Origin of the sequence: Streptomyces sp. NPDC059564, from assembly GCF_042735575.1 — a bacterium.
Taxonomy (GTDB): domain Bacteria; phylum Actinomycetota; class Actinomycetes; order Streptomycetales; family Streptomycetaceae; genus Streptomyces.
This window is the reverse complement of the sequence record NZ_JBHWBP010000025.1, coordinates 1-43,917: the sequence shown is the minus strand read 5'-3', so window position 1 is coordinate 43,917 and position 43,917 is coordinate 1. Positions and strand designations below refer to the sequence as shown.

At 75.2% G+C, this 43,917-nt stretch carries 22 protein-coding genes; 9 read left to right on the top strand and 13 right to left on the bottom strand.

Features of this window, described 5'->3' with window-relative positions:
- Nucleotides 1-114: 114 nt before the first annotated feature.
- The 12 genes from ACFV0Q_RS07845 to ACFV0Q_RS07790 all read right to left on the bottom strand — a co-directional run bounded on the left by ACFV0Q_RS07845 (nucleotide 115) and on the right by ACFV0Q_RS07790 (nucleotide 25,716).
- Nucleotides 115-1,380: a glutamate synthase-related protein gene (locus ACFV0Q_RS07845; protein WP_385002078.1), complete on the bottom strand. Its 1,266-nt coding sequence runs from the start codon at nucleotides 1,378-1,380 to the stop codon at nucleotides 115-117.
- Nucleotides 1,377-2,360: an asparagine synthetase A gene (locus ACFV0Q_RS07840; RefSeq protein WP_385002075.1), complete on the bottom strand. Its 984-nt coding sequence runs from the start codon at nucleotides 2,358-2,360 to the stop codon at nucleotides 1,377-1,379. Before ACFV0Q_RS07840 ends, ACFV0Q_RS07845 begins: the two co-directional genes overlap by 4 nt.
- A 56-nt stretch (nucleotides 2,361-2,416) precedes the next feature.
- Nucleotides 2,417-3,730, bottom strand: coding sequence for a methylaspartate mutase (locus ACFV0Q_RS07835; RefSeq protein WP_385002072.1), 1,314 nt, complete (start codon nucleotides 3,728-3,730; stop codon nucleotides 2,417-2,419).
- On the bottom strand, nucleotides 3,727-4,173 hold the full coding sequence (locus ACFV0Q_RS07830) for a cobalamin B12-binding domain-containing protein (RefSeq protein ID WP_385002069.1): 447 nt from the start codon (nucleotides 4,171-4,173) through the stop codon (nucleotides 3,727-3,729). The genes ACFV0Q_RS07835 and ACFV0Q_RS07830 overlap by 4 nt, the downstream gene beginning before the upstream one ends.
- Nucleotides 4,174-4,317: 144 nt before the next feature.
- Entirely contained in the window at nucleotides 4,318-4,524 is a 207-nt protein-coding gene (locus ACFV0Q_RS07825) for an MbtH family protein (RefSeq protein ID WP_385002066.1), read from the bottom strand.
- On the bottom strand, nucleotides 4,521-11,591 hold the full coding sequence (locus ACFV0Q_RS07820) for an amino acid adenylation domain-containing protein (RefSeq protein ID WP_385002063.1): 7,071 nt from the start codon (nucleotides 11,589-11,591) through the stop codon (nucleotides 4,521-4,523). The genes ACFV0Q_RS07825 and ACFV0Q_RS07820 overlap by 4 nt, the downstream gene beginning before the upstream one ends.
- A gap of 254 nt (nucleotides 11,592-11,845) precedes the next feature.
- Complete coding sequence (locus ACFV0Q_RS07815) at nucleotides 11,846-17,074, bottom strand: condensation domain-containing protein (protein WP_385002081.1); 5,229 nt, start codon at nucleotides 17,072-17,074, stop codon at nucleotides 11,846-11,848.
- Between the two features lie 11 nt (nucleotides 17,075-17,085).
- A complete protein-coding gene (locus tag ACFV0Q_RS07810; protein WP_385002060.1) occupies nucleotides 17,086-18,918 on the bottom strand; it encodes an amino acid adenylation domain-containing protein in 1,833 nt (610 codons plus the stop codon).
- Nucleotides 18,919-18,923: 5 nt separating this feature from the next.
- Entirely contained in the window at nucleotides 18,924-19,967 is a 1,044-nt protein-coding gene (locus tag ACFV0Q_RS07805; protein WP_385002057.1) for a TauD/TfdA family dioxygenase, read from the bottom strand.
- A gap of 55 nt (nucleotides 19,968-20,022) precedes the next feature.
- A complete protein-coding gene (locus tag ACFV0Q_RS07800; protein WP_385002054.1) occupies nucleotides 20,023-20,850 on the bottom strand; it encodes a thioesterase II family protein in 828 nt (275 codons plus the stop codon).
- Entirely contained in the window at nucleotides 20,847-24,113 is a 3,267-nt protein-coding gene (locus ACFV0Q_RS07795) for an amino acid adenylation domain-containing protein (RefSeq protein WP_385002051.1), read from the bottom strand. Before ACFV0Q_RS07795 ends, ACFV0Q_RS07800 begins: the two co-directional genes overlap by 4 nt.
- A 235-nt stretch (nucleotides 24,114-24,348) precedes the next feature.
- Nucleotides 24,349-25,716 carry a helix-turn-helix domain-containing protein gene (locus ACFV0Q_RS07790; protein ID WP_385002048.1) on the bottom strand — a complete coding sequence of 456 codons (1,368 nt, stop codon included), beginning with the start codon at nucleotides 25,714-25,716 and terminating at the stop codon, nucleotides 24,349-24,351.
- Nucleotides 25,717-26,004: 288 nt separating this feature from the next.
- On the opposite strand from ACFV0Q_RS07790, the gene ACFV0Q_RS07785 reads away from it, so the two are divergent.
- Nucleotides 26,005-26,187 carry a hypothetical protein gene (locus ACFV0Q_RS07785; protein ID WP_385002045.1) on the top strand — a complete coding sequence of 61 codons (183 nt, stop codon included), beginning with the start codon at nucleotides 26,005-26,007 and terminating at the stop codon, nucleotides 26,185-26,187.
- Nucleotides 26,188-26,223: 36 nt separating this feature from the next.
- Here ACFV0Q_RS07785 and ACFV0Q_RS07780 read toward each other — a convergent pair whose 3' ends face one another.
- Entirely contained in the window at nucleotides 26,224-29,835 is a 3,612-nt protein-coding gene (locus tag ACFV0Q_RS07780) for a BTAD domain-containing putative transcriptional regulator (RefSeq protein ID WP_385002042.1), read from the bottom strand.
- Between the two features lie 201 nt (nucleotides 29,836-30,036).
- Here ACFV0Q_RS07780 and ACFV0Q_RS07775 point away from each other — a divergent pair, with 201 nt between their 5' ends.
- From ACFV0Q_RS07775 to ACFV0Q_RS07740, 8 genes are all read left to right on the top strand, one after another.
- Nucleotides 30,037-30,411: a nuclear transport factor 2 family protein gene (locus tag ACFV0Q_RS07775; protein ID WP_385002039.1), complete on the top strand. Its 375-nt coding sequence runs from the start codon at nucleotides 30,037-30,039 to the stop codon at nucleotides 30,409-30,411.
- A gap of 64 nt (nucleotides 30,412-30,475) precedes the next feature.
- The gene (locus ACFV0Q_RS07770; protein WP_385002037.1) at nucleotides 30,476-31,732 is read left to right on the top strand and encodes a hypothetical protein; all 1,257 of its coding nucleotides are present in this window, start codon (nucleotides 30,476-30,478) and stop codon (nucleotides 31,730-31,732) included.
- A complete protein-coding gene (locus ACFV0Q_RS07765; RefSeq protein ID WP_385002034.1) occupies nucleotides 31,729-33,891 on the top strand; it encodes a hypothetical protein in 2,163 nt (720 codons plus the stop codon). The genes ACFV0Q_RS07770 and ACFV0Q_RS07765 overlap by 4 nt, the downstream gene beginning before the upstream one ends.
- A gap of 19 nt (nucleotides 33,892-33,910) precedes the next feature.
- On the top strand, nucleotides 33,911-34,984 hold the full coding sequence (locus ACFV0Q_RS07760; RefSeq protein ID WP_385002031.1) for an AAA family ATPase: 1,074 nt from the start codon (nucleotides 33,911-33,913) through the stop codon (nucleotides 34,982-34,984).
- Nucleotides 34,981-38,976, top strand: coding sequence for an SAV_2336 N-terminal domain-related protein (locus tag ACFV0Q_RS07755; RefSeq protein WP_385002028.1), 3,996 nt, complete (start codon nucleotides 34,981-34,983; stop codon nucleotides 38,974-38,976). Before ACFV0Q_RS07760 ends, ACFV0Q_RS07755 begins: the two co-directional genes overlap by 4 nt.
- Nucleotides 38,977-39,031: 55 nt before the next feature.
- On the top strand, nucleotides 39,032-39,775 hold the full coding sequence (locus ACFV0Q_RS07750) for a tyrosine-protein phosphatase (RefSeq protein WP_385002025.1): 744 nt from the start codon (nucleotides 39,032-39,034) through the stop codon (nucleotides 39,773-39,775).
- 413 nt (nucleotides 39,776-40,188) lie between these two features.
- Nucleotides 40,189-42,255, top strand: coding sequence for an elongation factor G (gene fusA, locus ACFV0Q_RS07745; protein WP_385002022.1), 2,067 nt, complete (start codon nucleotides 40,189-40,191; stop codon nucleotides 42,253-42,255).
- A 185-nt stretch (nucleotides 42,256-42,440) separates the two neighbouring features.
- Nucleotides 42,441-43,886, top strand: a complete 1,446-nt coding sequence (locus ACFV0Q_RS07740; RefSeq protein ID WP_385002019.1) for an MFS transporter — start codon at nucleotides 42,441-42,443, stop codon at nucleotides 43,884-43,886.
- The last annotated feature ends 31 nt before the right edge of the window (nucleotides 43,887-43,917 follow it).

The window sequence follows — 43,917 nt, the reverse complement described above, 5'->3', positions numbered from 1 at the left end:
TCCACGCACACCCCGCCATACCCGATCTGTTGGGGTCGGGTGGGCTGGGATATGTGTATACGACCCCCCCCCCCCCCCCCGGCGCGGCGGACCCGGGGTCCGCCGGGCCGGGGTTCACGAGGGCTCCGAAACCGGCAGCGGGGCCGGGGCGGGGGCCGGGGCGCCGGGGGACCAGAGGTCTTCCGGGGTCAGGTCGGCGGGGCTGTACTGGCCGAGTGCGCTGATCAGCAGCCGGGCCTCCAGTGCGAGCGCCTCCACCAGCCGGACCAGGCCCGCCCCGGGGTCCTCGTCGACCGCGAGCAGGGCCGCCCGGCCCAGGCCGACCGCCCTCGCCCCCAGGGCCAGGGCCCGCACGGCGCGGCCGCCCTCCCACATCCGGCCCGAGGCGAGCAGGGTTCCCGCCGGGCGGCCGATGCGGCGCAGGCATTCGGCGAGCGGCAGCCCCGCCTGGTCGAGGAACACCCGCGGCGCCCAGCCGGTACCGCCCTCGGCGCCGTCCACGGTGACGGCGTCGGCGCCCGCCGCCCAGGCGGTGGCGGCCGCGCCGGCGATGTCCCGGCCCGGGTGGAACTTCACCCAGGTGCGGGCCAGCGGGAAGTTGTTCCGCATGAACCGCAGCTGCTGGCGGACGATCTCCTCCGTGAAGGTCCCCGGGGTCGCGCACCGCAGCAGCCGCCCGCCGGGATCGCCCAGCAGGTCCCGTACCGCGAACTGCCCGCCCAGCCGCTCCGCTTCGGCCGCGCCGACCACCGTCATCCCGCCGAGGCCCGGCTTCGCGCCCTGGCCCGCCTTCAGTTCGAAACCGAGGCGGCCGGAGTCCCGCAGCGGGCGGGTGCCCGGGTCGCTGTAGAGCAGGTTCCACACCTCGGAGTCGGCGTCCTCGGTGGACTGCTGCACCACCACCCCGCCCACCCCGTCGGGGAGTTCGGCCGCGTACGCCGCCACCCGCTCCAGCAGTGCCGAGCTGCTGCCGTAGCCGTGCACCGGGACCATGTTCTCCCCGATCACCATCGGGATCCCGAGCCGCGCCGCCTGCCGGCCCGCGGCCACGCCGAGGTCACCGCTGCCGGCCCGGGTGGAGCCGAACGCCGAGAGGTAGAGGGGGAGGGAGGACGCGAAGCCGCCGACCTCCGTGCGCAGGTCCACGTCCTCGTACGAGGGTTCGCGGCCCAGGTCGATGAGCTTCTCCAGCCGCCTGGGCATGAACACCGGAGGCACGAGGCGCAGTTCGTCGAGGGCGTCCTGGGCCGGGCCGTCGTACGAGGCCCCGAACAGCGTGGCCCCGTACTCCCCGGCCGCCGGGAACACCTCGGCCGTCCCGGCCCGCGCCCGGGCCCGTACGGCCTCCTCCGGGAACCCCGTCGCCCGCAGCCCGCTCACGGCGCGATCACCCCCGGCAGCTTCGGGTAGGCGCTGACCTGCCACAGCGCGTCCAGCCCGGTCAGGAACCGGACGAGGCGCTGCAGGCCCATCCCGAAACCGGCACTGGGCTCGATGCCCTCGCGGGCCAGCTCCAGGTACCAGGCGTACTTGGCCGGGTTCTCCCCGCTCTCCCGCATCCGGGTCACGATCGCCGCGTAGCGGCTCTCCCGCTCGCTGCCGCTGACCAGCTCCCCGTACCCGCCGTGCGCGATGAGGTCGAAGTTGCGCAGCACGCCCGGGCGTTCGGGGTCCTCGCGGTCGTAGAAGCCGCGCGAGCCCTTCGGGTAGTCGTTGACGAAGAACGGCCGGTCCGCCTCCAGGGAGAGCACCTTCTCGCCCTCCCAGTCGATCTCCGCGTCGGGACTCTGCGGATGGCCGCGCCCGATCAGCCGCCGGGCGGCCTCCCCGTGGGTCAGCGCGTCGAACTTGCCCTGCCGCAGTTCCGCGAAGTCCAGTTCCTCCCGGCCCAGTTCGCGCAGCAGGTCCGGCACGGCCGTCCACACGTGCTCCACCACGTGCGTCAGCAGCCCGGCAGCCACCTCCTGCGCGTCGGCGCGGGTGCCGCCCGCCATCTCCACGTCGATCTGGTGGAACTCCACCAGGTGCCGGCCCGTGCCCGCCGTCTCCGGCGGCTCCACGCGGACGTTCGGCGCGATGTAGAAGAGTCTCGGAAAGCCCTTCAGCGAGGCCTGCTTGTAGAGGATCGCGCTCGTCATCAGCTTGTACGGCTGCCCGTAGTAATCCACGTCGAGCGCTTTCGCGCCGCGCCCGCCGGGGTCCGTGACCGGCCCGATCAGCGGCGGCAGCAGCTCCACGAAGTCCGCGCCGCGCAGGAACTCCCGCGCCGCGTGGAGGACTTCCTGCTGGACGAGCATCGCCGACCGCAGCTGCGGGGACCGCAGGTGCGCGCCGAGCGGGGGAGGGGTGCGAAGGTCCATGCCGACTCCTGGCTGTCCGAATGCGATGGGGGCGGGGGTGATGTCGTGGGGTCCGTTCATGTGCCGGCCCCGGGGCCGTCGTAACGCCGGGCCACCGAGCCCAGCGCCACCAGCAGCCCGTCCGAGGTCAGGGCCCGGCGCGAGGGCGCCTGCGCGTACGGGGCCACCGGCATGGCGCCGACCTCGGACCAGCGCAGCCGGCCGCCCGCGTCGACGAAGCTGCGCGAGCGGCCCGCGTTGTCCGGGTGCAGGCAGTACGGGACGTCGAGCACGCCCCGCGCGAACGCGGAGCGCAGCGCCCGGCCCGGGTCCTCGGCGAGTTCCAGCACGGCCTCCACGAAGGCCCGGGCCTCCCGGTACACCTCGCCGCCGGCCGGCCCGGGCGGATCGGCCGGGCGCTCGCACAGGGCCGCGGTGGCCGCCGCCGTCTCCAGGGCCCGTACGTTCTCCAGCACGGTCGGGATCCGGTGCGCCTCGGCGGCGGTCTTCACGATCAGCCGCTGCGCCCCGGACCGTACGGCGAGCCGCGCCGAGGCCTCCAGGATGCGGGTCGCGCCCCGCGCCGTCCGGGGGAAGACCCCCATGTACGTGTAGAGGACGACGTGCCGGTCCACCTCGGCGGGCAGGAACTCGGCGGCGAGGCGCCGCAGTGCGCGCACCGCCTCCGCGTCCTGCGCGGGGTCGGTCTGCTGGGCGTAGCTGAGGGAGACGCTGCGGATGCCGTGCCGGACGAAGAACAGGCCCTCCAGCAGGCTCAGCGCCACCAGCAGGCCGGGCGGGCAGAGCTGGCCGAGCATGCAGCCGCCGAAGCTCTCCAGGTGCGGTGACCGGGGTGAGGGCACCAGCGAGGCGAGCAGTTCGCAGCAGCGGGCCCAGTTCTCCACGGACTCGGCGAGCGGGGTGCGCCCGTAGGGCAGGCAGTACGAGACCGGTCCGCCCTCGGTGGCGTCCAGCCCGGCGGCCGCCAGCGCCCGGATGATGCCCTCGGGGCGGGAGGAGCCGTGCCGCACCTGGACGGGGAAGGCCGGGTCCAGCACCCCGTCCAGCAGGGACCGGGTGAGGCCGGTGGAGTGGGTGGCGATGGGGTAGCCGTTGAGCGGGGTGCCCTCGGCGACGGCGGCGCGGGCGGCGTCCTGATCGCCGACCCGGGTGTAGCTGTCGATGGTGAGGGTGCCGACGGTGGTGGCGACGGCGCGCTTGGTGCGCTCCAGGCCGGCCCGCATCCGGCGCGGGTCGCTGAAGCCCATCCGGGGCTGGACGACGAGCTGCCCGGAGGCGGCCGCGCGGGCGACGAAGGCGCCGAAGGAGGTGTCGGGGGAGGCCGGTTCGCAGGTCCCCGCGGGGGCGAGGAGCGTGGCGCCGCCGCTCATGCCACGGCCTGCCGGGCGCCCCGGCCGTCGGCCGTGAGGGCGTCGAGGAACTCCCGCAGGGCGGTGGTGTCCCCGTCGTCGAAGACGGCGTCGCAGCCCGCGTCGAGGAGCCGCCCGCGCTGCTGCGGGTCCGCGACCCCGGCGACGCCCAGCTTGCCGCCGATGACGAAGGGCAGGGTCACGCCGGCCCGGCGCAGGGACCGGACGGCGCTCAGCCCGTCCCGGTAGCCGTGTCCGTTCACGCTGCTGACGACCACGAGGTCGGGCCGGCCCGGTCCGCCGGCCGCGCAGGCCCCGGCCAGCAGGTCGTCCGGCACGCAGGGGCCCAGGTTGTGGACCCGGTGTCCCAGCTCCTCCAGGAAGAGCTGGAGGTAGACGAGGTTCCATGTGTGGGAATCCGATGCCGTACCGCTCAGCAGAATGTGCATATTCCGTCGTCGCATACGAGGAATATAGGAAGCGGCGGGCCGGCCGAGGGGAAGTTGCGGCGGCAGTATCGGGGAATTCCCGACGGGGCCGCGGGGCATGCGGAAAAGCCGTGCCCCGCAATGCGGGACACGGCTTTTCCTTCGGGCTGCGATGCGTTTCTAGGCGTACTGGGCGACCAGGCCGCGCGGGCGGATGTCGGTCCAGTTCCGCTCCACGTAGGCGAGCGCGTCCGCCCGCGTGCCCTCGCCCCACACGACCTCCCAGCCGCCGGGGACCTCGGCGAACACGGGCCACAGAGCGTGCTGGCCCTCGGCGTTGACCACGACGTGGAAGGTGCCCTCGATGTCGTCGAAAGGATTGGTCATGACAGACTCCTCAATTTCTCGGAAAGGATGCGGCCGATCAGTGCGAGAGGTTCCGGCTCGCCCATTCTGGTGTGCGGGACCCCGATGACATGGTTTTCCACGGGGCCGTCGACATAGGGAATCCAGTGCCGGGCGAGGGTGTTTTCCGTTTCCCCGTCCTCGATGGCCGCCAGGAACAGCAGGTCGGTGGCGACCGGGCGCGGGGCGTACAGGTTCATGATTTCGGCGTGGTTGATCGAGGCGCCGATGACCGAGCGGATCTCGGCGTCGGAGAAGGCGCCGAGCACCGGGTCCTTCAGCCGGACCAGGCCGATCAGGGCGTCCACGTCGAAGGGGGCGTCCTCGGGTTCGTCCGTGGCGTCGCCGACGAGCATGTCCCGCTTCTGCGCCGGCGTCATCCGCCGCCGCTCGGGCTCGGTCGGCAGCAGGTGGACGTCCATCATGGCGAGGAGGTCGGTGCGTTCGCCCAGCTCGGCGAGGCGGACGGCGAGCGCGTGGGCGACCGTACCGCCGAAGGACCAGCCCAGGAAGCGGTACGGGCCGTGCGGCTGGACCTCCCGGACGAGCGGGAGGTAGTCCTCGACCATCTCCTCCACGGAGGCGGGGGAGTGGCCCAGCTCGCTCAGGGCCCGCGCCTGGATCGCGTACAGCGGCTGGTCCGGGCCCAGGTGCTGGGCGAGACCGGCGTACGGCCAGCCCACGCCCGTCCCCGGATGGACGCAGAACAGCGGCGGCCGCGACCCCCCGGTGTGCAGCGGAAGCACCACGCCCATCGGGTCGAAGCCGGTCGGCTCGTCGCCCAGCAGCCCCGCCACCGTCGGCGTGCGGAACAGGTCGCGGACGCCGCGATCCAGTCCCAGTACGGTCCGCATCCGGCTCACCAGCCGCACCCCGAGCAGTGAATGACCGCCCAGGCCGAAGAAGTTGTCGTCGATGCCGACCCGCTCCACGCCCAGGATCTCCGCGAACAGCCCGCACAGGATCTCCTCGCGCGGGGTGCGCGCCGCCCGGCCCGTGCCGCGCGGTGCCACGGCGGGCGCCGGCAGGGCCTTGCGGTCGGGTTTGCCGTTGACGGTGAGCGGGATCGCGTCGAGGAGCACCGCCGCCGACGGGACCATGTGCTCGGGCAGTTCGCCCGCCGCCCAGCGCAGCAGCCCGGTGTCCGTCAGGGTGTGCCCGGCGCGCGGGACGGCGTACGCGACGAGGCGCTTGCCGCCCGGGCCGTCCTCGAAGACCACCACCGCGACCTGCCCCACCCCCGGATGCCGGGCGAGGGTCTCCTCGATCTCGCCGGGCTCGATCCGGAAGCCGCGCAGCTTGATCTGGCCGTCGGCCCGCCCGATGAACCGCAGTTCGCCCTCGGCCGTCCAGTGCACGAGGTCGCCCGTGCGGTACATGCGGCCGCCGTCGGCGCCGAAGGGGTCCGCGACGAACCGCTCGGCGGTCAGGCCGGGCCGGCCGACGTAGCCGCGGGCCACCTGCGTACCGGCGATGTACATCTCGCCGGGGACGCCGGCCGGCACCGGCCGCAGCCGTTCGTCCAGGACGTGGATCCGGGTGTTGTCGAGGGCCGCGCCCAGGTAGACCCCCCGTACGACCCGTTCGGTGAGGGGGAAGCGCTGCTGGTGCGAGGCGAAGGTGGTCTCGGTGGGGCCGTACGAGTGGACGAGCACGGTCTCCGGGCAGTGGTCCAGGACCCGCTGGAGGGCGCTCGGGGAGGCCACGTCCCCGCCGGTCCACACCTCGTCGAGGAGCTTGAGGGTGTCGAGGCCCTCGTCCGCCATGATGTGGAAGAGCCCCATCGTGAAGTAGGCGGCCGAGACCTCGTGGGTGCGGATCGTGTGGTCCAGTCCGGCGACGTCCGTGCCGTCGCCCGGGGCGATGACCAGCTGCCCGCCGTTCAGCAGCGGCACCCACAGCTCGTAGGTGGAGGCGTCGAAGCCGATCGCCGAATGGACCAGCATCCGGCGGTGGTTGGCCAGGTCCCAGCAGCGGTCGGTGACCAGCTCCACCACGTTGCGGTGGGTGACGCCGACGCCCTTGGGGCGGCCCGTGGACCCGGAGGTGAACATCACGTACATCAGGGCGTCCTCGCCCACCGCGATCCCCGGATCGGTCACCGGGTAGCCGGAGACGGCGGTGTCCACCGACAACACGCGCACCCCGGAGTCCAGTTGGCGGCGGACCTGTGGCAGGGAGGCGTGCTCCTCCCGGACCAGCAGCACCCGTGCGTGCACGTCCTCCATGATCATGTCGACCCGGGCCTCGGGCAGTCGCGGGTCCAACGGCACGTACGCCGCCCCGCACTTGAGCACTGCCAGCGCCGACACCAGCAGGTGCGGGGTGCGTTCCAGCAGCAGTCCCACCGCCGCGTCCCGGCCCACGCCCGCCTCGGTCAGCCGGTGCGCCAGCGCGTTGGCCCGCGCGTCCAGCTCGGCGTAGCTCAGGGTCTCCTCCTCGTAGGAGACCGCGATCCGCCGCGGCGTCCGGCGCGCCTGCTCCGCGAACCGCTCGTGCACCAGACCGCACGCCGCCCGCGGCGCGGCGGTGTCGTTGTAGGCGGCCAGCCGCAGCTCCTCCTCGGGCGACAGCAGCCGCACGTCCCCGATCCGCCGCTCCGGGTCCTCGGCCACCGCCCGCAGGGTGCGCGCCACGTGCCCGGCGAGCATCGCCGCCGTGCCCTCGTCGTACAGGTCGGTCGCGTACTCCAGTACGCCCTCCAGCCCGCCCGGCGCCCCGGCCGCGTCGCGGGTCTCGCGCAGCGACAGGGTCAGGTCGAACTTGGTGAACCCGGAGTCCGCCCCCAGCGGGGTCCCGGCCAGCGTGCTGCCCGACGGGGTCCGCGGCTCCGCCGGGTGCACCTGCACGATCACCTGGACGAGCGGGTGGCGGGCCGTCGAGCGCACCGGGTTGAGGTGCTCGACGACCAGGTCGAACGGCAGCTCCTGGTGGGCGTACGCGGCCAGCCCCGTCTCCTTCACCCGGCCGACCAGCTCGGAGAACCGGGGGTCGCCGGAGGTGTCGCAGCGCAGCACGAGGGTGTTGACGAAGAACCCGACCAGGTCGTTCAGGGCCTCGTCGTCCCGCCCCGCGACGACCGTGCCGAGCGGCAGGTCGGTGCCCGCGCCGTGCCGGGTGAGGGTGGCCGCGAGGGCCGCCTGCACCACCGTGAACAGGGTGGTCCCGTGGTCCAGGGCGAGCCGTTCCAGCCGCGCGTGCGTCGCGGCGTCCACCTCCAGGGGCGTCGCCGCACCCCGGTAGGAGGCCTCGGCCGGCCGGGTCCGGGCCGCCGTCGGTTCCAGCACGGGCGGAGCGCCGGCCAGGGTCCGCTCCCAGAAGGCCAGGTGCCCGGCGGCGGCCCCGCCCTCCAGGGCGGCCCGCTCCCACAGGGTGTAGTCGGTGTACTGCACCGGCAGCGGCTGCCAGGCGGGTGCCACCCCGTCGAGCCGGGCCTCGTAGGCGGCGGCCAGGTCCTCGAACAGCGGGCCCGCGGACCAGCCGTCGGCGGCGATGTGGTGGACCAGCACCACCAGTACCTGCCGGTCCCCGCACGTGATCAGCGAGGCCCGCAGCGGAAGGTCCGACGCCAGCGCGAACACGTGCCCGGCGGCCGCGTCCACCGCCGCCTCCAGGCCGCCCTCCGGCGCCGTGACCAGGTCCAGCACGGGCCGCGCCCCCTGGCACACCCGCTGGTACGGCTGACCGTCGACCGCCGGGTACACGGTCCGCAGGACCTCGTGCCGCCCGGCGACATCGGCCAGCGCGTCCGCGAGGACGGCCGGCTCCAGCGGCCGCTCCAGGCGCAGCGCGAAGGGGATCGTGTACGACCGCGACGGCCCCTCCAGCTGGTCCACGAACCACAGCCTGCGCTGCGCGTACGACAGCGGGATCCGCTCCGGCCGGTCCGTTACGGGGACCAGCGCGGGCCGCCCGGCCGGCGCGGCCTCCCGGGCCAGGCGCACCGCCAGCTCGGCGGGGGTCGGCGCGAGGAACAGGTCCCGGATCCGGGCCTCCAGCCCCAGCGTGGCCCGGATCCGGTTCACCAGGCGCACCCCCATCATGGAATGCCCGCCCTCGGAGAAGAAGTTGGCGTCCGGAGCCACCGGCCCGTCGAGGCCGATCACCTCCCCGAACAGCGCGCACAGCACCTGCTCGACGGGGGTGTTGCGGGCCCCCGGCGCCCTCTCGGGGGTCCGGGCCGCGGCGGCCAGGAGGCGCTCCCGGCGCCCGGCCACCGCCCGGGCCTCCTCGGCGGTGAGCAGCGGCCGGCCGGCGGCCGGCCCGGCGGGGTCGTCGGCCGCGCGCGCGAGGGCCCGTACGAACAGGTCCAGCAGCAGCCGCGCCGTCTGCGCGTCGAACAGGTCCACCGCGTACTGCCACCACACCTCCAGGCCGCCGCCGGGCAGCTCCACGCAGGAGGCGCTGAGGTCGAACTTGGCCACCTCCAGGCCCGGTTCGACGAACCGTCCGGACAGCGGGCCTTCCGGCCCGGCGTCCTCCCCGCCCTGTTCCTCCTGGGCGGTCAGCATCACCTGGAAGAACGGGTTCACGGCCAGCTCCCGGCGCGGCCGCAGGTGCTCCACCAGCAGGTCGAAGGGCAGCTCCTGGTGCGCGTACGCCGCCAGGTCCGCCTCCCGCGCCCGGTCGACCAGCTCCGCGTACGAGGCCTCGCCCGAGACGTCGGTGCGCAGCACCAGGGTGTTGACGAAGAACCCGACCAGGTCGTTCAGGGCCTCGTCGCCGCGTCCCGCGACCGGGGTGCCGATCGCGATGTCCGTTCCGGCGCCGACGGCGGCCAGGGCCAGGGCCAGCGCGGGCTGGATCACCATGAGCAGGCTCGCGCCCCGCTCCTCGGCGAGCGCGGCCAGCCGCCGGTGCGCGTCCGCGTCGAGGCGGGCCGTGAGGGTGGCGCCCGCGCCGGTGGGCTCGGCGGGCCGGGGCCGGTCGGCGGGCAGGTCCAGCACGGTCGGCATGCCGTCCAGGGCGTGGCGCCAGTGCGCGAGCAACTCGGCGGGATCCTCCAGCAGTTCGCGCTGCCACAGGGTGTAGTCGGCGTACTGGACCGGCAGCGGCTCCCGGTCGGGCCCGGCCCCCGCGAGGCGGGCCGCGTAGGCCTCGGCCAGATCGCGCAGCAGGGGGCCCACGGACCAGCCGTCGGTGGCGATGTGGTGGGTGAGCAGCGCGAGGGTGGCGGTGCCGTCGCCGGGCAGGAACAGGGCTGCGCGCAGCGGCAGATGGGCGCCGAGGTCGAAGGCGGCGGCGGTGAAGGCGGCCACGAGGCCGGGGATCTCGCCGGGCGCGCGGTCGTGTACCGCGAGCGGCACCGGGGGCGACGGGACCAGCACGTGCTGGTAGGGCTCGGCGTCCACCGCCGGGTACACGGTGCGCAGCACCTCGTGGCGCTCGACCACGTCGGCGAGGGCCGCCGCGAGGGCGGCGTGGTCGGGGACGGCGTCGAGGCGGAGCACGACCGGCAGGTTGTAGGTGGCCGAGGGGCCCTCCAGGCCGGCCAGGAACCACAGGCGGCGCTGGGCGAAGGACAGCGGGACCCGGTCCTCGGCGGGCAGCACCCGGCCGTCGAAGACGGCGTACGGGTCGGGGGCGGTGGCCGGGGCCGTGGCCGGGGCCTTCAGGGCCTTCAGGGTCTTGCGGTCGATCTTCCCGGACGGGGTCCGGGGCAGTGCGGTCAGCAGGGTCACCGTGCCCGGGACAGCCGCCGTCGGGAGCTCCGCCCGTACCCTCTCCCGCAGCTCGGTGGCGCCCACCCCGTCGTCGGCCACCACGAAGGCGGCCAGCCGCCGGACCCCGTCCGCCGTCTCCTGGGCCACCACGGCCGCCTCGCGGACCCCGGGGTGCGCGGTCAGCACCGACTCCACGGAAGCCGGGTCCACCCGGTGTCCGTTGATCTTCACCTCGTCGTCGGCCCGCCCCTGGAAGCCCAGTTGGCCGTCGTCCCGTACGTGGACCAGGTCGCCGGTGCGGTACGCGCGTTCCCCGTCCAGCGCGGCGAACCGGGTCCGGTTCAGCTCCGGCCGGCCGAGGTAGCCCTCGGCGAGAGCGCCGCCCAGCAGCCACAGCTCGCCGTCCACGACGGCGGCCCGCACCCCCGGGAGGGGCGTGCCGATGGGCACCGGACCGCCGGGGTGGCGGGACAGGTCGGCGACGGTCGCGACGACGGTGGCTTCGGTGGGCCCGTACGTGTTCAGCAGCCGCACCCGGTCCGGGTCCACCACCCGGCACCACTGCGCGACCCGCTCGGGCAGGGCTGCCTCGCCGCCGATGACCACGGTCCGCAGGGTGGGCGGGAGCCGGTCCACCCCGGAGGCGAGGGCGTGGGCCAGCTCGTGCCAGTACGCGGTGGGCAGGTCGAGCACCGTCACGCCGTGCGCGGCGCAGCCGGAGAGGAGCCCGGGGACGTCGAGCATCTCCTCGTCCCGCAGGACGAGCGCGGCGCCCGAGCCGAGGGTCAGGAAGATCTCCTCGACGCTTGCGTCGAAGTGCAGCGGGGCGAACTGCAGGACCCGGTCCTCGGCGGAGATCCCGTAGCGGGCGGTGGCTCCGGCCACGAAGTGGGCCAGGGCCCGGTGCCCGACGACGACCCCGTTCGGGGTTCCGGTGGAGCCGGAGGTGTAGATCACGTAGGCGGCGCCCGGGGCGACTTCGGCGCCGGGAAGTACGAACTCCCCTTCACCCAATGCCGGTTCGCTGCCATTGCAGTCGAGGAGGATCGCGGTGGTGCGGGCGGCGGGGGCGGCCGGGTCGAGCGGCAGGTAGGCCGCGCCGGTCCGCAGCGCCGCGAGCAGCCCGACGACGGCGTCGATGCCGCGCGGCCGGTGCACCGCCACCAGCCGGCCGGGACCGGCCCCTTCGGCGGCCAGCGCGTCGGCCCGCAGCGCCACCGCCAGGGCCAGCTGCCCGTACGTCATCCGGCGCTTGCCGTGCACCAGCGCGAGCCGCCCGGGGCCGGCGACGACCTGGGCGTCGAGCCGGTCGAGCACACCGGGAGCCGGGGTGATCGCCGGGCCGCCGTCCAGGACGGCGCGGGCGGTGGGGGCGGTCGAGGGCATCGCGGAGCCTCCAGGCGGGGTGGTGGGAGCGGACCGCAGTCCGTACCCCCAAGCTAGGCACCCCCCGACCCCCCGGCGGGCAGTCCCCCCGGCAGCTCCCACCCCACCGACTGCCGCCCCGGACTGCCGCCGAACCCTCCCGGGGTGATGCCGGCTTCTCGCCGCTCCGGGGCTCCGGGCGGGCGCGCGGGGGCGGGGCGTGCCGGACGGCCCCGCGCGGCACGTCGCGCGGGGCCGGGGTGTTCGCGGGTGGGTCAGGTGCGTACCCGGGTGCCGCCGTGGGTGCGGCGGCGGAGGGTGGGGGTCGGCGGGGGCGGGGTGGTGGGGGGTGTTGACAGGAGGGTCGCCAGGCGGGTCGGGGTGGGGTGGCGGAAGACCTCGCGGAGGGTGAGTTCGCGGCCCAGTTCCGCTCGGATCCGGTTGAGCAGGCGTACCGCGAGGAGGGAATGGCCCCCGGACTTGAAGAAGTTGTCGTCCGGGCCGACCTGTTCGCGCTCCAGCACCTCCCCGAAGAGCCGCAGCAGGGTCCCGGTCAGCGGTGTGGCGGCCGGCTCCGGGGCCGGAGCGGCGGTGGGCGTTTCCGGCAGGAGCACCGCCGACGGGACCGCGTACTCCGGCAGCCGCTCCGCCGCCCAGGCCTGGAGCTCGGCCTCCGTCGCCCCGCCGGCCGTGGCCTCCGCGAGGACCTGGTCCGCTTCCACCCGGGCCCGCGCCGAGGTGACCGCCGGGTGTTCCGTCAGGACCGCTTCGACGCGGGCCAGGTCGATCGGGTAGTCCCCGGCGAGCGGACGCGCGGGGCGTCGGTCGGCCGGGCCCGGGAGGGCGGAGAGGCGGCGTGCCGGGTCGGAGGCGAACAGCTCCAGTGCCGTCACCAGGAGCGCCGCCAGCCGGCCCGCGCCCGAAGGCCCGTACAGGTCGGTGGCGTACTCCAGCACCCCGGACAGCCCGCCCCCGGCCCGCTCGGTCAGCGCGAAGGTGAGCTCCGACTTCGCGGTCCGCGCCGCGAAGGACCGTTCCGTGCCCGCCAGCGGCCCACCCAGGGCCCCGGCCGGAGCCGGGTTCACCTGGAGCATCACCTGGACGAGCGGGTCGTGCGCCGAGGAGCGGTGCGGGTTGAGGGCCTCCACCAGCAGGTCGAACGGCAGGTCCTGGTGCGCGTACGCCTCCAGGTCCGCCTCCCGCACCCGGTTCACCAGCTCCGCGAAGGAGGGGTCCCCGCCCGTGCCGGTGCGCAGGACCAGCGTGTTCACGAAGAAGCCGACCAGCCCCGACAGCGCGTCGTCGCCGCGCCCCGCGACCGTCGTGCCGATCGCCAGGTCGGTGCCCGCCCCGGCCCGGGTCAGGGCCGCCGCCAGCGCCGCCTGCACCACCATGAACAGGGTGGCGCCCTGCGCGTGCGCGATCCGGACCAGCGCGCGGTGCGTGTCCGCGTCCACCTCGAAGCCGGTGACCGCCCCGTGCCCCGAGGGGACGGCCGGCCGGTGCCGCTCCGTCGGCAGGTCGATCAGCGGTGCCAGTCCCGCCAACGCCCGGCGCCAGTACGCGACTTCGGGCTCCGGGTCGGCCAGGAGTTCCCGCTGCCACAGCGTGTGGTCCGCGTACTGCACGGGCAGCGGCGACCAGCCGGGCTCCCGGCCCGTCGTTGTCCGCGCCTCGTACGCCGCCGTCAGGTCGGCCAGCAGCGGTCCCGCGGACCAGCCGTCCGCCGCGATGTGGTGCAGGAGCAGCACCAGCGTCTGCGGGCCACCGTCCTGCGCCAGGATCAGCCAGGCCCGCAGCGGCAGGTCCCGCGTCAGGTCGAAGACGTGCCCGGCCGCCTCGTTGACGGCCGCCGCCACGTCCGCGGTCTGCACCAGCTCCAGCTGCGGCCGCGCCCCCTCCAGCACCCGCTGGTACGGCTCCCCGCCCTCGATCCCGTACACGGTGCGCAGCACCTCGTGCCGCGCGGCGACGTCGGCCAGCGCCCCGGCGAGCGCCACCGGCTCCAGCGGCCGTTCCAGGCGCCGGACCAGCGCGATGTTGTAGGTGGCGGACGGCCCTTCCAGCTGGTCCAGGAACCACAGCCGGCGCTGCGCGTACGACAGCGGCAGCCGTTCGGGCCGGTCCGTCACGGGGACCAGCGCCGGCCGCGCCGACCCCGCCCCGGCGGCCGCGCCGAGGCGGCGGTGCAGGGCCGACGCCGTCGGGGCCAGGAACAGGTCGCGGATCCCCGCCTCCACGCCGAGGACGGCCCGGATCCGGTTGACGAGCCGGCTGGCGAGCAGCGAATGCCCGCCCGACTTGAAGAAGTTGGCGTCGGCGGCGATCGTCTCCGCGCCGAGCACCTCCGCGAACAGCCCGCACAGGATCTCCTCGCGCGGGGACGCCGCCGCAGTGGCGGCCGTCGCGGCCGGTGCCGCCGCCGGGGCGAGCGCCTCCCGCCGGGCCCGGCGTTCCGCGAGGCGCCGCCGCTCCGGCTCCCGGACCAGCTCCAGGGCGCCGAGGCGGGCCGCCGGGTCGCCGGCGAACGCTTCGAGGGCCCGTCCGTAGACGTCCAGCAGGAGCCGGGCCGTGTCCTCGTCGAAGAGGTCGGTGGCGTACTGCACGTGTACGTCGAGGCCGCCCGGGCCGCCGTCCGCCGTGTGCCGTTCCGCGCAGTGGAAGCTCAGGTCGAACTTGGCGGCGCCCAGGTCGGTGCTCCCGGCCCGGCCCGCGACCGGGCCGAGCAGCACGCGGTCGTCGGCGGCTTCCCGTACGGTCAGCATCACCTGGAAGACGGGGTGTTCCCCCAACGCCCGCCCCGGTTCGGCCAGTTCCTCGACCAGCAGGTCGAAGGGCAGGTCCTGGTGGTCGAAGGCGGCCAGGTCGGCGTCCCGCACCCGTTCGACGAGCTCTCCGGCCGCCGGGTCACCCGACAAGTCGGTGCGCAGGGCGAGGGAGTTGACGAAGCAGCCGACCAGCTCGTGCAGGTCCTGGTCCGGGCGGCCCGCGACCGGGGTGCCGATCGCGAGGTCCTCGCCCGCGCCGGTGGCGGACAGGGCCGCGGCCAGCGCCGAGCGGGCCACCATGAACAGGCTCGCCCGCCGCTCCCGCGCCAGTGCCGCCAGCGCCCGGTGCGCGTCCGCGCCCACCGTGGTGGACAGGGTGGCGCCGCGGCCCGAGGGCTCGGCCGGACGCGGCCGGTCGGCGGGCAGCTCCGTGCGCGGGGGCATGCCCTCCAGCGCCTCGCGCCAGAAGCCGAGCAGGGCCGCCGGATCGGCCAGGAGTTCGCGCTGCCACAGGGCGTAGTCGGCGTACTGCACGGGCAGCGGCGGCAGTTCGGGGGCCCGGCCCGCGCACCGGGCGGCGTACGCCTCGCCCAGGTCGCGCAGCAGCGGGGCCAGGGACCACCCGTCGGTCGCGATGTGGTGGACCAGCAGCACCAGCACGGACCGGCCGTCGCCGGGCAGGAACAGCCGCGCCCGCAGCGGCGGCCGCTCCGCCAGATCGAACGTCTCCCGGCTGAACGCGTCGACCAGCGCGTCGAGTTCGCCGGGCCCGCAGCCGGTCACTTCGAGGGGTTCGCCGGGACCGTCGAGGATCCGCTGGTACGGCTCCCCGCCCTCGGCCCCGTACACCGTGCGCAGCACCTCGTGCCGCGCCGCCAGGTCGTCCAGCGCGGCGGACAGCGCCGCCCGGTCGGGGACCGCGTCCAGCCGCAGCACCAGCGGAGCGTTGTACGCCGCCGAGGGGCCCTCGATGCGGCCCAGCAGCCACAGTGCGCGCTGCGCCGCCGACAGCGGGATCCTGTCCGGCCGGTCCGCTACGGGAACCAGCGCGGGCCGCGCCGCGCCCGCGCCGCCCGCTTCGGCCAGCCGCCGGTGCAGCGCGGCCGGGGTCGGTGCCAGGAACAGGTCGCGGATGCCCAGCTCCAGGCCGAGCGCGCCCCGGATCCGGTTCACGAGCTTGCTCGCGAGCAGCGAATGGCCGCCGCTGCGGAAGAAGTTGGCGTCGGCGGCGACCGCTTCGCCGCGCCCGAGGACCTCGGCGAACAGCCCGCAGAGGATCTCCTCGCGCGGCGAGAGCACGTCCCGGCGGGCCGGGACGGCTTCCCGGGCCGGTGCGGGCGCCGGGGCCGCGGCGGTGCGGTGCGCCCGCGCGGCCAGGGCCTTCGCCGCCGTGGCGGGGAGCAGTTCCAGGCCGCCGAGGCGGGCCGTCGGATCGGCGGCGAACGCTTCGAGGGTCCGTACGTACAGGTCCAGCAGGAGCCGGGCCGTGTCCTCGTCGAAGAGGTCGGTGGCGTACTGGAGGGCGAGGTCGACGCCGTCCGGCCGGCCGTCGGCGGTGTGCCGCTCGGCGCAGTACCAGGTGAGGTCGAACTTCGCCGCGTCCAGGCCGACGTCGGCCAGACGGCCGCCGATCCCGCCGCCCAGCTCCACCCGGCCGCCGGCCGCGCCGCCCGCGTCCACGGTCAGCATCACCTGGAAGAAGGGGTGGTGGCCCAGGGCCCGTTCCGGGCTGAGCCGCTCCACCAGCAGGTCGAAGGGCAGCTCCTGGTGTTCGTACGCGGCCAGGTCCGCGTCCCGGACCCGGTCCAGCAGCTCCCCGACGGCCGGGTCGCCCGACAGATCGGTGCGCAGCGCGAGGGAGTTGACGAAGAAGCCGACCAGGTCGTAGAGGTCCTCGTCGGGGCGGCCCGCGACCGGGGCGCCGATCACCACGTCCTCGCCCGCTCCGGCCGCCGACAGGGCCGCCGCGAGGGCCGCCCGGGCCGTCATGGTCAGGCTCGCCCCGCGGCCGCGGGCCAGCGCGAGGAGCCCGCCGTGCGCGGCCGCGTCCAGCCGGGCCGTGACCGTGCCGCCCCGGCCCGACGGTTCGGCCGGGCGCGGCCGGTCGGCGGGCAGGTCCACGACCCCCGGGGCCCCCTCCAGCGCGGCCCGCCAGTACGCGAGTTGTTCGGCGGCCAGGCTGTCCGGGTCGGCGGGGTCGCCGAGGAGCTCGTGCTGCCACTGGCTGTAGTCGGCGTACTGGACGGGCAGCGGATCCCCGCCGGGGGCCCGTCCGGTCAGCCGGGCCGCGTAGGCCCGCGCGAGGTCGCGCAGCAGGGGGCGTACGGACCAGCCGTCGGTGGCCACGTGGTGGATCAGCAGCACCAGCGTGGAGGTACCGTCGCCCGGCAGGAACAGCCGTGCCCGCAAGGGCGGTTCGGCGGTGATGTCCAGGGGCTGCCGGACGAAGGCGGCCACCGCCGTGTCCCGTTCGCCCGGCGCGCACTCCTCGGCGGTGAGCGCCGCGGAGGGGGCCTCCGCCAGCACCCGCTGGTACGGCTCCGCGTCCGGCCCGGCCGGCAGGACGGTGCGCAGCACCTCGTGCCGCTCCACGACGTCGGCCAGCGCGAGGGCGAGGGCCCCGGCGTCGGGTTCGCCGTCGAGGTGCAGGACGACCGGGGCGTTGTAGGTCGCGGAAGGGCCGTGCAGCCGGCCCAGGAACCACAGCCGGCGCTGGGCGTACGACAACGGGATCACGGTCATGTCCTTCAGGAGTCCTGGCTCGCGGTGGCCGCGACCAGCGTGTCGAGGTGGGCGGCCAGGTCCCGCAGGCGCGGGTTGGCGTAGACGGCCTTCACCGGGAGGGAGACGCCCAGTTCGGCGCGGACCCGCGAGACCAGCTTGATCGCGAGCAGCGAATGGCCGCCCAGCTTGAAGAAGTTGTCGTCGGGGCTGACGTGCGCGGCGCCGAGTACGGCGGCCCAGACGCCCGCGATCAGTGCCTGGGAGGCGGTCATGCCCTCGGCGGAGGCGGAGGCGGAGGCGGCGGCCGGGGTCGCGGCCGGTGCGGCCGCGGGGGCGGGCAGCGCGGCCCGGTCCACCTTGCCGTTGACGGTGACGGGGAACCGTTCCAGGGCCACGAACACCGCCGGGACCATGTAGGCGGGCAGCCCGGCCGCGAGGCGCTCGCGCAGCGCGGCTTCGGTGACGTCGTCGGCGGCCCGGTAGTAGGCCACCAGGCCCGGGGCCCCGTGGACGTCCTCGCGGAGCACGACGGCCGCCTCGGCGACCCCGGGGGCGGCGGCCACGGCAGCCTCGATCTCGGGGAGTTCGATGCGGTGGCCGCGCAGCTTGACCTGGCCGTCGGCCCGGCCCAGGTAGCCCAGCCGGCCGCCCGGCAGCAGCCGTACGAGGTCGCCCGTACGGTACATGCGGCCGCCATGGCCGTCGCCGTAGCCGGACGTGTCGGCGACGAACCGTTCGGCGGTCAGCGCGGGCCGGCCCCGGTAGCCGCGGCCCACGCGCGGCCCCGCCAGGTACAGTTCGCCGCTCTCGCCCTCGGCGACCGGGTTCAGCTTCTCGTCGAGGACCCGCATCCGCAGGCCCGGCAGGACGCTGCCGATGTGCGGGGCGTCGGCGCCGTCCACCCACCCCGCCGTGGCGTCCACGGTGCACTCGGTGGGCCCGTACAGGTTGACGGTGCGCAGCACTCCGCGCGCGCCGAGGTCGCCCAGGCGCTGCCACAGGCCCGGGCTGATCGCCTCGCCGCCGATCAGGAGGGTCAGCGGGCGCGGGCCGCCGTCCGCGCTGAGCAGGTCCAGCAGCGGATCGGCGTGCGCGGGGGTGATGTCCAGGTCGGTCAGGGCCTGTTCGTCGACCAGCCGGGCCAGCAGCGCCGGGTCCGCGCGGGTCTCGTCGTCGATCATCACCAGGGTGTCGCCCCGGCACAGGCGCACCCACTGCTGCACGGAGGCGTCGAAGGACGGCGAGGCGTTCCAGCCGACCCGCCCGCCCTCGGTGACCGCGATCGAGGCGCCCTCCAGTTCGGCGAGCAGCGCGGAGGCGGCCGCCCGGCCGATCTCCACGCCCTTGGGGCGGCCCGTGGAGCCGGAGGTGTAGATGACGTAGGCCAGGGTGTCGCCGGAGACGGGCACCGGGGCGTACGGGAGGTCGGGCCCCGGGGCGGTCAGCGCGGCCACCGGCAGGTGCGGCACGCCCCCGGCCAGGGGCTCGCCGTCCGCGTCGGCGGTGACGACCAGGTCGGCGCCCGCGTCCTCGACGAGGTAGCGCCGCCGCTCGGCCGGCAGCTTCGGGTCCACCGGCAGGTACGCGGCCCCCGCGGTGAGGGTGCCGATCAGCGCGGTGACGAGCTCGGCGCCGCGCGGCAGGCACAGCGCGACCACGCTCTCCGGCCCGATGCCGCGGGCGGCGAGCCGGGCCGCGATCCGCGCGGCCTCGGCGCGCAGCTCGCCGAAGCCGAGCTCGCGCCCGCCCGCCACGACGGCGGTCCGGGCGGCCGGGGCCAGCGCGAGGCGCTCCAGCAGGTCGGGGGCGGTGGCGCTCTCGTAGGCGCGCGGGCGCTCGGGAAGTACGGCGGTCACGGCGGTCACTCCCCGGTGAAGACGGTGGTGGACGGCTGGGTGGCGGGGGCGCAGTCGGCCAGCGCGACGGGCTCGCCCATGGCGACGAGGATCTTCCGGTCGCCCTTGAAGGCCTCGCGGCCGTGCGCGCAGAGGATGTTGTCGACGATCATCAGGTCGCCCCGCTGCCAGGTCTCCCGAACGGTGACCCGGTCGTAGACGGCGTTGACCGCGTCGACCTCGGCGTCGGTGAGCCGGGATCCGTCGCCCAGGAAGGTGTTGAAGGGCAGCCCGTCCTCGCCGTAGGTCTCGACGAGCACCTCGCGGACGTCCGGGTCCAGGGTGCGGCTGTTCCAGAAGGCGAAGTGGTTGAACCAGGTCCGCTCGCCCGTCACGGGGTGGGTGACGATCGCCGACCGGCGCTGCCGGGTGACCATCGAGTCGTCCTCCTCGACCCACTCGTAGCCGACCGTGTTCTCCTCGCAGTAGGCCTCGGCGACCGCCTTGTCCTCGGTGGCGAAGGTCTTGTACCAGGGCAGCCCGGCGAGTTCGGAGTAGTTGCGCACGAGCAGCCAGCCGGCCCGCTCGAACCGCTCGACCAGCTCCGGCGGCAGCAGCCGCAGCGCCTCGCGCATATCGCCGACGGTGGTCGCCCCGCCCTGCTCGGGGGCGGTCACGCAGCCGAACAGCAGCACGCCCGGGAAGTCGAGGGTGTAGCTGTTCTCGTTGTGCAGGCGGATCGGCTGGACGGCCGGCAGGTCGGTGGAGGAGAAGACACCCTCGCCGAAGTCGGTGCGCGGCGTGGCCTTCTCCTTGTACCCGGCGCGCCGCTCGATCAGCGCGTCGCGGGCGGCGGCGAAGGAGGCCGCGTCCTCGACGGGCAGACCGCGCAGCAGCACGGCCCCGCTGCGCAGCAACTCGGCCTGGATGGCGGCACGGTGGTCGGTCAGCCAGGCCACCGCTGCGGTCAGGTCGAGACCGGCCGGGGTGGGGACGACGACGGGCTTGCCGGGCTCGCGGACCGGGGTGATGCCGGTGGCCGCGGCGGGGGACTCTGCGTACGTGGTCATGGAACGTCCTTAAGGAAGTGCGGAGGTGAAGGGGCGGCGCCTGCGCGGCGCGCGATCAGGCGGCGGCCGGGGCGGGGGCGTGGCCGCCGACGACCGGGGCCAGCACCGAGAAGAACTCGGGCAGTTGCCGCTGGAAGTAGAAGTGGCCGCCCGGCAGCACGTACGAGGTGAACTCCCGGTCGGTGATCCGCGCCCAGCGGTCGAGCGAGGCCGCCGGGGCGACCGGGTCGGCGTCCCCGCCGATCACCGTCACCGGGCAGGCCACCCGGGCCTCGGACTCCTCGCAGCGGTACACGTCGTCGATGGCGAAGTCGGCCCGGATGGACGGCAGGATGATCTCCCGCAGCTCCGGCTCGTCGAGGATGCCGTCGTCGGTGCCGCCGCGCTCCTTGATGGCGGCGACCAGCTCGTCGTCGTCCAGCAGCTCCGGGTACACGGCGCACGGGTTGGCGAGGAACGGGGCCCGGCAGGCCGAGGCGATCAGGGCCCGGGGCGCACGGCCGGCCGCCTCGAGGCTGCGTACCACCTCGAAGGCCACGAGCGAGCCCATGCTGTGCCCGAGCACCACCAGGTCCTCGGCGACCCCGGCGGGCAGCGCCGCCACGACCGGCCCGGCCAGATCGGCGATGTCCCGGGGGAGGTCCTCGGCGAAGCGGGCACCACGGCCCGGGTACTGGCCGATCAGCAGGCGCACATCGGCGGGCAGGTAGGCGCGCCACTCCGCGTACGCGTGGGCGTTGCCGCCCGCGTGCGGCAGGACCAGCAGCGCGGTGCGCTGCGGTCCCTCGCCCGGGAGGTCCCAGACCACGTCGTCGGGCGCGGGGGTGAAGCCGGCCTGGTCCTGGCCCTGGTCGTTGGTGCTCGTGCTCGTGCTCGTGCTCATGAGGAAGTCCGTTCCTGGTCGGGGGTGGTGCGGCGGCGCAGGGCGGGCCTGGCGCGCCGGGGCGCGGACGCGGCGGGCGACAGCAGCCGCGTCTCGATGTGCTGGGCGAGCGTGGCGGGGGTGGGGTGCTGGAAGACGTCGCGGAGGGTGAGGGTGACGCCCAGGGCGGTGCCGATGCGATGCGTGAGGCGGGCGGCGAGGAGGGAGTGGCCGCCCTGGTCGAAGAAGTTGTCGTCGATCGACAGCGGGGAGGGCGTGGCCAGGGCCTCGCTGAACCAGGTGCGCACCTTCTCCTCCAGCGGGGTCCGCGGGGCGCGGCCGCCCGCCGTGGTCACGGCCTGCGGGGCGGGCAGGGCCGTCTTGTCGATCTTCCCGTTGGGCGTGAGGGGAAGCCGGTCGAGCAGGACGACGAAGGCCGGGACCATGTGGTCGGGCAGGAGCGTGCGCAGCCAGAGGCGGACGTCCTGGGGGGAGAGGCCTTCGTCGGTGGTGACCAGGTAGGCGGTCAGCTGGGGCGTGCGGTGGTGGTCCGGGTGGGTGGCGAGGGTGGCTTGGGTGATGTGGGGGTGGGTGGTGAGGGTGGTTTCGATTTCGGTGGGTTCGATGCGGAAGCCGCGGATTTTGATTTGGGTGTCGGTGCGGCCGGTGTAGTGGAGGTTTCCGTGGGTGTCCCAGTGGGCTTGGTCGCCGGTGCGGTAGAGGCGGGTGCCGGGGGGTCCGTAGGGGTTGGGGATGAAGTGGGTTGCGGTGGTGGTGGGTTGGGCGAGGTATCCGTGGGCGAGTCCGTGGCCGGTGAGGTAGAGCTCGCCGGTGGTGCCGGGGGGTGTGGGTTGGAGGTGGGTGTCGAGGATGTAGGCGTGTTTGTTGGTGAGGGGGCGGCCGATGGAGAGGGGGCCTTGGACGTCCGGGGTTGGGGGGATGGTGTGGGTGGTGGTGAAGCCCATGGATTCGGCGGGGCCGTAGCCGTTGGTGATGGTGAGGTGGGGGTGGTGTTGGTGGAGTCGGTGGACGTGGGTGGGTGAGGCGGGTTCGCCGCCGGTGTAGACGATGCGGGTGGTGGTGAAGGTGTCGGGGTGCTCGTCGGTGAGGTAGTTGAACAGGCTCGACGACAGTTGCAGCATCGTGACGGCGTGCGCCTGCGACAGCTCCGCGATCACCGAAGGCTCCGGGCGTTGGCCGGGTTGGAGGACGGTGGTGCCGCCGTGGAGGAGGGCTCCCCAGAATTCGAGGCTGAAGGCGTCCCAGGAGACGGGGGAGCACTGGAGGAAGGTTTCGCCGGGGCCGAAGGTGGCGTAGGTCTGGGTGGTGAGGGTGGAGACCAGGTTCCGGTGCGAGGAGAGGATGCCTTTGGGGCGGCCCGTCGAGCCGGAGGTGAACATGACGCAGGCGACGTCGTCCCAGGTCAGGGGTGCCGCGAGGGCGGTGGTCGGCCGTGTGGCGATTGTTTCCCGTTCCGCGTCGACTCGTACCGTTCGCCATGGGCTTTGGGGGAGGCGGGTGTGGTGGTGGGTGTTGGTGATGAGGGTGGTGAGGGTGGCGTCGTGGGCGGTGCGGGTGAGGCGTTCGTCGGGGAATTCGGGGTCGAGGAGGGCGTAGCCGGCGCCGGTTTTGAGGACGGCGAGGAGGGTGATGGCGAAGTCGGTGCCCCGGTCGAGGAGGATGCCGGCGAGGTCGCCGCGGCCCAGGCCGGTGGTGGTGAGGTGGTGGGCGAGTTGGTTGGCGCGGGTGTCGAGGTCGGCGTAGGTCAGTTCCTGGCTGGCGAAGACGACGGCGCGGGCGGTGGGGCGTAGGCGGGCCTGTTCCTCGAAGCGGTCGACCAGGGTGTCCTCGCCGGTCTCGGCGCGGGTACCCGTCCACTCCTCCAGCACCTGCCGCCGCTCCGCCTCACCGAGCAACTCGATCTCGGAGAGCCGCAGTTCACCGGCCGAGAGGACCGATTCCACGAACCGGAGGAAACGGTCCTGGTGTCCCGCCACCGCGTCGACGTCGCACACCTCGGGCGCCGCGTCGAAGTCGATCCGCAGACCGTCCTCCGGCCCCAGGTCGTACACGCCGACCGCCAGGTCCTCCACCGGCCCGTTGCTCAGGTTGTGCTGCAGGGTCGGCAGCCCGCAGAAGCGCATGCCCGGGGTGAACGCCATGATGTTGATCAGGGGGGCGGTGATGCGCCGCTCCGCCTCGCCCAGACCCAGGTCGCGACACATGTCCTCGTACCGGGTCCGCTGGTGCTTCAGGCCCCGGCGCGTCTCGGTGACCACCGCCGCCAGCAGCCCGGCCGTGGTCGCCTCCGCCGGTACCGCCACCCGCAGCGGCACCACGTTCGACATCATCCCCGGCGTCCGGCGGGCCAGTTCGGTGCGCCGGCCCGTCACCGGAAGCCCCAGTACCAGCTCCCGGCTTCCGCTCACCCGGTGCACGTACGCCGCCACCAGCGCGATCACCAGCATCGACCACGGCGCCCGGTGCGCCCGGGCCACGTCCCGCAGCAGCTCCGCCCGCTCCGGCGGGAGCACCACGGTCCGGCGTACGAAGGGCAGCGCACCCGGCGTCGTACGCCCGGTCCTGCCCTCGCCGAGGCGCGGGGTCGGCGGCAGCCCGGCGAGGTGTCCGGCCCAGTGGGCGCGGTCGGCGGCTCCCTCCGCCGAGGCCCGGTAGGCGTCGTCCTCGGCCAGCAGTGCCTCCAGGTCGCCGAACGGGCTCGGGCCCCAGGGCTCGCCGGCGGCGCCGCGCTCGTACAGCTCGACCAGTCGCTGGTCGAGGAGGGCGATGCCCAGGCCGTCGATGACCAGGTGGTGGAAGGCGTGGAAGTAGAACCAGCGCTGCTCGCCGCCGTCCGTCAGGCCCGCGCGGATCAGCACGTGCCGGGTGAGCCAGTCGGCCCGCAGGTCGAACGGCCGGGCCAGCTCCGCCGCCATCCAGGCGCGGCCGGCCCGTGCGGGGTCCGGCTCGCCGTCGAGGTCGACGACGCGCAGGGACCGCCCGTCCGGTTCGGGGTGCAGCAGCTGCCACAGGGCGCCGTCCTCGTCGGAGCCGGTGCCCCGGACACGCAGGACGTCGGCCTCGCGGGCCAGCTGGTACCAGGCGCGGGCCAGCAGGCCGGTGTCGAGGGAGCCCGTGAGTTCCCGGTACTCCCCGATGTTGTAGCGGCAGCCGGTGGCGTCGAGGCTGTGGGCCGTCCAGATGTCGCGCTGCGCCGCCGACAGGGGCAGCCGCACAGCGGCCGGCCCGTGCGCGCTGCTCTGTTCGGACGCGGTGGGAGACATGCGGAGGCTCCTCGGGAGGGTGGTGGGGTGGATCGGGAATCCGGATGCCGACGGATGCCGACGGGCGCCGCTGCCGCCGCTGCCCGTCCGGCCGTACGTCATACAACCCGCGGCCCATGGACCCCGGCGGCAGTTGCTCCGGCACTCCGGCAGCAGTTCCCACGCGGGCGGAATGCCGCTGCCGGGGCTGGTCGGGTGGCACTGCTTTGCGGGGCGGTACCGGTCTCGGCCGGGGTCAGGCTCGTTGTGGGGCGCGGTGGGCGGCGGCGCGGACCAGGCCCAGGACGCGGAAGCGGGAGCCGTCGCTCTCGTGGGCGGCCCGGACCAGGCCGCTGATCAGCAGTTCGCGCAGCATCCGGCCGGACTCCGGCAGGCCGCGTTCCGTCAGCGCCGTCACCTCCGTCAGTCCGAACTCCGCGTCACAGTCCTCCGGTCGTCCGGCGCAGAGTGCGTCCATCAGCTCCCGGGCTCCCGGGGACAGCCGGGCCATCCGGCCGTGGAGGGCGGTCCGGAAGCCGTCGGCGCCGGCGCCTCCGCCGAGGTGGTCGAGGAGCGCGACGGGGTCGGCGTCGAGGCTGTGGCACAGGGTCGTCAGATCGCAGACCACCAGCCAGGACGCGGCCGCGGCGAGCGCCCCCGGATGCCCGTCGAGGCGTCGGCACAGCCAGGCCGCCCGGGCCAGCTCGGCGGGCCCGGCCGTGAACTCGGGCCGTACGCGCCGGACATGGTCGAGGAACACCCGCACGGCGGGAGAGGCCGCCGCCGCGTCGGCTGCCGCGCCCTGCGCCGGGACCTGCAGCGGGGCCAGCGGGAAGATCCGCTCTCCGGGCATCTCCCACGGCTGCTCGGAGGTGACCAGGAGGCGCAGCCCGGGGCAGGCGCGCAGCAGGGCGGTGAGCCGGTCGAACCGGGGAGCGGCCGCCGGTGCGCCGTCGAGTACGAGCAACACCCGCTGATCACCGATCAGTTCGGCCAGCCCGGTCTCCCCGCCGTCGGCCCCCGGTACCCCCGCGCCGTCGGCCCCCGTACCGCCAAGCGTCGGCGGAGCTCCGTGGAGCGCGGACACCGCAGCCGCCAGCCGGGTCGTCAACTCCGGCTCGCCGCAGGCCAAGTAGTCCGCCGACGCACCCGGGAAGACGTGCCACAGGACCGGGACGCCCGAGCGGTGGAGGCGGTCGGCGACCTCCAGGGCCAGGCGGGTCTTGCCCACCCCGCCGAGTCCCACCACGTTCACCAGCCGCTCGCCGCCCGTGGTGAGTTCCCGTTCCAGGACCGCCGTCTCCGCGTCCCGCCCCGGCATCGCGTGCAGCGCGGTCGGCGGTGCCGGGGGCAGCGTCCAGCCCTGGCCGCCCGCCCGGCCCTGCTGGGCGGCGGCCTCCAGGGCGGCCCTGGCCCGCGGGCCCAGCCGTAGGGCATCCGCCATCAGCCGCACCGTGTCGGGGCGGGGCCGTCTCGCCTTGCCGTGCTCCAGGTCGCGGATGGCCCGCACGCTGATCGTCGAAAGATCGGCCAACTCCCGCTGCGTGAGCCCGATCCGCAGCCTGTGGGCCCGTATCAAGGCTCCCACCCGGGAGGTCGTGTCCGTGTTCACATGGGCGTTCATAGAGGCGCTCCCGGTGACGATGTGGGGGAACGGCGGGGTCTGGGGTGACGCCCCGGTTCCTGGTTCCCATCGTCGGCAGCGCGCTATCGCGCTGGCATCACCCTCGAACGGACCCCCGCCGGCCCGCCGCTATCACCGGCGGCGGGAATATGGCGCCGCTGGAGGGGCCCGTGATAGCGCGGGGATAGGGGCGGGGCCGGTGCGGGGATTCCGGCCGTCCCTAAGTTGAGGTCCAGAAAGAAGGAAGCGCCCCGGAACCCCCGGAGCGCACCGACGAAAGGACCCGAGATGAACCTCTCCCTCGCCCTCCGCGCCGCCCTCGTCACCGCCGCCATCGCCGGAGCCGCCGTACTCGGCACCCAGGTCGCCCAGGCCGACGGCCCCGTCGGCACCGGCACCACCGCCGGCACCTCCGCCCCGCAGGCCACCCCCACGCCGAGCACCTCCACCGACACCAACCCGTGGGACTGACCCCCGCGGGACCGGGGCCCCGTCCCCGCAGCGGGCTCAGGACGCGCCCAGCAGCCTTTCGGCCTCGGCCAGTTCCTGCTCCATCCCCCGGTCACGGAACGCCCGTACCGCACTCTCCAGCAGCTCCCGGGACCGCGAACGCTCCCCGGCGCCGCCGTTCGCGGTCAGCAGCCGCGCCAGGTCCAGGCGCACCAGGGCCGCACCGCCCTGGTCCATGATCTGCTCCCGTACCGACAGGGCCTGCGCGTAGAAGCCGCGGGCCGCCTCGCACCGCCCCATCTCGGCGTGCGCGTGCCCCAGGTCCCGCAGCAGGTGCCCCTCGCCGATCACGTCGCCGCTGTCCCGGCACAGCTCCAGCACCTCGGTGTACGTCGTCACCGCCCGCTCGTGCTCGCCCTGCCCCTGGAGCAACTGCCCCGCCCTGCGCAGGGTCCGGGCCTGGCCGCCGGTGTAGCCCACCGACCGGTAGATGCCGAGTGCCTCGTCGAGCCGGGTCTGCGCCGCCGAACTCTGGCCCCGCCGCATCCAGATGTGCGCGCTCTGCGTCAGCACGATCGCCCGGCCCACCACGTCGCCCGCCTGGTCGAAGTCCCGTAGCGCACGGTCGTACAGCGAGAGGGCGTGGTCCTCGTTGCCGCGCATCCGCTCCAGCAGCGCCAGGTCGCGGTGGCACAGCGCCTGCCCCTGCCGGTCGTCCAGTTCCTGGAACAGCCCCAGCGCCGTCGTCAGCGCGGTCCGGGACTCCTCGCTCTGGCTCCGCCCCAGGTGGAGCACGCCGAGGGAACTCAACAGGGCCGCCGTGCCACGGGTGTTGCCCGCCGCGCGCACCGACTCCAGCGCGAGACGGTGCGTACGCTCCCAGTCGTCCAGGTAGCCGCGGCCCTCGAAGAGCGTGGCCAGGGTCGTCGCCAGGTCCCAGCACAGCTCGTCCATCTGCTCCCGGGCGGCGTGCTCCACCGCCTGGACCAGGTTCGCGTGCTCGCTGTCGAGCCACTCCAGCGGATCCACCAGCAGTTCGTCGACACAGCTCGCCGGGGGCTCCCAGCGCGGAGCGCTGCCGTGCAGCACGGTGAAGTCGCCGCCGTAGATGCGCCGGTGGGCCTGCTCGGCCAGTGACATCCAGCCGCCGAGCATCCGCGCGGTGGCCGCCTGCTGGTCGGCCGGCTCGTGGTGCGCGGCCAGTTGCTCGCGCGCGAACACCCGGATGATCTCGTGGAAGCGGTAGCGGAACCCGCCCGTGGACTCCATCCCGACGACGTCCAGCATCTGTACGTCGACCAGCGGCTCCAGCAGGTCCGAGGCGAAGGGGCGCGGATCGTCGAGGAGTGCCCCGGCCAGCCAGCCGGGCAGCGTCTGGCCCTGGGCGAGACTGAGCAGGCGCAGCAGCCGGCGGTCCTCCGAGGCCAGGCCGTCGTGGGTGAGGGAGAGGCTGGCCCGCATCGTCATCTCGCCGTGCGTCAGTTCGTCGAGGCGGTGCCGTTCGTTGGCGAGCCGGTGCACCATCGACGCCAGCGTCCAGTGCGGGCGGGCGGCCAGCCGGGCGGCGACGATCCGCAGCGCGAGCGGGAGGCCGCCGACGGTGCGGATCAGGGCCTCGACGGCCACCGGCTCGCGGGCGACGCGGTCCGGGCCGATCACCCGGGTCAGCAGCTCGACGGCGTGCTCGGTGCCCATCACGTCGAGCTCGACGCGGTGCGCGCCGGGCAGGCCGGTGAGCCGGACCCGGCTGGTGACCAGCACCGCGCAGGTGTTGCTGCCGGGCAGCAGCGGCCGGACCTGGCTCTCCGACGCGGCGTCGTCCAGCACCACCAGCACCCGGCGGGAGGCGAGGAGCGTGCGGTACATCTCGGCCCGCTCGTCCTGCGATTCGGGGATCACCGGGCCGGGGATGCCGAGGGCGCGCAGGAAGCGGCCCAGCACCTCGCCGGAGGTGGCCGGGGTGCCGGTGCCGCGCAGGTCGCAGTACAACTGACCGTCGGGGAAGGCGGTTTCGCTGAGTCGGTGCGCGATGTGGGTGGCCAGCGTGGACTTGCCGGTGCCGGGCTTCCCGACGATCACGGCCACCCCGACGGCCCGCCGCCCCCCGCCGTCCCCGAGCAGCGCCTGCTCGACGCACCCGATCCGCGCCTCGTCCCCGACGAAGTCGGAGGTGTCGGCGGGCAGCTGACGTGGCGTCTCTTCCGTCCCGGTCGCGGCGGATGCGGCGGCTCCGCCGGGCGTGTGGGGGCGGGTCCCGGTCGGCACAGCGGCTGGGCCTCCGGAGTGCCCCGTACCGGCGTCGCTGCCCGGGTCGCCGTGGCCGTTCGGGGGGACCGTGCCCCGGCCGGGCGCCGGGTCCGCGTAGCCCTGCCCGGCGGCGGGCGCGAAGGGGGGAACGAGGCCCCCGCCGAAGGGCGCGGGCAGCGCACCCATGTGCCCCCGGGCACCGCCCCCGGCCGTCCCCGGGAGCCCGCCGCGGGAGGCGCCGCCACCGGCCGGGCCGCCCCCCACCGACTCGGCGGCGGCTTGGCCGGCCGGTCCGATGGGCCCGCCCACCGGCCAGCCGATGCCGGGGGCTCCGCCGCCGCGCCGGTCGGCGCCGGTGGGGCTGCCCACGGGCCAGTCGGATGCACCGGCTCCGGCCACCGGCCAGTCGGATCCACCGGCTCCGCCCGTCGGTGTTGCCGCCCTGCTCGCAGCCCAGGCCGCGGCGATGGGCTCGCCCGTCCGGCCGGTTGTTCCAGGTGCGGGCCGGTCGGCCGTCGGGGGTCCGGCCACGGGCCGGCCGGACCCTGTCGGCCCCGCCCCCGGGCGGACCGTCCGGGGGCCGGTTCGCGGGAAGGCGAGGGGGGTCTCCGGGGGCGTGGTGCCGCCCGAGGGGAGCGGGGGGACCGAGCCCGAGAGGATGGCGCGTTCCAGGGTGCGGAGTTCGTCGCCCGGTTCCAGGCCCAGTTCCTCCACCAGCAGTTCGCGGCCGACGCGGTAGCTCTCCAGGGCCTCCGCCTGCCGCCCCGACCGGTACAGCGCCAGCATCAGCTGCCCGCGCAGCCGCTCCCGCAGCGGGTGGACCCGTACCAGCAGCTGGATCTCGCCGACCAGCTGATGGTGGCGCCCCAGGTCGAGTTCCAGTTCGATGCGGGTCTCGGCCGCCGTCAGCCGCTCCTCGTCCAGCTGCAGCGCCTTGCTCCGCAGCGTTTCGCTCGACACCCCGCTCAGGCAGTCGCCCTGCCACAACTCCCCGGCGGAACGCAGCAGTTCCACCGCCTCGGCGGTCTCCCCCCGCTTCCGCAGGGCCCTCGCGTCCGCGACCCGGCGGGCGAAGACCGCCGCGTCGACGAGGTCGCCCTCCGTCTTCAGGACGTACCCCGGCGGCCGGGTGGTGATGGCGGCGGCGATCGTGGCCGCCGTGAACAGCTTCCGCAGCCGCGACACGCAGATCTGCACCTGCGTGCGCGCCGTGTCCGGCGGCTCGTCGTCCCAGATCAGGTCGACCAGGTAGTCCGTGCTGACGACCCGGTTCGCCTCCAGAAGCAGGGCGGCGAGGATGACCTCCTGCCGCCCCGGGGGGATCCTCACCGGCCCGCGCAGGCCGGTGACCTGTAACGGTCCCAGGATGCGGAAGACCACCGTGTCCGGGGTGTGCGGAGCCCCGCCGGGCGAAACGGTCATGATTCTCCCAGCTGGAGGCACACCAGTGTTCGGGTGGAGCGCGGGGCCAGTCTCTCCGAACACCTCTCCGGTTGTCCATGGTGTGGAGATTGCGTGACGGTGAACGCGATAGGCCCGGGATAGCCCGGAGTTGCGGCCCCGTCGGACCGTGGAGACGTCGGCACCCGGAGGGGGTGCGGCCGTACGAAAGGACCACCTCCCATGAACAGTCGGCACGCCGGGCGGCCGACGCCCAGCCGGGTCGTCACCGACTCCGGGGTCGACCATGTGCGCCTCGCCTACCACTACCTCGACACCGGGGACCTCGACGGCTACGGCTCCCTCCTGCACGCCGGCACCGCCCTCGGCGCCGACCTGGAGTGCCGGGGCGGCGCCGGGGCCGGGCACCAGATCACCCGGATCGTCGCCGAGGGCGACTGCGTGATCGCGATGGGCCGGCTGGCCCCGCAACAGAGCGAGTTCGTCGACGTGTTCACGCTCTCCGCCGAGGGCATGCTGCGCGACTGCCGCCGCTATTACCCCGCCCCGCCGCCCACCGGTCCCGGTGGCGACCGGGCCGAACTCCGCGTTCCGTAGGCCGGGTTCGCCGCGCGGCGCTATCGTGCCCGGCGGGGGAGAGCGGACGAGGGGGCGGGGTGGCGTGGCGGTGCGTTTTCTGTTCGTGCACGGTACGGGCGTGCGGCGGGAGCGGCACGACACGCTGTTCGCGCTGGTCAGGGGGCGGCTCGCGGCCCGCTTCCCCGGCGCGGCCGTCGACTCCTGCTTCTGGGGCGAACGCTTCGGCGCCGCACTGACCGCGGGCGGCCGCTCCGTACCCGGGCTGCGCGGACCCGGCCCCGAGGACGAGGCGACCGCCGAGTGGGGCCTGCTGCTGGCCGACCCGCTGTGCGAGCTGCGCGTCCTCGCCGAGGCCGGCTGGGACACGCCCCCCGCGAAGGACGGCGGCCCGGACGACGACGTCTTCGCGATGCCCGGGGTCCGGCCCGCCGGAGACCGGGTCCTGGAACTCCTGCACCACCTCACCCGGTCCCCGCAGGACGGCCCCGCCGACGAGCTGACCGCCCTCCTGCGCGGCACCGGCCTCGCCCCCGGCTTCCCCGCGGCCCTGGACGACGTCGCCGGGTCCCCCGAGGCCGCCCGGGCCGGAGCGCGGGCCACCGCGGAGCCCGAGGCCCGCGAGCTGGCCACCGCCCTCGCGCGGGCCGTCACCGCCGCCGCCCTCGCCGAAGCCGTCTCCGGGGCCGACGCCGACTGCACGGCCGCCGAGCGGGACCGGCTCGTCGAACTGCTCACCGCCCGCCTCGGCGGCGACGCCCGTGTCCCCGGCGCCCGCGCCGCCGCCGTCCTCGGCCGGCTCGCGCTGCGGGTCACCACGCAGCCCCTGCTCAACGCCTGGCGGGGCTCCCTCACCGTCGGCGCCACCCCCGCCCTCGGCGACATCCTGCGCTACCAGGCCCGGGGCGCGGACCTGCGGGCGTTCCTGCACGAGCGGATCACCGACCGTCCGGGCCCGACCGTCCTGATCGGCCACAGCCTCGGCGGGATCGCCCTGGTGGACCTGCTCGCCCTGGCGGCGGCCTCCGGCGGGCCCGTGCCCGGCGCCGAACTGCTGGTCACCGTGGGCTCGCAGGCCCCGTACCTCTACGAACTCGGCGCGCTCACCGCCCTCGCCCCCGGCAGCGCCCTCCCGTACGGCTTCCCGCGCTGGCTCAACGTCTACGACCGCCAGGACGTGCTCTCCTACCTCGCCGGCCCCGTCTTCCCCGGGGACCCGCGCGTCACCGACCACGAGATCAGCAGCCGCCAGCCCTTCCCGGCCTGCCACAGCGCCTACTGGAAACAGGCCTCCCTCTACGAGCGCATCGAACGGGCGGTGACCGAGGCGGGCATCGGGTGACACAGCCCGAGCCCGGCGCCCCCGAGCCCGGCGCCCCCGAGCCCGGCGCCCCCGAGCCCGGCGCCCCCGGCCTCCACGCCCCGGCCGGCGGGATCCTGCCCGCCACCCTCACCCCCGGCCGGACCTTCGCGCTGGTCGCGGGCGTGGAGACGTACGAGGTCAGCCACCACTGGAACCTGCGCGGCCCCGCCCGCGACGCCCTGCGCTTCGCCCGCTGGCTGACCGGACCCGGCGAGGTGCCCGCCGCGAACGTACGGCTGCTGCTGTCCCCGCTCGACGACCCCGACCACCTCGACTGGTCCGCCTCGCCCGCCCTGGCCGCGCTCAGGGACACCTGCCGGCCCGCGACCGAGGAGAACGCCAAGACCGTGCTGCTCGACGAACTCCCGCAGTGCGAAGGCGACTTGCTCTGGATCTTCTGGGCCGGGCACGGCTACCTCGACCGCCACCGGGAACTGATGCTGCCCTGCGCCGACGCCCGGCCCGGCCGGATCCGCCACCTCAACCTCGACTCCGCACTGCGCTGGTGGCAGACCGACCTCGTCAAACACCGCCGGTTCCCGCTCCAGGCCGCACTGGTGGACGCTTGCCGGGTCGACGCGCCCCGCGACACCCGCTGGAACTTCGGCAGCGCCGACTACGGCGGCGGCGCCACCGTCCCCGGGCGCCGCCAGTTCCGGCTCTACGCCTCCCGCGAGGGCGAGGCCGCCGGGAACGACGCCGAACGCGGCACGGGACGCTTCACCGAAGCCCTCCTCGCCGAACTCGCCGGCCGCTCCGCGCGCGACGGCGCCCTCGGCCTCCCGCGCGCCGCCCGCAGCATCCACCGGACCTTCGGGGAACTGCGCGAGCGCGGCGAGGGCTGGCAGCTCCCGCAGTTCATCGTCGACCGGGACTGGGACGCGAACTCCTTCCTCGACGACGACGACCCGCCCGTCCCCGCCCTGCCCCGCACCGCCCGCCTCGACCAGACCGGCTGGGACGGCCTCGGCGACCTGTTCGAGGGCCGGGACCTGCCCCGCTGCGCGTACGAGGCCTACGCGTGGGCGTTCAAGGCCGCAGGCTGCACCACCCCGGTGCACGGCGGGCTCCCCGCCGACACCCTCCTCGACGTGGTCTGGGACCTGGACCAGCGCCAGGGCGGCCCGGCCGGGCTGCCCCTCGCCGTGCCCTTCGTGCACTACCTCGCCGACCGGGCCCGCCGCGGCGGCCGGCCCGGCGAAGGCGCCGGCGACCCGGTCTGGGCGGCCCGGCTCGCCGCCTGGGTCCGCGACATCCGCCAACGCCTCGCCCTGCCCGCCCTGCGCCCGCCGCCCGGCCCCGTCACCCGCGCCGCCGCCCTGCACGTCCGCCTGGAGACCCCGGACGGCGACCCGGACGCCCTGCTGGCCCGCATGTGGCGGCGCGGCGAACGGGACCGGCTCGTATGGGAGTCGGGCAGCGAGCCGGTCGGGCTGGACACCGTACGCGGCGCACTCGTACGCGAACTCGCGCTCCTGGGCGCCACGTTGGGGGCGGGCGTGGACGCGGATGCCGGGCAGCCGTACGAGCGGGTGGAGCGCGTCGAGTTCCAGGTGCCGTACGAACTCCTGGAAGCGGACTTCGACCAGTGGCCCGTCCCCCGCCGGCCCGGCGGCCTCACCCGGCCCCTCGGCACGCTCTACCAGGTGTCCGTGCGCTGCCCGCAGGAGCGCGAGGACACCCGCACCGAGTGGCGCACCAGCTGGCGCTGGCTGTGCGCCCGGGACGGGCGCCACCCGGACACGGTGCGCGTGGTGGAGGACACCGAGGTCACCGACGCCCTCGGACTGCGGCTGGGCGCGCACCCGGCGCCCGCCTGCGTCCTCGGGCACACCTCGGCGGGCCGGACGGGCGCCCTGCTGGAGGCCCTGCTCGAAGGCGGCGTCCCCGTCGCGGTCTGGCGGCGCGGCGGCGGCACCCCTGCCGGAGGGCTCCCGGGGCCGAACGCACCGCCCCCGCTGTCCGAGCTGCTCGCGCCCGAGGCCGGACCCGCCGCCCCCGCCGTGTTCGGGCTGCCCGCCCGCGTGCGCGACGTGCGCCGGGCGGCCGCCGCCGGTCAAGAGGCGGAAGGGGCAGACCGGTTGGTGCTGTTGTGGGACGATCCCGAGGACGTGATCGACCTCCGCTCCCTGGCCTGACGACCGCTCGACACCGACGATGGAGGCAGAGGCAGTGGCGAAGGACTGGTGGCTTTACCAGGGCGCGGGCGGCGCCGAGGAACGCCGTGCCCGGCTGGAGGCCGGATCGCCCCCGCCCTGGCGGGACTTCACCGGTGTCCCCGACGAGGGTTACCGGCCGCCCGGGTGCGCGGGGGAGGCCTGGGAGCGGACCCGGCGGCGCGGCGAGGGCTACGTACCGGACGAGCCGGAGAAGGACGTCGTCAACACCGCCCTCCACCTGCGGCGGCCCCTGCTCATCACCGGCAAGCCCGGCGTCGGCAAGTCCACCCTGGCCTACAGCATCGCCGCCGACCTGGCCCTGGGACCCGTACTGCACTGGCCGATCACCAGCCGGACCGTGCTGCGCGACGGCCTCTACCTCTACGACGCCATCGGCCGGCTCCAGGAGGCCGGACTGGAACAGGTCCGCGTCCCCGGAACCCCGTCCGCACACCGCCCCGCCACACCGGCCGCCCCCTCCATCGCCCGCTACCTGCGCCTCGGTCCCCTCGGCACCGCCCTCCTCCCGCAGCGCACGCCGCGCGTCCTGCTCGTCGACGAGATCGACAAGAGCGACATCGACCTGCCCGGCGACCTCCTCACCGTCTTCGAGGACGGCGGCTTCGTCATCCCCGAACTGGCCCGGCTGGCCAAGGAGGAACCCACCGTCGCCATCGGCACCGACGACGACCCGGACGCCGCCGTCGCCGTCACCCAGGGCCGCGTCCAGTGCGGCTACTTCCCCGTCGTGATCCTCACCAGCAACGGCGAACGCGACTTCCCGCCCGCGTTCCTGCGCCGCTGCGTCCGCCTCCACCTCGACGCGCCCGGCCCCGAGAAGCTCGCCCGCATCGTGCGCGGACGCCTCGGCATCGACATCACGGCCGCGGACGGAGCCACGTACCAGGACCTCGTCCAGAGCTTCCTGGAACGCGCCGAGGACGGCGACCTCGCCACCGACCAGCTCCTCAACGCCATCCAACTGCGCCTGGCCGGGGCCTGGTCGGCGCCCGGCGACCGCGACCGCTTCCTCGCCACCGTGATGCAGCACCTGACCGGGCCCACCGCGTGATCGAGAGGCTCCTCGCCGCCTTCGCCGAAGGCGCCGGGGACGGCGGCGCGCCGCGCACCGACGTCGGGGCCGAGGAGATCGCCGACATCCTGTGGCTGGCCGCCCGGGTGGACGCGGCCGCCCCGCCACCCCGTGCGCAGGACGGCCCGGCCGCCGGGACCGCCGCACGGGAACCCGGCCCGCCGTCCCAGCAGGGACCCGTCCCCGTACCCGGGCCCACCGGAGCGCCGCCCGACGGGAGCGTCCAGCTCTTTCCGGCGAACGCGACCGCGACCGTACGCGAGCCCGCCCGGGCCGCCGACGCCGGCGGGCGGCGCGGCGTACCGCTGCGACTGCCGCGCACCGCCTCCCTCGACGACCCGCTCGCCCTGATGCGCTCCCTGCGGCCCGTCGGACGCCGCTCCATCGGCGGCCCCGGCGAGGAGCTCGACGAACAGCTCACCGTCGAACGCAGCATCGAGTGCATGGTCCCCACCCCCGTACTGCGCCCCGCCGAGAGCCGCTGGCTGGACCTGGCCCTCGTCGTCGACACCCACCACTCGATGCTGCTGTGGTCCGACCTCGTCGCCGAACTGCGCGGGATCCTCACCCGCAGCGGAGTGTTCCGCGACGTACGGACCTGGCAGCTCACCGGCACCGGCCCCGGCCACACCCCCATGCTCGCCCGGAGCCGCGGCGGACCGCCCCGCAACCCCCTGGAACTGGCCGACCCGGCCGGCCGGAGGCTGATCCTCGTCGTCTCCGACACCGTCGCGGACGGCTGGCAGCAGGCCCCGCTGCGCGGCATCCTGCGTCACTGGAGCACCCACAACGCCGTGGCGGTGCTCAACGTGCTGCCCGAACGGCTGTGGACCCGCGGCGCCGTGCGGCCCGTCCCCTTCGCCGTCCGCTGCGACCGCCCCGCCGCCGCGACCCGCTCCTGGCAGCGGGTCCCCGCCGCCCGGCGGTCCCGCGGCGGCGGCCCCGTCGTCCCCGTCGTCGGCATCGCCTCCGGAAGCCTGGCCCGGCTCGTGCGGGTGGTGTCCGGGGACGGGCGCTGGCGCCGCCTCGCCTGCCTGCGCCTGGACGCCGCCCCGGTGCCCGCCGCCGCCCCGCCGCCCGGCGGCCTCACCGCCCTGGAGGCCGTGGAACGCTTCCGGGCCGCCGCCTCCCCGACCGCCCAGCAGCTCGCCGCGCACCTGGCCGCCGTACCGCTGACGCTGCCCGTGATGACCCTCGTACGGCGCTCCCTGCTGCGCGGCTCCGAGCACGGGCACCTCGCGGAGGTGGCCCTGGGCGGGCTCTTCGCCCCGTGGGGGGACACCGAACAGCCCCTGGAAGGAGCCGAGTTCGAGTTCCTTCCGGGCGTACGGGAGGTCCTGCTCGGGTCCCAGCTGCGCGGGGACGTGGCCGCCGTGCGCGAACTCGTGCGCCGCCGGGTCTGGGAGTACCTCTCCCGCCACCGCGGCACCGGCCCCGACTTCTCCGCGACCCGCGTCACCGACGGCACCGAGGGCCGCCGCCACGTCCCCGACCGCGCCCTGCCCTTCGCGGAACGGCCCCGCCCGGACGACGCCGCGCCGGAGCGGCCCGAGCCGGGAACCGCCGTGCCGGAGCAGCCCGAGCCGGTGGGCGCCGCGCCGGACCGCTCCCAGCCGGAGCGCCCCCGCCCGCCGCTGGTCTCCATCCGGGAGGAGGGGCTGGCCCACCGCGTGGTCCGGGTGCGGTTCGAGCCGTCCGCGGAGCCCCGCGAGGTCGGCACCCTCCTCGGCCCCCGGCTGGTGCTCACCGCCGGGCACGTCGCGCGGCCGGGGGAGACCGTCGCCTGGGTCCGCCCGGGCGGCCGGGAGATCGCCTGCCGGGCCCTGTGGTGGGACGAGGGGACCCCTCGGGTGTTCCTGCTGGAGAGCGAGGAGGACCTCGTCGACCCGGAGTCACTGGCCCCGCTGTCCTGGACGGCCGCCAAGGGCCGGGCCGTCGTCGACGGAGCCACCGACCAGGGCGAGCCCGTCGCGCTGACCGGCGAGCTCGCCGCCGACGACGGCGGCCGCAACGGCGAACTCGTACGCCTCTCCGCCGAACCGGAGGACTGGACCCACTACCGGGGCGGGCCCGTCTCGTACAACGGCATGCTGGCGGGCGTCGTGCACGGCGTCTGGCCCGACCGCATGGTGTTCCTGTCGGGCCCCGCCCTGCTGGAGGACGAGGGCTTCCGCACGGCACTGGGCGCCGTCGGCCGCCCGCCGCACGGCACCCGCGATCCCGGCTTCCGGATGGCGCTGACGGTACGGGCGGGCGAGGGCATCCGCCCCCACGGCACCTCCGCCCGCGAACAGCTGACCGAGCTCCTGATCCGGGCGATGGCGGACGCCGCAGTGCCCGTACGGATCTCCGTCCAGCTGGTGCGAGAGCGGACCGTCACCGTCCTCCTCGACGCCCCGGCCGCCCTCGCCCAGGCGGGCCGGCTGCTGACCGCGCTGCCCCGGGCCGCCTCCGCGGGCAGCGCTGCCTGGCCCGAGGGCATGACCCCGCCGCTCGCCGTCGCCCTGGACATCCGCGGCGACGCCTCCGCCGATCCGTCGGACGGCGGACTCCTCGGGCACGAACGCGTACGCCGCCACCTGCGGGCGACGTGGCCGCCCGCCGAGATCGTCCTCGTCCTCCGCCCGCGCCTGCGCGAACAACTTGCCGAGCTGCTCGGACCGCGTGCGCTGAGCGGTCTCGAACGGCTCGGCACGGACACCCCGGGATGGATCCACCCCGGCCCCCCCGACCGGCTCGCCGATCTGATGACCGAGGCCGAGGACGCCCGGAGCGACGGGGACAACTGGCCCCGCTGCGGCTTCGACGCCTCGCCGGACCGTCCCTCGGGGTGCGCCGGCATCCGGATCCCGGGCCGCTCCCGCTGCCTGGCCCACCTCCCGCCCGATGCCCTGGACGCCCATCTGAACACCCTCGGCGCAGGCTCCCCGGTCGACTACCGGGGCACCACCTTCACGGGGGGCCTGCTCCTCCGCGTACTGGACGCGCTGCGCGAAGGACGGGTCGGCCCGGTCCGGCTGGGTGCGGCCCGGTTCACCGGCGCCGTCTTCGAAGACGCCTGGGAAGGCGCGGGGGCGGTCCTCGACGGGGAAGCGGACTTCACCCGCGCCCGCTTCGCGGCCGGTGCCCACTTCGACGGGGCCGCCTTCCGCGGCGAGGCCCTCTTCCGCCGCGCCGAATTCGCGGACGGGGCGGCGTTCGACGGGAGCGAGTTCGCCGGCCGGGCCGACTTCCGGGACGCCGTCTTCCGGTGCGACGCCGAGTTCGGCGCCGTCACCTGGCGGCAGGAGACCCGCTTCAGCGGCGCGGTCGTCGAAGGGGCCACGCGGCTGCACGACGCGGCCGCGCACGACACCGCGGACTTCAGCCACATGCTGTTCATGGGCCCCACCGACCTGGGGGCGGCAGCCTTCATGACGTCCGTGTCCTTCGCGCACGCGGTGTGGGAATCCGAGCTGTCCGCCCCCGGCGCGCGGTTCCACGCGTCGGTGTTCGAGCACGTGGTGTGCCAGGGTGCCGTCCGGTTCACGCACGCCCGGTTCGACGGGCCCGCCGGCTTCTCGCACAGCGTGTTCGAGGAGGAAGTCGGCTTCCACTCCTGCGCGTTCCGCGACGGGTTGTCCTTCGACCACGCCGTCTTTTCCGGCGCCTTCCGGTGGGAGCGGACGGAGGTCCTCGGCGGGGGCGCCGGATTCTCCCATGCCCTCTTCGAAGGTCCGGCGCTCTTCCAGGGCGTCGGCCTCGGCACCGACACCGGGTCCGGCGACTCCGGCTTGCGGACCTCGGTGTCCTTCGACCACGCCCGCTTCGAGGCGGGCCTCACCCTGCGCACCGCCCTCGACGAGCCGGCCGTCCGCACCGACGCCACCCGGGCCGAGGCACCGGACCTGCCGGACGGCTGGACCGCGACCGAATCGGACGGGACGTGGCAGATCCGACCGCCGCACCCCTCCGAACCCGGCGGGAGCTGAACCGCCGTACGGCATCCTGGGGCCACAACCGCCCCACCGGACACCGGAGTCACTCGTGCCACACACCCCGCCCGGCCGCCGCCACGTCCCCTTCGAGCGCCTGCACAACTTCCGCGACCTCGGCGGCTACCGGTCCGCCGACGGCCGCAGCGTCGCCTGGGGCCGGCTCTACCGGGCCGATTCCCTCGGCAAGCTCGACGGCGCCGACTGGGACCGCTTCCTCGGCCTCGGCGTCCGCACCGTCATCGACCTGCGCTACCCCTGGGAGATCGAGGCCAAGGGCCGCATACCGCAGCCCGAGCGGTTCGCGTACGCCAACCTCAGCATCGAGCACCGGCCCTACGACCAGGCCGACATCGACCCGGCCCTCGACCCCTGGCGCTTCCTCGCCGACCGCTTCGCCGAGGTGGCCGAGGACGGGGTCGAGGAGATCCGCCGGGCCGTCGAGCTCATCGCCACCGGCCCCGGCCCCGCCGTCTTCCACTGCACCTCCGGCAAGGACCGCACCGGCCTGATCGCCGCCCTGGTGCTCACCCTGCTGGACGTCCCCGAGGAGGAGATCCTGGCCGACTTCGCCCTCACCGAGCTCGCCACCGAACGCCTCGCCGCCGACTGGCGCGCCGCCCACCCCGGCCGCACCCTGCGCTGGCCCTCGTACGGCCGCGCCCCGGCCACCGTCATGGCCCTGGTCCTCGCCGACCTCACCAGCCGCTACGGCTCCCCGTCCGCGTACCTCACCGACACCGTCGGCATCACCCCCGACACCGTCGCCCGGCTGCGCGAACGGCTCCTGACGTAGCGTCAGCACCGCCCCGGCGGAGCGGCGGCCGGAAAACCCCGTGCCCCGCCCCGCCGCCGCTCGTAGACTCGCCCCACGCGCCGCCGACACGGCGGCGCGCATCCGTTGCCGAGTGAAGAGAAGGGGAACCGGGCCATGCGCACGCACCGCACCGCCGCCTCCGTTCCCCCGTCCCGGTACGACGTGATCCTGGTGTCCCGCAGCGCGCGGTAACGGCTGCGCGGCCGTCACCGTCCGCCCCTGACGCACGCACCACCTCCGGTCCCGCACACCCGCCCCGCCCCGCCCTGCCCCCTGCGCCCATCCGGGCCGCGGGCGGCCGGCGCCGGGTCGGGCCGGCCTGCGGACCGCCGCGTCCCGGGAATCGCGCCGCCCACGCTCCACCTCCACTCGGCACCGAAAGGCCCCGGGCCATGCGCACCGACCGTCCTGCCAGCACCGTCCGCACCCTCAACACCCCCAGCCCCCTCGGCACCGTCCGCAACCTGGGCATCCTCGCCCACGTCGACGCGGGCAAGACCACCCTCACGGAGCGGATCCTCTTCGCGACCGGCGCCATCCACAAACGCGGCGAAGTCCACAACGGCACCACCGTCACGGACTTCGACGCCCAGGAACGCGACCGCGGCATCACCATCTTCGCGGCGGCCGTCAGCTGCGCCTGGGGCGGACACCGGATCAACCTGATCGACACCCCGGGCCACGTCGACTTCGCCGACGAGGTCGAGCGCTCCCTGCGCGTGCTCGACGGCGCCGTCGCGGTGTTCGACGCCGTCGCCGGCGTCGAACCGCAGAGCGAGTCCGTGTGGCGGCAGGCCGACCGGCACGGCGTACCGAGGATCGCGTTCGTCAACAAGCTGGACCGGGCGGGAGCCGACCTCGACACGGCCGTCGCCTCCATCCGGGACCGGCTCGGCGCCGTCCCGCTGGTGGTCCAGCTGCCCATCGGCCGCGAGGACGGTTTCACCGGCGTCGTCGACCTGCTGCGGATGCGCGCCCTGCTGTGGCGCGCGGGCGGCGACACGTACGCCGTGGAACCGGTCCCCGAGCCGCTGCGCGAGGAGGCCGCCCGCCGCCGCCGGAGCCTGGAGGAGGCCGTCGCCGAACTCCACCCGGAGGCCCTGGAGGAGTTCTGCGCGGCCTCGGCACTCACCGGGCCCACGCTCGTACGGGCCCTGCGCGAGCTGACCCTCGCCCGGGAGGCCGTGGTGGTGCTGTGCGGCTCGGCGTACCGCAACCGCGGGGTCGAACCGCTGCTGGACGCCGTACGGGACTACCTGCCGGCGCCGTCCGACATGCCCCCGGTCCGCGGTACGGCCCCCGACGGCACGGAGCTCGAACGCGCCCCCGACCCGGCGGAGCCCTTCGCGGCGCTCGCCTTCAAGGTGACGGCGACCGCGACCGGACGGCTGACCTACCTGCGCGTCTACGCGGGCACCCTCCGCAAGGGCGACCCGGTACGCGACCCGGCGACGGGCCGCACGGAACGCGTCGGCCGGATCCTGCGCGTGCAGGCCGACCGGCACGAGGAGAGGGAGGAGGCGCTCGCCGGTGACATCGTCGCCGTGATCGGGCTCAAGGCCGCCGGAGCGGGCACGACCCTGTGCGCGCCCGGGGCGCCGCTGCTGCTGGAACCGCCGTCGGTGGCGGAGCCGGTGGTGTCGGTGGCGGTCGAGGCGCACCGCGGCACCGACACCGGCCGGCTCGCGGCCGCGCTGGCACGGCTGGTCGAGGAGGACCCCTCGCTGGTCGTGCGGTCGGACGCGGAGACCGGGCAGACCGTGCTGTCGGGGATGGGCGAACTCCATCTGGAGGTCGCGGTGGAGAAGATCCGCCGGGGTCACGGGGTGGAGGTGGCCGTCGGCCGTCCGCAGGTGGCGTACCGGGAGACCGTGGTGCGCGGGGTGACCGGCTTCGTGTACCGGCACGTCAAACAGGACGGCGGGGCGGGGCAGTTCGCGCACGTCGTCATCGACGTCGAACCGTGGGAGGAGGAGGGCTTCGCGTTCCGTTCGGCGGTCGTCGGCGGCCGGGTCCCGCAGGAGTACGCGCGCGCCGTCGAGGCCGGCTGCCGGGACGCCCTCGCCGAGGGCCCCCTCGGCGGGCACCCGGTGACGGGGCTGCGGGTGGTCCTCACGGACGGGGCGACCCACTCCAAGGACTCCTCGGAGATGGCGTTCCGTACGGCGGGCCGGTTCGCGCTGCGCGAGGCCCTGCGCGCGAGCACGCTGGAGCTCCTCGAACCGGTCGCGGAGGTCACGGTGACCCTCCCCGAGGACACGGTCGGGGGCGTCCTCGGCGACCTCGCGGCCCGCCGGGGCCGGGTCACGGCCTCCACCGTGCGGGCCGGGACCGCGGTGATCACGGCGACGGTGCCGCTGGCCGAACTCTTCGGCTACGCGTCCCGCCTGCGCGGCCGCACCCAGGGCCGCGGCACCTTCACCACCCGCCCCGCGGGCCTCGCCCCGGCCCCCCGCTGACCCACCCCGTCCGGCCCCCGTCCACCCGCGGCGGGGGCCGGAGCCATGTCAAGCCCCTGTCCAGGCGGGGTCCACCGCAGGGCCACCAGGGCCCCGGAACGCTCCCTTACATACCCCCCATGGGTATGCTACGTTGCTACGCGAAGGTACCCCCCAGGGGTATATGGCAGAGGAGGGTCAGGGCAATGTCAACCGTCAATCCCCGGCGCTGGTGGGCACTTGGCGTGCTTGCCACCGCACAGTTCATGGTGATCATGGACACCTCGATCATCGGAGTCGCACTCCCCGAGATGCAGAAGGACCTCGGCTTCTCGCAGGGCGAGCTGCAGTGGGTCTTCAACGCCTACGTCATCGTCTTCGGCGGGTTACTCCTGCTCGGCGGCCGGCTCTCCGACCTGTTCGGCGCGCGCAAGATCTTCGCGACCGGCTGGGTCACGATGATCGTCGGCTCGGTGCTCGCCGCCGCCGCGCAGACCGCCGCCGTCGAGATCGCCGGCCGCGCCGTCCAGGGCGTCGGCGGTGCGCTGATCGCCCCGTCCGCCATGACCCTGCTGATGATGCTCTTCGGGCACAACCCGAAGGAGCTCGGCAAGGCGATGGCCCTCTACGGCGCCGCCGCGCCCGCGGGCGGTACCGCCGGCGTGTTCCTCGGCGGGGTGTTCACCGAGTGGGTGAGCTGGCCGTGGGTCTTCATCATCTACGTCCCGATCGGCCTCGCGACCCTCGCCGCCACCAAGCTGCTGCCCGCCGTCCAGGCCCGCCGCGGCAGCGTCGACGTCCTCGGCGCCGTCGCCGTCACCGCCGGGCTCGCGCTCGCCGTGTTCGCCGTCGTCCGGGCCCCCGAGGTCGGCTGGGGCGCCACCGCCACCGTGCTGGAGCTGATCGGCGCGGTCGTCCTGCTCGCCCTCTTCTTCGTGGTCCAGAAGACCGTCCGCGAGCCGCTCATGCCGCTCGGCGTGTGGCGGATCCCGCGGCTCGGCTCGGCCAACCTGGCCATGACGCTGCTGGGCGCCGCCTGGATCCCGATGTGGTACTTCCTCAACCTGTACCTCCAGCAGGTACTCCACTACGGCGCCTTCGCCTCCGGCGCCGCGCTGCTCCCCATGACCGTGCTGCTGATGATCTTCATGACGGCGATCACGGCGCGCCTCCTCGGCCGGTTCGGTGCCAAGCCGCTGATCGCGGGCGGTCTGCTCGTCCTCGCCGCCGGTCTGGTCTGGCTGTCCACCGTCGAGCCGACGGGTACCTTCCTCGTCGACGTCCTGCCCGCCTCGCTCGTCGCCGCGCTCGGCATGGCGCTCGCCTACATCCCGGCGATGATGGCCGCGATGTCCGGCGCCCCGCAGGAGCAGGCCGGTCTGGCCTCCGGCATCGTCAACACCACGTACAACGTGGGCTCGGCCCTCGGCCTGGCCGCGCTGACCGCCCTCGCCACCACGCAGGGCGCCGGCGAGCTGGGCGACCTGCCCGCCCTCACCGACGGGTTCAGCGCCGCGTTCCTCGGCGCCGCCGCCATCGCGGCCGCCGGTGCGGTGATCACGTTCCTCACGATGAGGGGCGACAAGTCCGCCGCTGCCGCCACCGCCGCATCCGACGCCCCGGCGCCGCGCGGCGAGACGGCGGGGGTGTGACGGACGGGGTCAGTCCGCGCCCGCCCATGGG

What these genes read in the sequence shown, in the direction of transcription:
- ACFV0Q_RS07800 (WP_385002054.1), bottom strand. Translation starts at nt 20,850, where the DNA reads ATGAGCACGAGCACGAGCACGAGCACCAACGACCAGGGCCAGGACCAG.
- ACFV0Q_RS07760 (WP_385002031.1), top strand. Translation starts at nt 33,911, where the DNA reads ATGGAGGCAGAGGCAGTGGCGAAGGACTGGTGGCTTTACCAGGGCGCG.
- ACFV0Q_RS07830 (WP_385002069.1), bottom strand. Translation starts at nt 4,173, where the DNA reads ATGCGACGACGGAATATGCACATTCTGCTGAGCGGTACGGCATCGGAT.
- ACFV0Q_RS07740 (WP_385002019.1), top strand. Translation starts at nt 42,441, where the DNA reads ATGTCAACCGTCAATCCCCGGCGCTGGTGGGCACTTGGCGTGCTTGCC.
- ACFV0Q_RS07825 (WP_385002066.1), bottom strand. Translation starts at nt 4,524, where the DNA reads ATGACCAATCCTTTCGACGACATCGAGGGCACCTTCCACGTCGTGGTC.
- ACFV0Q_RS07775 (WP_385002039.1), top strand. Translation starts at nt 30,037, where the DNA reads ATGAACAGTCGGCACGCCGGGCGGCCGACGCCCAGCCGGGTCGTCACC.
- ACFV0Q_RS07780 (WP_385002042.1), bottom strand. Translation starts at nt 29,835, where the DNA reads ATGACCGTTTCGCCCGGCGGGGCTCCGCACACCCCGGACACGGTGGTC.
- ACFV0Q_RS07840 (WP_385002075.1), bottom strand. Translation starts at nt 2,360, where the DNA reads ATGGACCTTCGCACCCCTCCCCCGCTCGGCGCGCACCTGCGGTCCCCG.
- ACFV0Q_RS07795 (WP_385002051.1), bottom strand. Translation starts at nt 24,113, where the DNA reads ATGTCTCCCACCGCGTCCGAACAGAGCAGCGCGCACGGGCCGGCCGCT.
- ACFV0Q_RS07785 (WP_385002045.1), top strand. Translation starts at nt 26,005, where the DNA reads ATGAACCTCTCCCTCGCCCTCCGCGCCGCCCTCGTCACCGCCGCCATC.
- fusA (WP_385002022.1), top strand. Translation starts at nt 40,189, where the DNA reads ATGCGCACCGACCGTCCTGCCAGCACCGTCCGCACCCTCAACACCCCC.
- ACFV0Q_RS07805 (WP_385002057.1), bottom strand. Translation starts at nt 19,967, where the DNA reads ATGACCACGTACGCAGAGTCCCCCGCCGCGGCCACCGGCATCACCCCG.
- ACFV0Q_RS07820 (WP_385002063.1), bottom strand. Translation starts at nt 11,591, where the DNA reads ATGCCCTCGACCGCCCCCACCGCCCGCGCCGTCCTGGACGGCGGCCCG.
- ACFV0Q_RS07790 (WP_385002048.1), bottom strand. Translation starts at nt 25,716, where the DNA reads ATGAACGCCCATGTGAACACGGACACGACCTCCCGGGTGGGAGCCTTG.
- ACFV0Q_RS07835 (WP_385002072.1), bottom strand. Translation starts at nt 3,730, where the DNA reads ATGAGCGGCGGCGCCACGCTCCTCGCCCCCGCGGGGACCTGCGAACCG.